Source organism: Cellulomonas sp. P4_B5_2, from assembly GCF_056402235.1.
Genome location: NZ_JBFUHU010000001.1, coordinates 1 through 49802 on the forward strand (window position 1 = coordinate 1; position 49802 = coordinate 49802).

Here is a 49802-nt window from a genome sequence, read left to right on the forward strand (position 1 = left end):
ATGCGCAGTCCCGGTCGGCAGCGGCGAAGTCGCCGTCCCGGCCGGCACACCGGCCGACGTGGCGACCGCCGTGCGGAATGGCCTGGCCTACGTGGGGGTCACCTCCGGCTGGCGCCAGCTGTGCGACCGGCTCGCCTGCCGCGCCTACGGGTACGTCGGGTCCGGGTTCACCTCCGCGAAAGCCCACTGGACCGAGATGCTCGCCAGCGGGCACGCCCACCCCGCCGACGCCTGCCCACCGCTGGGCGCATTCACGTTCTGGAACACCGGGCGACCCTTCGGGCACGCCTCCCTGGTGGTGCAAACCGACCCCGGCTGCGACCCGGCCAAGATCCTGCTCACCGCCAACGAGGTCTTCGACTCCGCCACCGGCAACCACGGCGGCGTCTACCTGATCAGCTTCGCCCGCCTGTCCGCGATGTACCTGCACGGCAACGGCTACCTCGGCTGGTCCAACCCCATCTGCAAAGGCGCCCTGCTCCCCGCCGGAACCACCCACCCCGCACCCGCAGGCCGCTAACGATGATCGGCCGCAACTCACCGTCCAGCGATGAACGCCTCGCCGCACTGCACGACAAGCTCGTGGCCGCCGTGGCCGACCTCGTCCACTCCGACCGCTGGCGGCAGATGCTCATCGCCGCCGCCCGCTTCCCGACCTACTCCCCCTCCAACGTGCTGCTCATCGCCGCGCAACGACCCGACGCGACCCGCGTCGCCGGCATCCGCACCTGGAACAACCTGGGACGACGTGTGATCAAGGGCGAGCACGGCATCGGGATCCTCGCCCCCTGCACCTACCGGTCCGCGACCGCCGACGCCGACGCGCGAACCCGCGAGGGAGAACCGATGGTGGCGCGCTCGGCGGACGCGGAGCCAGTTTCCATGCGTGAACTGCGCGGCTTCCGCGTGGTGCACGTCTTCGACGTCAGCCAGACCGACGGTGCTCCGCTCCCCACCGTCGAACCGCACGTGCTGACAGGAGACGGTCCGGAGCACCTCTGGGCGCACCTCGCGGCTCTGGTCGCCGACGACGGGTTCGCGCTCGAACGCGGCCCGTGCCCACCGGGCGCCAACGGGTACACCGCCTACCGCTCCAACACCGTGCGGATCCGCGACGACGTCGAACCAGCACAATCGACCAAGACACTCGCCCACGAACTCGGGCACATCCGCGCCGACCACGAACACCGCTTCCCCGACTACGCCAGCAACCCGCAGTGCCGCGGACGCGCCGAGGTCGAAGCTGAATCAATCGCCTACCTCGTCGCTGCCACCGCCGGCATGGACACCGCGAACTACTCCCTTCCCTACATCGCCGGCTGGAGCGAGGGACGCCCCGACCTGCTGCGAGACTCCGCCACGCGCGTGTTGATCGCGGCGCGCTCAATCGGGTCTCCCGATGCCCCTGGGAGCAGACCCGAAATGCCCGTTGCTGCTCTCGCAGTAGGCGACTCTCGGGACTTCGCCCCAAGGAGACTCGACGGAGGCGATCACCGGCAGCAGGTAGGACCAGAACCTCAACACCAATTCCGCGACGGTACCCGGCGGGAGCAGCGTTAAGGAGCGGGTGGTTTACTCCGTCGCCACGGCGATTCCGCCGCCGATGCCTTTCGGCGGCCCAGTCAGCAAACCGTTGAACTGTGCCGCACACGAGCACTCGCAGTTCCATGCCGCATGTGGGACGCGGTCCAGCACGCCTCCATGCTCTTCGTCTCCGACGAACCGTGAAGGACTGCCTCAACTGGCTGCTGGAGCTCGGTGGGAAGTCGGTTCAACAGCGCGGGTAGGTCTGCGCGCGCGACCTTGCGGCGCCGCGGCGCCCTGGCGTACGCCGGGTCCGTCCGCTCACCGCAGAGCCGCTTAGAGGTTCGCCCCTAAATGCTTGCCAGCGCTTGCACCGGCAGCGGAACCTTGGAGCGGAGCGTGGAGCGGAGCCGTAGGGGGAAAACGAGTGAGCCGCACGAGCTACCCGCCATCGGGCACGGGACGCATCCTCGCTGCAGCGCTTGGAGCGGCAGTGATTGCAATCACGGTCAAGCGGATCTCGGTATACCGGAAGCGGCCTGAGACTCAACTCTCATCTGGGACGGGGGCCGCCCTTGAGTCCACGAATCCGCCACCGCGATTTTCCGCCGGCCGTTGCTGCTGTCGTCGCGCTTGCGGTTGGTGCGCTCGCCGCACTCGGCATCACCGGTGATGCCCTCCTGCGCTTTACGCGAAGTTATCCGGCCGTAGTTGCTTTCGCGCTCGTGCTCATCCTCGTTGGCGCATATGTCTTCGCCACCGGACGAGCTTCCAGGTCAGCTCGCCAGCGTGCTGCGGGAGCTGGCGTGAAAGAGCCGTCGGACACGGTCCGGACGGGTATCACGTGGGGTTGGGAGGATGTTGTCTGCGGTGCTCTCGTCGCCATATTCGCTCGCGCGATACTGCCGCAGAACATCGCGATGCACAGGGTCAATCGCGGGACGCCAGATGAAGCCGTGATTCGGGTGTTTGACCCGGCGGACCTACTTCCCCTGGCTCTAGGTCTGCTCACATGGCTTATTGCGGTCGCGCTGGGCCGAGCTGTCAGGGCAGGACACATCTCGCTGCCCTCCCGAATCAGCTGGCAGAACGTCGGCCTCTCGCTGGTCTTGCTAGGCCTCGGCGCGATCCTCGTGGTCGCCGGCGATCAGCTGACCCGCCGAGATGTTCCGGCTATCGACGTCAAGGTGGACCAGACTGAACCGTCACCTCCCCCAAACGAAGGTGTTCCGGGGTCCCCGGTCGGTCTTACCCGCCTGGAGGTCACGGTGCGCGGCATAGCGCCGGTTGGTGACCTTCTAGCCGTGCGAATGGTTGGCCTCGACAGCCCCCTCGACCGCTCCAGCCAATGCGGGTCGGACGCTTCCAGAAATTCCGAGATATCTCAGGGCACCGTATTGCTGAACAGCACCCTGGGGGCGGGGAAGGACGGAACGATCACCGGTGCATACGTGGTTCAGGTAAAGACCGGTGCGTATGCTGGAATCTGCGTTGAAGCCCGACTCAATCAATTGTGGGGGCGGCCTGTTGGGACCTACGTTCCGTTACCCATGCTGCTCGGCGCGGCGGACTGATTTTGCGCGGTCGAGGCGCTTCTCACGGCGCTGAACCGGTACCCCAAATACGCGGGTCGCCCTCGCGCCGCGCGAGGTGCGCGACCGCGTGGTGCATGCGGATCGTGGACTGGGACAGCGCCGACTCGCGGGCGCAAACGCTCGACTCGTGTCGTCGCTCGTGAAAGGACAGGTGTTGGTAGACGAATCACTCAACGACGAGCGGTCGAGTCGCACCGTCTAGAGCGAACGGTGCGCGTCCGGCCGACATCCGGTTCGAGCGACCCAGTCAGCGAGTCGTAGGCGGGCGACGGCGAAGCGTTCGTGCCAGTTCAAGGGGGCATCGGGGACCGCGCTCATGGAGAACGCGCCTTGCCACGCAAGTTGTAGAGCGGACAGCTCCTCGATGAGTTCCGGGTGCTGAGTCCAGCACGCAGGCACGACGCGATGGTCAAGCCGGTAGCGCTCGGCGAGCCAGGTCACCCACATGTCGAGGTCCTCGAGCAGCAGTTCTTGCTCGGCTGCGGTGAACGCGGACCAGACGATCGGGGTGGGCGGCCCGATCGGCGCCATGAACGTGCGCTGAGGGAAGAACCCCTGCCGGGCAGTCGGTGCCCTGCGCCTCGTGCGGGTCATCGGATCGCAACTCCTCGGGTCGCGGCGCTCTCAGTAGGGCCGGTCGGTGCCTGGGCCGGTCTGTGCAGCTGCGGCCGTTGTTCGTCCAGGTGCGCGACGGTGGCGGTGATCTCCGCGAGCCACGCTGCACGTGCGCGCGGGTCACGCGGTTCTGGGCCGAGCCGCTCGAGCCAGGCCGGCTGCTCGGCGAGCACGGCGTCGGTCAGCGCGGCCGCTCGTTGGGCGATCAGGTGCTCGATGGTGGTGAGCATTGCGATGCCGTCGTGATCGAGGCCGGCGCTGCTGCTCGATGCGGGGACTTCCTGGGGGGTCTCGGCGTGTGCGCGCAGCCAGCGGCTCGCCTCTCTTGTCAGTGCCTCGACGGAGGCGTCGGCGGTCGTGGCGTCGACCAGTTCGTCGACCATGGCCACGGGATCGGGGGCGAGAGTGGCGACCCGATCGAGCGTCGTGAACAGCGTTCCTGCCTCGGGTGCCGTCCGCAGGGCGCGGATCGTCTCGGCGCGAAGTCCTGCCCGGTCCAGGGCTATGGTCCAGCGGCTGCGGGAGGCTTCGGCGAGCAGGGTGCGGCGGATGGGTTCCAGTCGGTGCATCGAACCGGCGGCGTCCTGCTCGGCGGCGATCTGCGCCGTGGCGGACCGTTCGGCGTTCGGCGTGGTGATAATCGCGGCCAGCACGCCGTGCCCGGCACTGCTGGTGGGGGCGTCGGGCAGGTCGTCGCACTCCGGGTCGACGGCGTCCAGCGCGACGTAGACGTGGTTGGCGTGACGTCCGCGGGTCATCGCGACGTACAGGTTCTCTCGAGCCATGCCGGGGTGGGCCAGCACGTGCGTGTGGTCGACGGTGATGCCCTGCGCGCGGTGGGTGGTGCTGGCGTACCCGAGCTCGACATCCTGCGCGACGTAGTCAGCAGGGAGCAGCACGGATGCCGCCCCCGGGTCCATGGCCGACCGTGTCCGGGCGGCGGTCAGTGATCCGTCGGGGTGGGTGTGCGTGACGGTCCAGAGGTCCCCGTTGCGCACATAAGAGTGGGGGCCGGCGTTTGCGGGGCGAAGGGTGCGCTCGTTGCGTCGGGTGACGATCCGGTCCCCCACACCGATTCGTTCCCCGGATGCCGAGGCCACGCCGTCGCCGGTCACGAGTCCGTCGGCAATGCGGTCGCGGTGGGCTCGGGCGTTCAGCGCGGCGACGGTCCGGGCGTCGGGTGCGATCAGGATCGCGTCGATGCCGTCCTCGACGTCGGTCGCCCACGCCGTGTAGGCGTCCTCGAGCATCGCCTCGGCGGCTCCGGCGTGCACCCGGTCGTGCTCGACGTACTCCTCGACCACCCGGGGATCCCCATCGCGCAGGCCGAGACTGGCCGCGGCTTCCCACGGGTGGCTGAACCGCCACAAGGACGTGAGCCGCGCAGGGCGCGTGCGGTCGGCCAGCAACGCGAACGCCCCACCCGCGTCGACCGCGGACAGTTGTCCGTGGTCCCCGACAAGCAGCACCTTCGCCCCTGCCGTCCCCGCCTGAGTGACGAGGGTGTCCAGGGTGAGCGTCCCCGCGAGGGATGCTTCGTCGACGATCACGAGCTGGCCCGCCCGCAGGGACCATCGGCCGCTCTCGCGGGCCTGCGCGGCCAGCGCCGTCTCGATCGTCCGCAACGCTCGCACGTCCCCGTCACGCGCCGCCCGATCGCGGGCGACGGTCAGCCGGGTGGTGAGGGCGGCGCGCCGGTCGGCGCCCTGGCCGGTGGACTCGAAGGTCCACTTGGCCGTGTTCTCGCACGCGATCCCCAGTGCCCGGGCCAACTCCGCGGCGGCCGACGACGACGGTGCCAGCCCGATGACCGCACCGCGCCCGTAGGAGTGTTCCCATGCCCGACGCACGCCGCGCAGGGTGGTGGTCTTGCCCGAGCCAGCCGGCCCAACGAGCACATCGAGGCGGCGCGCGGAGGTCGCGACCTGCCGCACGACGTCCACCTGGTCCGGCGCGAGCCGTGTGTGGCCGTCTGAGGCGGCCACGACCAGCGCCGCCATCGATGTCGCCGGGCCGTTCTCGGTCGTCGCCGCTGTGAGTAGGCGGGCTTCCGCGTCCAGGACTCGCCGATCGGTGAACCGCTCTTCGTCGGGGCGGTCGAACGCGGAGGTCCCGTCCGGACGCTGATACGCCGGGCGGGACTCGAACAGGGCTGGTGCAGCTGTCGAGACACCGTCGCGCACGGCTGCGCTCGTCACGGAGTCGAGCAGGACGAGTCGATCGGTGACGCTGGCCATCGCGAAGCCGCGAGTCACCCTGGCTGCCTCGGCGAGCACGTTCCACCGCGTCCAGGTCGAGCGGCGCTCCATCACCCCGGCCAGCACCACCTGCGCCACCCGCTCGATGACCTCCGCGGGGATCGCGTCGGCACGCAGTGGGACGCTGTGCTCTCGCCCAAGGACCGCGGCGGTGAGCTGTGCCGGCGTCCGCCCGCTTAATGCCGCCGCGCGAGTGCGCCAGGCAATGAGCAGCTCGCCGAGCGGGCGAACGTGCTTGCTCGGACGCGTGGCGCGGGTGACCTGTTGGCGAAGCCGGGTGATCTCGACCCGGTTCGGCGTGCGACCGTGGGTGGCCGCGAACCGGGCGACCTCGTCGGTCATCACTTCGTCGATGCGGGTGGATCGGGTCGAGAACTCCCCCATCAGCGCATCGGCGACACCGTCGACCTCGAGCCGCGGGCTGCGTCGTGCCCCGCGGTGCCGCCAGCCCCACCGCACCGGCAAACGTCGTGCCAGCTCGTCGGCCATCAGGGCGTCGTAGACCTCGGAGATCGCGACCGTCGCGTGGTGCAGCGCCCGGGAGTCCAGCGACCGCCACGCCCCGTCCAGGCCTTGCACCTTGTTCGCGACCACCAGGTGCGTGTGCAGGTTGGGGTCCCCCGCCCGGGAGTCCCAGTGATCGAACGCGACTGCGATCGCGCCTTGCGTCGGCTCTTGCCGACATCCCGCGTGCCCGGTCCGCGTGTACAGCGCCCGGTCCTCGAGGAACTTGAGCGCCTGACCCACCGCGGCTCGGTGCGCGGCGAGCACCGTCGCCTGCGTGTGGTCGTCGGCGACAGCCCACAGCGTCGAGACCGACTTCGGTGGGGTGAACGTCAGGTCAAAGCCGGCCACAGCCTTCGGTGCACCCCGCGCGAGCTCGACGCGTGTGATCGCATCGATCGCTGACCGCCGCGCCCCGCCATCCATCTCTTCGGGYAGGGCCTTCACCTGGGCCTCGACGCGCTTGGCCACCGGGTCGCCGGTCACGTAGGCACGGCCCAGCGGCACGCCCGTCGCCGGGTCGCACCCCTTTCCGAACAGCCGCGCCATGGGCTGCTCGTCCACCACATCACCGCGCTCGATGCCAACCGCTTCCGCTCCACCGACACCCTGCAGACCCGACCCGAGCCACCGGCCGGGCGGGTTCCCGGACTGGGTGTAGTAGGCCGTCAACGACGTCGCACCGGCACGGTCACAGTCCCCGGAAGCGGTGTGCCGCAACAGGTACTGGTAGCCGGCGCCGGCCGTCAGGCGGTGCAGCGTCATCACCATGACGCTGCACCGATCGGCACTCGAGGTGTGAGTTCCATGCCGTGTAGTGCGCCCGGTCACGCGTAACACGCGAGCCCGAGCTCGTGTGATCGACCTTTGGTGCCAGAGGTGTCATGGCCCATCTCCTTGCTCGCGACCCTCGCCGAGCCCGTCACTGCTTCACCTCGCGTGTTACGCGTCCGTTGGCGCACCTACGTCTGTGATCCGGCGTCATCGACATCCCGTCGATCGATCACACCGGCAGGCACGCGACTGGTAGTCCACCGCCCGGGCACTGATCGCTCGGAGGTTGGTCGGCCGGCACCAAAGTCGAATTCGAGTACGGACGCAGAACGAGGACTTCCTGGAGGAACGATGTCTGTCGGATGGATCGCACCCGCAGGAGCACTGCTCGAGCAGACGCCCGTGACGTGGTCAGGACTCTGGTCACTGCTCTACACGGCCGGCCACTCAACACTTCGGCTCAGCCTCGTTGCGTACTTCGCTGAGGGAGTCGAGCTTGCCTACGTCGCGATGGACCTGCGCGAAGCCCGCGACGAGCTGGAGTGGCTGCACGAAGGCCTCGCCGCCGACGCGCCGGCGATGGATCTCGGCCCCCTCCGGCCGGGCGAGGATCACCAGGCGGCGCGCGACGTCGTTCAGAAGCTCATCGACTGCGCGCTCGACGTCAGCCACCTCCTCGCGGAACAGAGCGTCGACGGCGCTGAGCTCTCATGCCTCACCCGCGTCGAGCACCGTCTGCGAACCGCCCACGCGAAGATCGCCGGCGTCCGGCCGTGACGACGTATGGCGTGCTAATGGAGCAAGCAGCGCGACACATCCACGCCGGCACCTCCCAGACCGCAGCCCACCGATTCAACGACCTCCGAGACGCCCACCTCGCTGTTGCGTCGTTCCACGGTTTGCTGGACGCGATCGAACGGCACGTCTGGCACCTGGTGAACCCCGCGAGAGCGACGACGATCTACGGCACCAGCGCACCGCCGCAGGGCACAGACCCTGTCGAGTACGCCGCTCTGCGTATGGTCATCGCCATCCCAACGCTCGAAGACAGGGATCACCGCCTGCTCCCGATCCCGCAGCCGATCGAGCACCCATGGGCCGAGGCAGCCAGGACGCTCGGCGCGGCGGTTGACCTGCTCACGACGCACACTGACGCGGCCGGGACGTCGCGCTCCCCCGACGGTCCTCTCGTATGGGACTTCGCCGCCCGCCGACGAGCACTCGGCCGCGTCGCGGACTTGACGGGGGCTGTGCTGAGCGGCGCAGACACTCTCGGCTTACGTGTCGGACAGGCCGGAGCCCACTGGTCAAGCGTGCGGCGCTGGATCCCAACCTTCGACGAATCCCGCGCATGGGCAGCCGACGCAGTGCACCAGGCGAAGGATCGGACCGGGGCCGGCCCCCTCGACGAAGTCGGCCTGGCCAACCCGTCCATCCGCACGACCAACGAGCTCCTCGAACTCGCGGATCGAATCGGCAGGCTCCGTCGATCCGCCTGGGGCGCCCTCTCCCATCCGGACTTCTCCGTCGCGACACTGCACGACTTCGCCGGCGTCGGGCTCGCGGTCAACGCCCACTGTGCCGCCTTCCACGGCGTCGATCTGCGAAAGGTAGCCGACAGCCACACGCTCGCTCAGGTGCCGCAGGTCGTCCGCGCTCGAGCATGGCAGCACGTACTCGGCGACCTCCACGATGTCATCTCGCCCGGCCCCGGCGACCCGACAGTTCGCGCCGATGCAATCGCCGTGCGCCATCTCCTCGCTCAGACAGCACCACTGACCGAGGCTTCTGGAGGTCGGGCGGCGAACTACGAACTCGATCGACGCGCTCTGGGTGCAGTAGTCAACGGGGCTGTCGACACGATGGCCCAGATCGCCACCTGGAACTCGATGATCTACAACCGCCTTGCTCGCTCGGGCCACGTCCGTATCCGGGCCGCCAACCTCACCGGCGAACAGATTACCGACTCTCCCGAGCTCGCCGCCGCAAAGCTGCGAGGGACGAGCGTTGCCGTCACACCGGCGCTGCACCAGCGTGCACTTGGCCACTACCGCGATGCCGCGGAACGAATCGGCAATGGATCCGACGATGCCGTTACCGCATCTGCACTAGCTCCCGCGCCCGCGCCCGCGCCCGCGCCCGACACGATCGTGATGAGCCGCGCTCACTATCTATGAGGAGCCAAACGACCTCGAGACTGCGGGCGCAGGGGCAGAAGACCGCGTGTTTGGCGCCGCTGACCTGCGCCTACCCATGTGTGGATAGTCTCGGGGCGCTGGTCGGCGGCCGTCGCGGTTTCTTCAGTGCCCTGCAAACGACGACTCGATGGCCCCAAGTCGGCGCATATGGCGGGTCATGGAGATGCACGTAGCGATCGACCGCGTCGCGCGGTCTCGGAGGGGCGGGTCGGGTGCGGATCACGAGCATCACAGTCGAGAATTACGCGAGGCTCGCGGATCTGAGCATCGAGCTGCGGGGGCACCTGGTCGTCGTAGGGGCAAACGATGTCGGCAAGACATCGCTGCTACGCGCGCTCAACCTCACCCTTGGGCCAACGGCCCAGCTCTATCAGCAACTGGGCGTCGATGACTTACGCGACAAGGACGTGCCCCTCGTGGTGGCGGTCACGTTCGTCGGGTTCGACGACGAACAGCGTGCACTCTTTCATCGCGAGATCGACATCGACCCGACTGACAGCAGCGAAGCACTGGTAGTTCGCCTCGAGGTAGCCGTCGACTATGACGATCCCGAGTCGGTCACGATCGCTCGGTGGTGCCCGGGACGGGGAGAGGTCCGGACCCTCTCACGAGATCAGATCGCGGCGATCGGCTGGCGCTATCTGCCCGCTCTCCGGCAGATGTCCGCAGCGCACTTCGACGGTGCGACCGGGGCTATCCAGACGCTCTTGCGGGCGGTCGAGCCTCAGCTCGGCTCCACTGAGACCGACTTGGCGTCACTCTTGGACTCGTTCAACGCCAAGCTGGACGCCAGCGAACCACTGAAGGACCTACGCAAGGACATGGCTGTCCACCTGTCCAGCTCGATGCCTCGCGGCATCGAGGCCGATGACCTCGCGATCCGCACCGCCGCTGACCCGGGCGCATCAGTCCTGGAGAACGTCTCCATGTTCCTCACGCGTCACGGGGAGTTCGTGCCCATGTCCGAGCAGTCTGACGGACTGCGTCAGTTGATCTCGATGACGCTGTTCGATCTTGCGGAGGGCGCTGCGAACGTGATCGCGATCGACGAGCCGGAGATCCATCTGCACCCGGCGAGTCAGCGCACCGTCGCAGAGCTGCTGACCAAGCAGACCAACCAGAAGATCCTGGTCACGCACTCGCCCTACATCGTGCAGCGCTTCGACCCCAGCCAGGTGGTCGCCGTACGCGCGGATGGAATCTGCCGCCAGATCGACACCACCCGCTTCAGCATCGCCGAGCGCGACCAGGCCCACTGGTGGTCGCCACGGATGCTCGAAGCTCTCACTGCTCGATTCGCCATCCTCGTCGAAGGGGTCGCAGACCGGCTGATCGTGGAGGCAGCCGCCAAGGCGCGGGGTATTCACCTGGACCGGATCGGCGCAGTCGTGTTCGAGCTGGACGGCGCCGAGAACTTCCCGGCCGTCTACAAACTCCTCGGACCCCGGGGTTTCGACGTGGAAGTCATCGGACTGGTTGACGATGCCGAGAAAGGGCCCTGGCTCGGTGCCGTCGGCGGCAAGCCCAGGGATGTCTTCGGTCGTACCGTGTTCATCTCTGCCAGCGACCTCGAAGACGAATACTGCCACGGTCTCGGCCCAATCACGATGGCTGCCCGCCTGGTTGCCGCTGGCGTAGCGCGAGATGACCGCGCGCTGCTCGACTCATGCGCAGCGGCCGACCTCAAGTCGATCGAGCCCGCCGCCCTGGCGAAGTTCTGCCGGAGCAACGGCAGGAAGGTCCCCTCCGCGATCGCCGTCGCCAAGGGAATGACGGCCGACGAGGCGAATCAGATCGCGAGCATCAACGCACTCCTCGACCAGCTGGGGGGGCGTGCGCTGCTGTGACCGCCGATCCCTCGCCGTTCGACGCGGCGACCACCGACAGCGCGCGGAACCTGTTGGTTGTCGMGCCGCCGGGATGCGGGAAGACTGAGCTGCTCGCCTGTCGCGCCGAACTGTTGATCACTTCGCTCCGACCGGGCCAGAAGATCCTTGCGCTGACCTTCTCCAACAAGGCCAAGGCGAATCTCGGCAGCCGCTTGGTCAAAGTCYTCGGCGCCGAGCGCAAGCGCCGATACATCACCGTTCGCAACTTCCACGGCCATGCGGCGGAGATCATTCGGTCTCACGGGCGCACGCTGGCAATCGAGACCGACTTCGACATCCCCACCGAGCAGAGCCTGCCGGCTATCCTGGCCCCGCACTTGGAGCTGCTTGGCGAGGACGCGGCCCGCACGCTCGCGGCGTTGGTCACCGAACAGTTGCGCGACGTGAAGCAGCGCCCGCTCAGCGACGCGGACGTGCTCTACGCCTTGGAGGACGCTGACCCTGTCACCAGGGAGGTCGAACACGGCCGGCAGACCTCTGGTGAGCTCCTCTTCGAGGACCTCTTGCGCCACGCTCAGCGACTCCTGCGCGTCCCCGAGATCGCCCGTCTTTACCGCTCTCACTACGGAGCGGTGCTCGTCGACGAGTTTCAGGACCTCTCGCCGCAGCAACTGGACATCGCGCTTCGCACTTGCGATTCCAGCCGGACGTTCGTTGGAGACCCGCTGCAAGGGATCTACTCGTGGACGGGCGCGCGACCGGTCCAGGTCGAGCTCATCTTGCGTCGCATCAGCGGCCCCCCACGAGGTCTTGGGGTCTCGCATCGATCCTCACCACGGGTGTTGGATGCGCTAGGTGCCGTGTCCGTGCAGCTCGGCGGTCAGCCCCTGAAGTCGTACGAACCCGCGGCATGGTTTGAGGGCGGGATCGCGGCCGCAGAGGCTTTCGCCAGTGGAACTGACGAAGCGCGATTCATCCACGACACGTGCGTCGCCATCCTCGCCAAGCTGCCCGAGGCCACCATCGGCGTGATCTCTCGAAGCGCCTGGCGCCGCAAGCCGATCGATGACTTGTTCTCCACCACCGGAACACCGGTCACTCGTTGGGACGAGCCTGTCGACGACCCACGGGTACTTGACCTGATCGGTGCTGCCGTCTCAGTAATCGGTCCTGGCGCGGATTCGAGAAGGCTTCGCGCCCACCTGCTCGCGACGGTCGATATCACCGAAACCGAGACCATCGCGGACGTCTTGGAGGCCGTAGYTGAACTCGACGAGCTCGCACTGTCTAGAGGCATACGACTCGCAGCAGCATTGGAGCAAGCGCGAGCGATCCATGAGTCGCCGGAAGCAATCGCCCCGGGAGTTCACCTGCTCAACGCGCACAAGGGGAAGGGCCAGCAGTTCGACTGGGTGTTCATCCCCGGATTCGAGGACGGTCATATCCCAAGCTTCTTCGCCAAGGGAGTCGCCCAACGTGACGAAGAGCACCGGGTGCTCCTCGTGATGCTCTCGCGGGCTCGCCATGGAGTGGTGCTCACCATGGCCAAGTCTCTGATCTCGAAGAGGGGGAGGCCTTACCCGACGACGCTCAGCCCATGGGTGAGCGATTTCGATGGCGTGCAGATCGACGGTGCCGCCGAACTTGTCGCGCACATCGAACGCCTGACGCAATCGAAAGTATGACTCGCCGGTGACGAAGGATCCGCCTCTGCGATGCGCCGCCGCCCTCGTAAGCGACGCAGACCTTGCCAGCCAGCCCTATGCTCAAGCTGGCAGAGAGTTTCCTAGTCTCAACAGGATCTCACGGCGTTGCAGATGGTTTGGGGGGAAACTGTGGGACGTATTCCCCTCTGGCTCTCACCGGGCACTCGTCGGGCCTACGACCGGGCGCATAACCCTCCGGCCAGCGCGTCCGATCGTTCCAGCATGCTGTGGACACATCTACGACCCACTCGTTCGGGCCTGCGAACACGATGCCCACGCGTTCATTTCCCGCTCGGCTGAACGCGGCCGAGCTGAAGTCAGCACCGCGCAACTCGGCCTTCTCAAAACGGGCCTCGGCGAACCACGTCTGGTGCAGCGTTGCTTCGCTCAGGTCAGCGCCTTCCAGATTGGCCTCGCTCAGATCCGCGAAACTCAGGTCAGCGTCGCCGAACGTCACCCCGCGGAGGTCTGCACCGCGCAGATGAGTCGCTCTCAGGTCGGCGCCGCTTAGGTCAGCACCTACCAGCTCGAGATCGGTCAAGTCGGCCTCGGCCAGGTACACCCCACCGAAATTGGCGCCGGCGAGATTCTTCGCGTCCGCAAGATGGAGCGCTTCGTCGAGGTCCACTCCGTCGAGCTTCGCTCCCGCGAGGTCCGCGCCCTTCACGTCAGTATCCCAGAGGTCAGTTCGACTCAGATCCGTGTACCGCAGGTCTGCACCGACGAGCGTCGCACCGGAGAAGTCCGCCCCGCTCAGGTCCAACCCGCTCAAGACCGCACCCGTCAGATCCAGCTCCGTGAACTTCAACTGCCGATCCGGACCGCTGCGCATCGCAGCCTCCCGCACCAGTTGCGAGTTCGCGTCGCGTCTCGCTGCCAGTTGCGCATCCGCCTGGGCCTGGAGTTGTTCGTTGCTGATAGCGGTCTCCAGGCTCGCAGTCTGCGTGAAGACGACCGCCGCTATCCCGACTGCCAGAACCACCTCGCCGCCGAAGCGGACCCATTCGCCCACCTGGCGGCGCGGGTCAGGTGTTGGAGCCACCTGCGACACCACCTGGGGCGGCTCCACAACCGGCTCGATGGCCGGCCCCGGTGCCGCGCCATCTTGTGGCTCGACGGGCGGCTTCGCCGCAGGCGGCGAGGACGTCCCAATCTGGCCTCGGGATGACCCACGAGAACTCACCTGCCGCAACCGGCCCCGCGGACGCGACCCACCATGTGGGCTCCTGCGTGGTGGCCGCGGCACGGGCCGAGCGTAGCGCCACACCTCTCCGGATCTGATGGATGCGCCACGGCGGCACGCTGCACTGGACTCCGCGGTCCCTGCGCAACGCTTGGCACCCCTCCCAAGGAACCCCGACGTCACCCACGCCGCCATGCCGCGACGGACCCGGTAGGCACCCTGCCCCAAGCACGACATCACACCGAGGGGACACCTGCCCGCCGCGCACGACTTCGAGCCCGGCGAGTCCACCCACGCCATGTACACCGACCCTCGCCTTTGCGCCCCTAGGCCACTGATTCACTCGCGTGCGGGCTGTGCTGAGCGGCACGTGGCCGTCTCTATGGCGACATGGCCGCAAAACGCATAAAACGCCTCGCGCTGACGACTATCGCATCTTCGCGGATGCTGAGCGCCGCGCCGCGAGCCGGCCATCTGGACCGGGGTGTGGACCGGCGTCGTCGTCGGGCTCCTCGTCGGGTCGCCCTCCCACGATGTAACACTCACCGAGAACGGCCCGGTCGGCCGGTCCGTCTGGGAGGTGCTGGGCGGATCGTCGTTCTTCGCATGGGCAATCGGTGCCGGTGTGGTCTTCGGGGTGGTCGGCTTCTGGGCTTGGAAGCCAGAGTTCGTGCGACGTGCACTCCACGAGAGGCCGGCGAAGCACCGGCCGTCTTCTGGATCGTGATGGGGCTTTCCATGCCCGGTGGCCTCGCTCTGCCGTGGGCGTGGGGCTGGGGCTGGGGCTCGCCGTTTGATGGCGCCGAGTTCTTCCAGTCGGCTGTCGGCCTCGCCGTCCTCCTACCCGTCATCCCCGTTACCTGGTTCGTCGCCTTCTACCTGTACGACGCCGCCAACCACGTCTGGCGCTACCACGACGTCGAGGAACGAAGCAGGCTGGGACTTCTGAAGCCGGGCACGTGCGTCCGCTACGACCCTGCGAACTGGCTGTGACTGTCGGCCATTACCGCACACAAACCATCGCCGACGCCAAGCCAGTCCCGGTCGCGTAGCTCCCCATCAGATTCGAGAGCAGCAACACCCCTCAGCTCGCAAACGAGTCCGACTGCCCACGGATTTCGCAAGCCTTCGCATCAGGGTTCCTGCCAGCCAACGCCGATGGTCCCGACGCGACTTGCAAGTTCATCGCGGTTCGCGTCGGCCGATCTGCCGAGGAAGTCCGAGTCCCGATCGGAAGACAGAGTCCTCGGCGCCATACCAAACGATGCTCGGTAGGAGGGCAGCAGCGGTGAGCCAGGCGCCGGTGCCGACCGCGCGGCTGGGCCCGAGACGGCCTACGTCTTTCGACCTTCCCGAGCTCAGCTCAGCTCAGGCTCCCCCGGGCGTTCTTGTTCCGTGCCTCGGAGCGCCGCTGTCCTCCCCGCTCGCCCGRAGCCACCGCCGGCATGGACTTCTATCGTCGCCTCCGGGCCTCCGGGCCTCCGCCGAGTCTGCCCGGATGACGGCTATTGAGCCGATGCGGTTCGCCGTGGTGACCTCGCAGACCTACGGCGGGGCTGTCGTCACCGTGCCCGGGGCTCTGGTGCCGGCCCGTCCTGCGCGGTGGGTGGGCGGTAGGCCTGCGGCATGAGCGGAGCGGCGGTAGCCGGCGTGGGCTTCGCCTGCGCACGGTCGAACGCCGTCCCGAGTGCCCACCAAGTCGACGCATGCTGGGAGGTGAGCCAGTCCGTCGCGGCCCAGAGCGTCCGAGCGACCTCCTGGCCGGCGACGACCGCGTGGTAGGCGTCGAAGAGACCGCGGTGGTGGCCGACGGGGAGACCCTCGTCCTCGCTCCAGAGGATCGTCGGGCGAATCTTGCCGACCAGGAGCGATCGGAACATCCGATGCCCGTGCGACTTCGTCGTGATCGCGACGAGCGCGTGCGAGGTCTGGTTCCGGACGTACCGAAGGCCCAGGAGCAGAGCCCTCACTCCAGCCGCTTCGCAGGCCCCGACGTACTCCCCGGATCGGGTCGTGCCGCCGAACTGTTCGTCGATCGAGGCGATCCAGAACGCCCCCTCTGTCGCGGCGTGTTCCGGCTCGACGAGTCGGTCCACGCGGTCGATCGCTGCCCGTGCGCCGGCCAGCGCGAAGGCCACGTCGGTGCGAGGGCGGGCGGGAGGCTCCATAGGGCTTGCGTACCAGGGCCCGGCGAGGACGGACGGCGACTCGCCGAGCTCGGCCGGCCACAGATCGGCATGGTAGCCCACTACGTTCGGGCGGTGGACGTGAGCATCGCCGCCGCCGTGATCGCCCTCTTCGACCTCCTCGCCGTGCTATGCCAGATCCTCCGGGTGGAGACCTTTGGTGCCGCCGTGGGGCTGGGTGCTTTTCTTTCTGTCGATGGGGTCATTGACAACGGAATGCGGCTCGCGGTTGCTCAGTTCCATCGCTCGGTGGGTTCAAGGCGTACGAGGTTGAGCTCTGCCCAGAACGGCGGGGTTGTTCTTTAGGTCCCCCTCTGCAGCCGGTGAAGGATTCGAGGTCGGAGCCGCTGACGATCGAGATGACCTGGCCCATCGACGCCAGCCCTAAGTGGTTTTTTGAACGACCTGAGGATCTCGGCGACCCGACGGAGACCCGTGATGATGGCCAGCCGGGTGCAGTTGACCGGCGACCAGGCGTGGGAGGACTGGTGTTGGTCTTGATTGCCGGGCCGTCGCCTTCGAGGTCGGTGGGTTGTCCGAGGCGACACGACGAAGGGCCGCATGCGCCTGCCGGCAGACGCCTGACCTCCTCGTTGCGGGGCGTGCGCCCCTCTACGAGATCGCCCCACCACAGACCCACCCAGAGAGGTTGCGGCCGACACATGTCCACGGGTGCGGCCGGCGAGCGGTCTAGCCGGCCGGCCTAAGCACTGCCAACCTTTCTCGGCGGGCCTGCGGCCCTTGTAGGTGCCTCAGGCGGCAGCCCGGCCGTCCTCAGCGCTTGCGCATCTCCCGGACGAAGATCCAGATCAGCCAAAGTCCTCCGGTGACGATGGTCAGGATGGCGTCGAACAGGAAGCTGCCGAAGCCGTAGCGCTTGGTAGACAAGGTGGAGCCCTTCGTGGCTGGCGGAACGCTGACTCAGTGCTTCTCGGCACTTCCCCTGCCTGGCATAAGCCTCAGCGGCAGGACCGGTCGCTCACCGGCCCGCTTGACCGCCGAGCGCCGTCCCCGTAGATCCGGCCGGCCCAGATCCTGGCCCTCGCCTCTAACCTTTCGTAGCGAGTTCTCCGGCGCTGAAGCCGATTGTCGGCGCCTTCTGACAAGGTCCTCCTCATGGCGACATGGGATATCGAGACCGGCGAGACATTGCTCCGACGCGAACTGCACGACCGGTGGGGCGGCGGACGGTACGGCGGGATGGAGCCATCGGTGAAAGCGCACAGTGTCTTCCTATTCAGCCAACCGCGAGCCGGCGAAGCCTTCGGGTACAAGTACGACGGCTGGCACGCCGACGGCACCTTCCACTACACGGGTGACGGGCAGGTCGGCGATCAAACGGTCCGCTCTGGAGGCAACAAGGCAGTCTTGGACGCGCCGGCGCTCGGCAGGTCGATCAGGTTGTTCAGGAGCGAGGGCACGTCCACGACCTACATCGGCGAGTTCGAGTTGGCCGATCCGCCCTTCTACCGGGCCGATGCTCCTGACCGCGAGGGCGAGATGCGGTCGGTACTGGTTTACCGCCTGCGGCCGCTCGGATCGACTGTCCACGTGGCGGTCGACATCGCGAAGGACGACCTCCCCGTCGCCGAGGAACTGCCGCTAGAGGCGCTCGACGTGGAGCAGTACGCCAAGGAGCGCCCCGACGAGCCTCCCGTCGCCGTACGGCGTGAGGCTCTCCTTGTCCAGCGCTACGCCGCCTGGCTCTCCGCGCGCGGCGAGGAGAGCGTGCGCCACAGGATCCCGATCCCCGGCGGCGGGTACCTCTTTACGGACGTTTTCAACAAGGCGACCTACGAACTGGTCGAGGCGAAGGCCTCATCCGGACGGATCTACATCCGGGCGGGCCTCGGCCAGATCCTGGACTACAGCAGATTCCTCGACCACAAGGCGCGAGCGCTCCTAGYCCCCGTCCGTCCGAGCGACGACCTCATCGAGCTGCTCCAGTTCTACGACGTCTCCGTGATCTGGGAGAACGGTTCCACGTTTGACAGGACCGCGGCTCTGTAGCGGGGGGCGGCCGAGCTCTGCGCCAGACCTGCCGAAATCCGGGCCCGCTACCTCGCCGCTGGAAGTGTGCGAGAAGAGCGGGGCGGGGTGATCTGGCTTCGCTGAGAAGAATCCCGTGGGGTATCTGCGGCGATCGTCCTGGTCGTAGGCATGACGACCGCGTCCTCCGCGGATTGCTGCTGGCTCGGAGGAGGCCGGCTCGCTGGGTGGCTTGCCGGGCGGCGTAGCGCTCGGCGAGCGGGCGTCGGCGCAGGATCTCGGCGACGTCCCGGCGGGCCTCGTCCTCCAGGAGGTGCAGTCGAACGACGATCAATCGAAACAACTGAGAACGAAATCACGTCGAAGTTCATCGTGGAACAACTGGTTTCGGTACACACGAAGGCACCTGTAGCAGCTCGTCTCCGCGCCGCACTCGCACGTACCCACCCGACGGCGCATGGAGTCGACCACGAGAGGTAGGTCAGCCGCGATTCGACGAACTAGTCCGGCGCCCGCCGGTACGGTGTCGAACAGAACGACGGCATTACCTTGCCCCGCCATCACCGAGGCGTCGATGTCGTCGCGTGAGATCTCAAGAGCATCTGCGGCACCTGCCAGCAGCCCATAAGCCACCGATCGCGCCTGCGCCGCGGACTGCAAACGAGGAATCGTCAGCGCGAGAAGGTCAGTTTCGTAGTCATGCGCGAGAGCGAGCGACGTCAGATGCCCCGAGCAGTCTCGCCCGGTCGAGGGCGAGACATGAATGTTCTTCGAACCTCGCTCGGATCTGGCACCAGACATTCCGAATCCGCACCAGTCACAGATGAGGAATCGTGAGCGGTGTGGGCCCTCATTGACCACGCAGAGTCGGCCACGAACCGCAAGCTGCCAGGACACCTGTCCGATACCCGTTCCGACGATTCCCTTGTCAGTCTCTTCACCGAGGTCGAGCACGAACTGGCGGCTATGCCATGCAGACGCCGGCCTGGCCATACCGACCGGCTTCAACGTGCGCGACGCGACGAACCCGAACGAAGGCGTCACGTATTTGCGGCGGCCCTCGCTGCGTTGAGTCCCGCACACGCATGTGGGACCCAACGGTCCGTTGCCGACCTCGAGGTGCTCACAGGCCGGGCAAATTGCGTAGTCCCGCTGCACGAGCTCCCGCTTCGGCACCCGATGAAGTCCCGCTGACTCGATGATCCGCTTGCGGGCGACGATCGCTGCGCCGGGCGCGTACTCATTGATGGCGACGGTAAGGTCCCGTGACAGGTCGAGTTTTGCTGCCTCCGCGTCGACGTCGCGCGGAATTCGCAACTCGACTGTATCAACGGGGAAACCGTACTTGGGGAGAACGTTCCGACGCGCGAAATAAGCGATCAGCTGCTGACCATCGAGCGTGTTGACAACGCGCTGCAACGTCTCCACGAGGCGCCAGCGCTTCTCCTTAACTTGAGCGGCGATCTCCCCGTCGAAGTACTCAAGGTCGGCACGATAGTCGTCACCGCCGATCGCGATCAGGTTCGTCAACTCGTCGACCCAATCACCTCCTTCGATCCCGATTTCATCTTGCACGGTGGCCGGCAGAATGTTCCGCAACGCATCAATGAGCGAGGGTGGCGGCGGCGAAAGGAAGCCCTTCAACATCTCGTCGCCCGTGAGCCCATCATTTGGACCGTAAAAGTCGGCAACGGAGCGAAACTCGCGCCCGGAGGACTCGAAGGCGTGCCGGAAAAAAGCTCCGATCGCTGTTGAGTGCGCGTGACGACGGTCTACGCGCACGTTGTCGTCGACGACGACAGGGGCCCGGACGGTCCCTTGGATCATGGCCTCCGGGCGCTGGAACATCGACTGGTCGTGGCTGCGCATCTGAGCGAAGGTCAAGACGAGGGCTGCGCTCTCTGCGCGTCGGCCTGCTCGTCCAGCGCGCTGCACGTAGTTGGCGGTGCTCGGCGGCACGTTGCGTAGCAGCACCGACTGCAATTCACCAACGTCGACGCCTAGCTCGAAGGTCGTCGAGCACGACAGGACGTTTACCTTTCCCTGCAGGAATTGCTCCTGAAGCTGAGCTGCGTCTTCGGCGCTGAGTTGTGCGGTGTGCTCAGAGGCGCTGAGGGGAATCGGCTCCATGGTCCGGTACAAGCTGCCGTAGTGATCGGTTGCTGACGTCTCGACTGTCGATCGCAGCAACGTTCCTCGGCAGCCATTGGTCGGGCAGACAGATCGCACCGAGCGAGGCGTCGGCCGGCGGCAAACGTCACAGCGCCAGATCGGGTCGCCGACATCGAGCCTTCGCCACCGCAGCGCGGTGGACGCTACGCGGTATACGAGCCCGCGCCGTTTGTCGGTCGTCTCGACGAGCCACCCTGGTCCAGCGGGCGACACGAGCCAGTTCCAGATCTGCACAAGGAAGTCGTGAGCGTCGACGGTGCTTCCCATAGCGGCTAGGACGCGCTGCATGAAGTCAAGCCGGCGGTTGGCCCGACCGCGGATGGTCGGCGCCCACGAGAGCACTGCCTCCTTCGGACTTGACTGGAGCCCGCGCACGTACACCGCGCGGTTGCGTGGCGCCAGGAACTCCGACGTGAGGTCGACGTTCGCTTCGACTGGTTCCACGGCCCCTTGCAGGCGGAGTGTCTGCACGAGCTGGTCGAGGAGGTCCCACGCCTCGGACTCGGAGAGTCCGAGTTTCGTCAGCGGCGGCGGTGGTGCCGCTGAAGGCCGCGCCAATCGAACCGCCGCAAGAGTCGTGCCCTCGATGCTCGTCCGTTCGTCGCCCTCGAGCATCTCCTTCTGCATCCACTCGGCGACTTCCAGCCGCTGCGCGAAGTCAGTCAGCGACTTCTCGTACGCAGAATGGCGCAGGGCCTGCTGCCTCGCGAGCTTCGCCACATCGCTCGTCGCGAGTTCTTGTTGAGCCTCGCTGCGCAGCCCACGAGTAATGAGGGTGCGGGCAAGCAAGGCTCGATAGGACTGCTCCAGGTACGGCGCAGCAAATGCGGCTTGCTGACGCGAGTCCGAGAACATCAGAAGGCGACGGCCGTCCCCTGGCTCTCTGACGGAGTCGTCGGACGGAATGTGGCCGTACAGGGCCGTTGCCAAGACGGCCACCGAGGCGTCCGTCCCACTCGAGAATCTGCGCACCTGGCGAGGGCTTCGCCCTCCGCAGGCCCGGCACCGGTTGAGGTCTCGTCCGCCGTCGATGCGGATGACGTGGCGCAAGTTCACTTGCTCGCAGTTCGCGCATCGTGTTGCCGTAGGGCCGTCAAGAGTCCCGCAGGCTACGCAAAGTGTTGCCTCCATCGGAGGCTCCGACTGCCCTTCCGTTCCTTCATGCGCGTCGTCGTCGTCGTCGCTGCCGACCACACGGTCTCCGACAAGCAACCAGTGCGACGGTCGCTTGATCGACGGCGGCCCGAACCGAGTCCTCTTGCCAACGCGCTCAAGCGACCCATGCAGGTGGAGCTGACCACAACGCTTGCACCCCGCTACCTCGAATGCAGCAGCGGAGCACTCCGGGCACTCGTCGTGCCGCGCTAGCTGGATGTGCGGTCCTGCGGCACTCAGGCACGTAAATGCGCCCTCGATTGCACTCGCGAAGAGGTGGTAGCGCGCCGACAGGACTGCGGATCCGTGGCGCCCGTGGACCCGATGGCCGGCCGCGACAAGCTGGACGATCGAGCCCGCTGCCTGACTCGACGTGAAGTCGGGAAAGACAGCCGCTGCCAGGCCACGTACCGCCTGCGGGCCAGCAGAGAGGCGGGCCTGCAGCAACCGCATCGACACTTCGTCCTCGAGCCAGGGGGTGCCTCTGGCCGCGAGCCATCCGTTCGGGTCCGGTACCCCCGCAAGCTCTGCCAGCTCCTCGGGGCTCAGAGGGCCCCAGGTCTGGCCGGCGGACGACACGGTGTGCCGTGTGGCTCCAACGACATCGCGATGATCGTCACTCTCCGACCACTCGAACGGGACGCCAAAAAGTCCTCTCCCAAATGCAGCGACCCGCGCGAAGTCGTCTCCGACAGTGGCCGACGAAGCGAGGCATTGCACGTCGCGCGTTGCGCCGACCCGTTGGCGGAGGCGCCGAAGAAGCATCGCGATCTCAGCGCCTTTGATGCCGTCATACACGTGCGCCTCATCGACGACGACATACTTCCAATTCCCGCCGTGCTCACCCTCGAACAGCGCGAGGTCACGCGGACGAAGGAGGAGGTACTCGAGCATGGCGTAGTTCGTCAGGAGGATGTGCGGAGGTGTGCGCTGCATCTCCGCACGCGAGATGAGCTCGTTCGGTAGCGGGTCGACACCGTGTTGCCGCCGGAACTGGTCTCGGGCCTTCGCAGGATCTTGAATCGTCTCACCCGTGTAGCGGCCGAATGTGATCTCCGGGCAGTTGGCGAGCAACTCGCGGAGTCGCTTGAGCTGGTCGTTCGCGAGCGCATTCATGGGGTACAGAAGAAGTGCGCGGACACCCRGAGCCAGCGTCCCATTCGCCCTCTCCCGAGCGAGATGATCGAGAATTGGAACGAGGAAGCTCTCGGTCTTGCCTGAGCCGGTGCCTGTCGCCACGATGAGATTCCGGCCGGCGACGGCCTTTCGAATCGCGTGCTCCTGGTGCAGGTAGAGCGGCCGGTCGCCGGGCAGAGCCGCCGAGAACACCGACCGCGTGCCCTCGTGAAGCACGCCCTCGGCGACGAGCGACTCAAGGGATACGCCGCTTCGGAACGCTGGCGTCATCTCCAGGAGTGGGCCCCGCACGATCGCCCCCGATCGGTCGAGTTCCTCGGCAAGTGCCTGGGCGATATCGTCGTCTCGCAACGGCATCAGCGACAGCAGGTAGCGGTGGTAGGTCTGCTCAATCGAGTCGCTCGTCGCGATCGGGTCGAGGTTCGTAGCGGTCACAGCACGGCTCCGATCACTGCTGCGTCGGCGCGAACAAGGTCAACAGCGACAAGACCGGGTGCGTGCCTCGCGAGCTGGGCGTAGAGCGGCCGCCTGTCAGCAGCGACGAGGGAGACGTCGCCGCCGCGTCGCGCAGCGAGGCGCGAGACCAACGCGAGCGCGACAGAGAGCGCGGGCAGCGCGAGTGCACCATCTCCGCTGTCTCGCGCTTTCACCATGTCCCACAGATGCGTAGAGACGGGTTCGATGACTCGTCGCGCCGCCCCGATGGTTGGCGCACATTGCTTGATGACGTCTCGGAGGCGTCCTCGCGCCTGCCAGAGCTCGTAAACACACGCGACGCGAGTGTCGCCGTCGAGCATGAGTCCGGGGACCGGATCCAGGTACTCGTACCAATAGGCAACCTGTTCCGGTCTCTGTTCGAAGGAGGGCTCGAACGAACCAAGTCTCGAGTCGTCACCCTCGCCCCGCCACAACTTCTCCAGATCATCACCGAGTTCGGTGACGAGTAGCGTTCCCGGCGACTCGCCGCGCCCCGATGACGTCGACAAGGCAGAAGCAGACGTCAACAAGGCGAGCAGAGGTGAACGAGCGAGCGCGACTTCGACGTCGACTGCGCCGGCAACGTTCTCGATGGGCGCATCAACGAGTCCCGACTCGACGAGGACGCCCGTGATCTCGGGTGTGGTTGAAGTCGAGCTCACGAATCCGCTAAGTGCTCGCTGAGGGTCTGCAATCAGCAACGCCGAGAGGCGTGCGCGGGTCTCTGGACTGCGGACGACGCCCGGGGCAGCGAGTGTCTCTACTGCTCGCGCGGCACCATGCTCATCAAGCACATCGCTACCTCGGCCCACTCGACCACCGAGGATGAGTGACACCGCACGGGTCTCCGGCGGCTCGAGCCCCAAGTCCCACCCCTGCAGCAGGTCTACGACGTCAGCACCCGCCGGCGGATAGTTCCCGGTCGGCGCAGCGCCGCCCCACTCGTCCTCGACCCGAAACCAGGCTCGGAGCGTCCCGCGCTCGACGAGTTCAGCTGGAAGGTCGGCCAGACCGCCCTCGAGAGCGACAACGGAGCCTGGCTCCCATGGTGCGACGGCACGAAACAAGACCGCCTCGACGGGGGCGGCGACCTCGACTTGCGAACGCAGAATGCCTGCATCGATCGCCGCCGAGCTCACGAGGCGACCCGGCCGCAGTCGTACGACGGGCGCCGCCCCAGACCCCTCGTCAAGGACGAACACAGCGGATCCAAGCCGCTTCGCCAGCTCGTCGAAAGTCGCGAGCGGGAAACTGACTGCACCGCGACGATCGGTGGTCTTCGTGAGCTCTTGATGGCTATCGCGAGTCGAGAGGGCCAAGCGAACGTCGGTTCGAGGTTGCAACCCTCGAGCACTCAGCACGTGCTGGGCGACCTGTGATGTCTCGATCGACTGAGGTTCGGTCGTCCACTCCCCTGGCACGCCGAGGCGCACGAGCGAGAGCATCGGATGCGGAACGTCGACGATGAAGTGCCGTCCGCTCAGCTCGAACGGGGCGCTCGTCTTCCGCTGCCCGAGAGCGGCGTCCACGATGGTTCGACCGCCTTGGCGAACGATCACCCGCGCATCGACAAGGCCACCGGCTGGGGCTAGTCCGCGATAGTCCGGATGTGCGATCGCTACGAGTTCTTCAGCGACGACGACGCGCCGCACGATGCCTCGGCCGAGTGGTCCGCGGACGGTGATCGTGAGGTCACCAACGAAGGGTTGATCACCCAAACCTGGGACAGGCACAGAGTGGCTCGCGCATCGATGGCTAGCCCTCAGAATTCCGTCGGTGTCAGCGACGGTCACTGCCCAGTCGCTCGGCACTGCCCCGGCAGGGAGTTCGACGACCGGCCGCGCGCCGGCGACTTCGTACCCGTCACTCGTGTGAACACCTTCGATGATCGGCCCCGTGACGATCCTGGCGCGGTCAGCGCCCGCGACCCGATGCCACGCACCGTCGCCGAGTCGCACCGACGTGCCGACGTCGAGGTCGGCCTCGAGGAGTGACCAACCCTCCCAGCCGTACGGCACGTCCATGTCACGGCCGGCCACGGTGGTTCCTGACGATGTCCTCGGGCGTCGGTCATCACCCCCTGGCCACATGAGCCGGACCCTGCCAGCCGGTACCGGCCTCGTGGCAGGGACGAGGTCCCCGTCATCGTCGAAGACCAGGAGCGGATCCTCCTTTCGCACGAACGGGAGCACGGTCATCGCTCCGTCGCGCTCAACCACGACGTCCCGAACGGGGGCGCCGATCTGAACGATCTCCGGTCGGGTCTTGGATGCGCGCTCGTCCCACGGGATCTCGCTGTCACGTTCTACGACCAGGTCGCCGAGCTGAACTCGCCAGGTGACTTCGCGTCCCGTCGTCGGCCGAACTGCTGGCAGACGAACGCTGAGACCACCGTCGCGGCTCACCGCGATGACAGGGCGAGCTTCACGTGTCCCACCGCTTCGCCCACGTCCGCTGGCCAGAAGCTCGCGAAGTCGCTCGACTGATCGGCGAGGCAGAACCACATCGTTGCCGTCGATCAGGTCGATCACCCTGCCGACGTAGTCGGGGGCGAAGTCTCCGCCGAATTCGATGAAACGGGTCAGGGCGCGCGGTTGATTCTCGAGCTCGCGGGGAGAGTGTCTGGCCCACTCGACGAAACTCTCTCCGGTGACCGACGGATCTCGCCGGCGCCGGGTCGCGAGGAGGTCCAGCAGCTCGTCAAGGTGGTCGAGCGGTATCGCTCCGTGGAGCAGAACCGGCGTCACCCACCGCATCCCCTTCGCATCATCGAAGAGGGGCAGCCGCATCTTCGACAACGCACGGTGGTAGCCCTTGACGGCGTCCTCGACACCGGCTTTGTGAACGGCGAGAAGTCCGGCCACCTTGTCGTAGAAGGTGCCTTCCTCCCAACCACGCATGCCTGCGTGCGTGAGTGCGACGAGGAGCAGTGCGGGATGGTGCTTCACGAGTCCGTCAAGCTGGTTGAGGCGCAGCTGTGCACCGAGGAGCTTCAGCGCTTTGTCGACGTCGTCGTCGTCAGCGTCGACCTCGGCGACGAGCGACGCCTGCCGGAGCTGCCGAGCCCATTCTTCGTTGCGCCGATCAGCCCATTCCCGCACGTTCATCCGTCGACATCTCCCTCGAGCGAGCTGCTATCTCAATCCATCGGGTGTCGGGCACGGCCGGCGCGTCGATCACCCAGGCTCGTGTAGAGCATGGACGAACTGCTCACGCTCGGGTCAGAACGACAAGCTCGTCGCGCGCCCGGGTGGCCGCGACATACACAAGTGACCGCTGACGCAGGAGCGCGTCTGCGCGTTCGCTCTCGTCCATCTGCGCAAGCCGCGCCTTCTCGGCTGCGGACTCGGCTCCCACTCCCGCGAGCACGACCTTCGAGAACTCCATCCCCTTGGCGCGGTGCATCGTCATGACGAGCGGCCGACCCCCGGGCGGGCGCTCGCTGTCGACCGCCCGAGCTGCCACGCCCCGCTCCCCCATGCTCTTCACGACACGGTCGCGCTGGTACCGGTCTGCCACGAGTACGGCAATCGTCTCGGGCACGGTGTCGTGGGCGAGCCACTCGCTCACGATCGTCGAGACGGCAGCGAGCTCCGCGGACAGGCCGTGGACCTCACGCAACTCTGGCTTCGGGCCCGAACGAGCGGAGCGGTAACCGGTGGCCTCCGGCTCACCCTCGATGTCGACGTAGCCGCCACCCGCGAGGACGCTCATTGCGTATGCAAGGTTCTGGGCGGTGGTGCGGTAGTTGAGCGTGAGGCGTCGCGACCGCCCAACGATCTTGATGCCGTACCGACTGAGCACGAGCTTCGGGCCGTAGATGCGCTGGTGGGAGTCCTCCGCGATGAAGATGTCGTCCGGCCCCGGTGCGACGAGCGCCCGCAGGAGCTGCCAGTGCGACGGGGTCAGATCCTGCCCTTCGTCGACCAGCACGTGGTCGACCCGAGGCCCGTGCTGCGTCAAGTACTCCGCCGCAATGGCGGCGGCCTCCGCGTAGTCGACCTCGCCGTTGATGCGGTTCTGCGACCGGTAGTTCTCGATCACGCTCCACACCGCGGTCCGCTTCGTACGGTCGAGCGCCACGCCTCGCCCGGGGCGGCGCACCTGCAGGTAATCGTCGAGCGTCCGGATCCGGGCGGGCAGGACGACGAGCCCGTACTCGGCCGCAAAGAAGGTGTCGTTCGCGATCTCTGGCGGCAGGCCCGCTCCAGCAGAATCGATCACACTGGTCCACCGCTGGCTTGGGGCGCGCTTGACTACTTCGGATCGGGACTCGCCAAGGACAGCTTCAACCGCTGCGGCGATGCTCGCGCCGGCCGTGCTGACGATGCGCGCGGCGAGCGAGTCCACGCCCGTGACGTGCACACCAGGCAGCCCCGCCGTTCCGGCGAGTGGGACTGCGGGGTCAAGCTGGACGAGGCTCTCGTGGAGCATCTCTGCCAAGTTCTTGGTGAACGTCGTGAGGACGATGCGCGACGAAGGCGACTCCCGTGCGAGGTCGCGGGTTCGGTGCAGCAGGACGACGGTCTTGCCCGTTCCGGCCCCGCCGGAAAGTCGTGCGGACCCTGTCCATCGCTTGTCTACATCGCGGCGCTGCTCCGGGTGGAGGAAGACCCGCCATGCGCCGAAGTCGCCGGCCTCGATGACTCGGCGCAACTCCTCCTGGTCCTCGATGAAAGCGAACTCAGCCTGGGCGCCCTCGTGGCGCATCGCGTTGATCAGGTCGGCGTCGTCGTCACCGATGGTGATGGGCTTGCGCAGGCCGTTTCGCTCGAGCACATCCGCGACGGACTCTCCCGTCGCGAGGTCGACAAGCACGAGCCCGACCCAGCCCTCGTGGGCCTGAGCGATCTCGAGGATGCCGTCAACGTCGACGGCAGCGAGTGCGCGGTCGGCCACGTCGGGCGCGAGGCCCACGTCGTCAACGAGCTCTGCCCGTGTCCGACCGAACGACGCGAGGAGCGGGAGGGCCGACGGCTTCTCCACCGTCGGTGCCGCGACGACGAGCGGCGGCACGTATGCGGGGGGCGCGACGTCCACCTCGTCGAACTGCGGGATCCCGTTGACCGGGTTCATCCGCAGACGCAGCTTCTTTGCCAGCGCTATGGCGTCATCGTGCGGCCAGACGCCGTGGATAACGTAGTGCGGCTCCCCCGCATGGTCGAGGCGGAACATCACGGCACGCCAGTACTGGTCGACGCGCCCGGTGCGCACCCGGGGGTCCACGGAGTGGGTGATCGGCTCGATGTGCAGGCTGGCGTTCGTGTCGTCCTCGCCCAGCTTCTCGAGGAAGGTCATCGCCTTGGCCTTGACCGAGCCGTCGAGCTTGCTCGCCAGCTTGGTCATCACGATCGTCGGCATCAGCCGTCCACCTCCGGGTTGTGGTGCGCGCCGTCCGCTCCGAGCACGGCCGCGACGCTATCGGCGTCCGCCGACAAGAGGGTCCAACCAGCAGCCTCGAGGTCTCTTCGGTCCTCGACAGACTTCGCGACGACCTCGACTGCGACCTTCCTGTCCGGCCATGACAGATCTAGAGGGATTCCATCAGCGGTCTCGAACCCGAGGACCGGAACCGGGAGCCCTCGCGCACCGAGGTCCACGATGATGCGCCGCTCGTCGTCGCCGACCGCGTGCTCGAACACATCGAGCCAGGCTCCTTCGAGACCAATTGCTTCGACATCCACGGCAACGGGTCCGAGAGCGGCGACCCCCTTGTCCTGGTTGAGCCTGCTGACGGTCGTGATCACAGTCGGCCAGTCCCGGAGCGCCAGCGCGTTCGACAACGACAGCCACGCACGCCAGGCATCGGCATGCAGGACGTCTATGGAGCCTTCGCGGTCGTCGAGCACGACAGCGACGGGCACGACATTGCCGGCGACCACCTCGAACGTGACGACGAGCGCGCCGAGCCGCCACACCATGACGTCGCGCGTCGATCCGGGCTCGTCAAACGGCAGACCACGCAAGATCCGGTCGGCGACGCCGTCGAGGGAGAGGTCAGCGGGCACGGTGGCCTTGGTCGACACCGGACCCATCAGGAGCGGGACGCCCCGTGCAACGTGCGACGCAGCGGCGGCGAACGGCTTGTCGGTCCACGCCATGAGCCAGTCGACCGGGCCGCGGCGAAGGCGCTCGTAGTCGGCAGGCGACGCGGTCGTTGCCGGATTCGTCATGACCTTGCCGAGGAACACGTCCGARTACCAGGCCGGGAGATCGCCGGAAGGGCCGAGATCTCGCCCGCTCACGCCCAGCACCACGTGTCCAACGCCGCGCAACACTTCGCGCTTGAACGCGTCGTCGGCCATCCGGTTGTGTCCGACGGTGGCGTGGAACGTGTGGCCGTCGACGAACACGTAGACCGTCGGAACGTTCGGGTCGTTGGACTCGAGTGCGAAGTCGGGCTTCGAGTTCTCGACGCTCGGCTGCGGCCGCAAGAGCCACTGGCGGGGGTTGCCGGGGAAGGTGAACCGGATGGAGTTTCCCCATGGACCGGGAACCTGCTGGATCGCGGCGCTGGCCTTCGTCAGCCGATCGATCATGACCTCACGAAACTTGAGCTCGAGATGGGACTCGAAGGGATCTGCGACCGGTTCGTTCGTCACCACCCAGTCGACACCGTCGGCAGATTCCGCATCCTGCGGAAGGCCGAGCAATGCGCCCAGGTGTCGCTCGGCGGCGGCACGTGAGACGAGCTGAACCGCGGAGGGCGGCGCGAACGGCAGCAGGCACCGGTGGCACGCGAGGCGCTCCTCGCCGCGGCACTCGCACGTGCGCACTCGGTCCCATGCGCGCACCAGCAGGTCGCGGAGACGTTCGGGTTCTGCCAGCTCGGAGATGTATCCGGTGCCGCCGGGGACGATGTCGTGCAGCAGCAGCGCCTCGTGGTTGTCGGAACCGTCCGTGAGCGTCGGGTCGACCACCTGAGCGATCTGCAGGTGATCTGGATGCCCACCGATCTGCTCACGCAGCCCCAGCAGCAAGGCCGCCGAAAGGCTCGGGATCGCGAACATGTCGCCGGTGGTCACCGAGTGCGGCAAGCGCAGCAGCATCCCCTGCGTCCGCAATGTGCGGCTCAGCGCGACGGTGCGCGTGTTCTCCTCAAGCGCGTCGCGGTACTGGCACCAGGGCCGGTGCTCGTGCCTACGGTTGCGCCCGGACTCCGAGTCGAGCTTCCCGCAGCCCGCGCATACCCGGAACAACGCGGCCTGCTTGGTCACCCCGCCGATCGTCCGGTCCACACCGTGCCCGGGAAGCCCGGTGTTCAGCCAGCGCACGTCGAGCTGTCGCACGTAGGTGCAGCCCAGCCCGATCTTCTCGACGAACCACCGGCGAGTGATCTGGGCAGGGTCGACGTCCGCGGTGGCGAAGAGCTGGAACTGCGCCCTGTCCCGCTCGTCGCTGCGGTCGGTGATCATCGCTTCGTCGCGGATCACCTCCGCGCTCACGTGCCGCAGCTCGACCACCTCGAACAGCTGCCCGACGTCCGCGATGTCGCTCGACCCACACCGTGGGCATGACGACACCGACTTCGCGGCTCCCCCGGCTTCGACGTCAACGCCGTACCCACACGCCGGGCAGAACACCCACGGCCGTATCGACTCTCCGTCCATGCCGAGGTCGAGCGCGTCGATGGCGATCTCGGAGCCACGGGCGTAGAACTTGGCGCCCGGTGCGAACTCGCGGATCGCCTGCGCCGCCCCTCGCCTGAGCTGGACATGTTCTGACTCGAAGGTGTTGGTGTCCGGATCGATCCAGCTGAGCCCGACGTCGAGCGTCACGGAGTCGTCCAGCAGCGTGTAGTTGGGCAGAAGCCCGTATTGCTCCATGACGCCAATCCAGTACTCGCCGCGCAGGCCCGAGAGCTGCCCCAGCGTGAGCTTGCGGGCCGTGCGTGCAGACCGGAACGCACGGACGTCGTCATCGGTCTTCGCGGCGGACTCCGCCTTCGCCTCGAGCTCGGGCAGAACGGTCTCGATCGCGTCGAGCCGGTGCTTCAACGTCTGGACGGTCTGCTGCCAGCGTCCGCTGGCGCTGTGCACGCGCGCCGCCAGGTCGGACGTCCCGGGACCGGCTTGCGGCGTCGCCCACGACCGCAGTCCGACCTCGGCATCCTTGCCGAGACCGTCAAACGCCCCGAGGAACGCGTCGAGGTGCGTCTGTGCATCGCGTTCGGCGAGCTCGATGAGCCCACCGAGGAGTGACCCAGGTTCTGACGAGCCCATGACCTCGGTCGCCTTCTTGGGAGCGGTCTGCCCGAGATCTCGCGCCATGACATCCATCAGGTGCGCGGTGTACTGGCGCTGCAGGATCTCGTCTGCCTCCAGGTAGGTCGCCGGCGGCCGCACCTCGCCGTTGATCACCGAAAGGGGGTCACCCAGCTTCGGCAGGTGCTCCCCGCGCCCGGTGACGTAGGCCAGATCGAGCGCATTGCCTGTGAGTCGGCCCGCACGGCCGACCCGCTGGACATAGGACGCGACGGTGCGTGGCAACGAGGACAGGAACACGGTGGACAGGTCGCCGATGTCGATGCCCATCTCGAGCGTCGGCGTCGCGACCAGGACGTTCGGCGCCTGCGGGTCGACCTGCGAGGACTTGAACCCGTTCTCGTACAGCAGCCGTGTCTCGTCGTCGAGAAGGCTCGTGTGCTCGCGCGCGACGACGCGACGCATGTCCGCCGACGAGTACAGCGACCGGTAGAAGTTGTCGCCGTGACCCTGCCGGCGCAGCCGCCCGTCGCAGCGAGCGACGAGGCACGGGGCGCCGTCGAGCTGGTCGATGACCTCCGCCGTGCCTGGTGTGGGCACCTGGCACGTGTCGCAGACAAGCTGATGGCGACCGGACTCGAGGTCAGCTAGCTCGATCGGCCCGACGACGACACGCTCCGGCGGGATGGAGAAGACGGCCGCGTTCGACTGGCTGGACAGCACGGACAGCACACCGTCCTTGGCCAGCCGCTCCAACAGCAGCTTGACCAGGATGCCGCCCTGCGTCGGGCTGACCGGCAGCACCCGCGAGGTCCACCGGGCGTACCACGAGCGCGCCGAGGTCACCGGGTCGAGACCCTGGTCCTTCTGGTCCAGCTTGCTGCCCACGCGCGGGTAAGCCGGCGCCGGCAGGCCCGGACCGAACCCCGGCATGCCCTCGTGTCGGGGCCGACCTCCCCAGATCGACCAGCGCTTGCCGTCCTCCTTGCGATACCGCTCGAACCAGTCATGGTCGATCGCGCCCTGCGTCCGCATGCGCTCGAGCACCCCACGCACCCACTGGATCAGCTGAGCGTCAGACGGCTCACCACCGTCGCCGTCGAGCGTCTCCTCAAGCGCGAAACCCTGGAGCACCATGCGCGCCGCTTGGGCCATCGCCGACGGGGCGTTCGCGTCCACGGCCGCCGCAACCGTGCCCGTGAGCTCGAGCGTGCGGCCGGTCCGGGAGTTGAGGCCGAACTCCCGCATGGCATCGAACGCCAACCGACGCTGCACGCGGCGCCGGGCAGCGACGGGCACAGCCCCTTGGCGCGCAGCCTTCCAGAACGGAGTGAACGACGGCCGGTCGGYGCAGTCGGGCGCGATGATCCTGTACCGCGCGACGGGGTCGTCGCCCGCGCTCCGCATCACGCGGGAGACCAGCTCGTCGAGCCCGAGAGCCCCGTCGGCGACGGCCTCGCGCAACAGCGCACGCAGAGTGAGGGTGTGTGACCGGGCCTGCACGAAGCCCGCCCGGTGGGCAGCATCCTGGACCGAATCGGTGAAGACGAGAGCCTTCTTCTCGGTCGAGTCGATGACCCCGGACCCAAAGAGTGTGGACAGCGACACCGACAACAGCGTCGCGATGGCGCTGCCCAGGAACCGGATCCCGTCCTCCTGCCCACAGGCCGGGCACTCGTCCTCACGCGCCCGCTTGTCGTCGTCCTTGCCGATGACTGTCAGTACGGGCAGGACCCACCCGTCGCGGAACTCCACGTCCTCGTCGTCAGGAGCCTTGTCCAGCAGAGCAAGGTCCCGGACTGAGAACCACCGCAGACCCTCGACCTCCCCCTTCTGGAAGAAGACGCGGTCGGCCTCGCCCGGCGCGTACACGAGCGCCCGGAACCGGCCGTCCTTCATCGCGTGCCGACGACGGATGGTGCCGGGGTCGTCGGATGCGATGTCGTTGCCCTGCGGGGTGAGGTTGACACCCCAGCCCGACCGCCCGCAGTGCCGGCAGTAAACCGCCGGATACGACGGCCGGACGTCCTCGACACCCTCGCCAGCGACCGGTGGACCGTCGTCGCTCCAGCGGAAGTGGGTGACGGAGTCCGCAGCACGGTCGATCCGGGTGAGCTCACGCACCCACAGATGGGTCTCGACGGAAACCGCACCAAGCCCAGCGCGGGCGCGCACGTGCCCGAGCAGCGCTACGACGGAGGCGACGAACGCCTGCGCGGCGACCTGTTCCGTCGGCGAAGTAGTCGCACGGCCCAGGACTCGCGCTGCGACCGCATCAAGACCGGCGGCGTCAGATCCATCGGCGACGAGCGCCTGGACGAGCGGGTGCGCGCGCGCCGCGAGCAGCAGCGACGGACCGTCGTCACGCTCCGCGAGGCCGGTGAACGCCGCCTCATTGCCGGAATACAGATGGCGTAGCACCATGTGGGCCAGTGCAGCGGGGTCAGGGTCACCCCCCAGTACCCGCAGCGCGGCGTTCGCCGCGGCGATCTCCGTTGAGCCGATCTCGACAGGCGCGAGATCGAGGGTGCTGACCGACGCAAGGGCGTCCCCAACCCATTCGTCCAGCCGCAGCCGGGACTCGGTGACAACTGAGTCGGGACCGAATTCCTCCCCGAACACCGTCCTCGCGAATCCGAGCATGACGTCCGGGTCGCCCTTGTCTCCGAGAGTCGCCGAAGTCGCTACAGGTGTGATCCGGCCGAGCGGGCGAGCACGGTCCTCGTCGGTGATGGTCGGGTCTGGGTCCGACCAGTGGCTCTTCAGGGCCAGGCCGAGGCGACGCAGCAGCATCGCGACATCCGTGCCCTGTGCGCCGTCGTAGGTGTGGAATTCGTCAAGCACCAAGTACTGCAGGCTCGTCGCCGAGATGCGCCAGATTTGCTGGTCCGCTCGCCGCAGAAGTAGCTGGTCGAGCATTTTGTAGTTGGTGAGCAGGATGTCCGGCGGGTCGTCCCGAATCACCGCACGGTCGGTGATCAGTCCGTCGACCGTCACGGACGTGCGCGACGGCCCGCTCTCCCCGATGTAGAGCGCGGCCGTCACACCACCGAGCTCGGGGTTGTCCGTCAGGATCTTGGTGAGCCGCAGCGCCTGGTCGTTGGCCAGCGCGTTCATCGGGTACAGGATCAGCGCCTTCATGCCGCGCACCCCGTCGCGCCGAGCACGCAATACGTGATCGAGGATCGGGTAGAGGAACGCCTCCGTCTTGCCCGAGCCCGTGCCCGTGGTCACCAGCGTTGGCTCCGGCCGGCGGCGACGACCGCCCACGGCCGATGACAGCCGCGCGAATGCCGCCGCCTGGTGCCCGAATGGCGCGAACCCCTCGTACCACTCCAGCGAGTCGCGCCAACCCTCGTCGGCCGGCCGGAACGGCAGCCGCAACCGTACGTACGGGCCCTTGAACATGCCCGACGACTGGTCGGACAGGAACGTGTCCAGCGCGTCAGCAGCGTCGGAGTCCGCCAGCGCGAACGTCGTGACCAGATACGCCAGCAAGCCGTCGCGGATCCGCTGCGCCTGCGCAGTGGGAAGCAGTTCGCTCACGAGCGCTCCGCCAGTCGACGCTCGAACTCCGCGTACGCCTGGCGCATGTCGCCCTCTCTGTCAAGCGTCACGAACGGAAGCTCGTAGGTGTAGGTGTTGCCGGCCTGGTTGGTGGCCGTGCGATTCTCGTGCGTGATCCGATCGCCCTGCTTGCGCCAAACGGTGAGCACCGAGTTGGGGACCAGGCGGCCGTTGGCGTCGTAGAAGTAGACATTGCGGTCGTAGCCGTAGAGGACCGCGAACTGGGTCCGGTAGATCGTGCACAGCTCCTCGGCCGACAACCCCAGCATCAGAGCCACGAGTGCGTCTATTTCCGACTGCGCACGACGTCGCTCGGCGGCGACGCGGAGCGGGGAATCAATCGTCCAAGCAATCCCCCGCTCGCTGAGCGGACGCGACGAAGTCGGAAGAACCCATGAGTCACTTGCCATCTCGGAAGACCAAACATCTCCCCATAGTTTCGCATAGGAGCGAGTCAATGCGTTCAGACACAACGACCGCAACGTCAATTCCGTCACGAGTGGGTGCTCGAGCAGTATCGGCAGACGCAGGAACGACGACAGGTAGATATCCCCCTTTGGGACCGTGCGCACAGCAAAGTCCAATACAAGTGACGAGGAAAAGCCTGCCAACGCAACGAGAGTCGCCGGGGCAATGCCGCCGACGCTAAATACCGCATTTACATGAGCGGCGCCAGGCGGAATAATCGCGGGAATCAGCGTTCGCTCTCCCGTATTTGCTGCCATCCGACGCCAGGCCACCCGGAAGTGGTCGCGGGCCGGCTTGGGATCGTCGTCGGTTCCCCAGTCCGTGTACGCGCAGTCGTAGCCGTAGGAGTCACCCGCCGGCTTGTACGCGGTAACCGGAATTGCGTCGGCGGCCAGCGCCTCGAAGTCGGTGGCCGACCAGTCTAGGTTATGGAGCATGGTCTCGTTAGGCGACTTGTACATTGGCGTCGCGACGAACAGGTGCGGCCCTTGCAGGATCACGTCGTCCCACGACTCCGGCGCACCCCACGCCGACTCGAAGTAGCCCTTCGTCCGATCGTTCTTCTCGTGCCAGCCGGACGAGAACTGCAGCCCGATCTCAGCGATGCGGCGGCTGCGCGACAGTTTGTCGAGGACGGCGGCCGTCGAGCGATTGACGGCGTAGACCATCCGCGTGCGCCGGACAGGGACGTCAGGGGTCTCGAGCACCGCGTGCCATGTTGCGAGCGTTTCGTCGGTCACGGTGATGATGCGGCTCTTGTGCGGCCGCAGATCCCAATTCCCCTCAGGATCCTTGAGCCCCGGTTCTTGTCCCGACCCGTCGTGCACGAGCGACAGCTGCACCGTGTCGGGGTGGTAGAGGGACGTGGCCATGAGAAAGGTCGGTCCCCGCTCAGAGCCATAGACGTGGACGCCGTAGTTGACGAGATGGTGCACTTCGAACAGCGAGAGCTCGTTGACGAACTGCCAGTGCCGGCGTAGCCGCGCATACGTGGCCTGCCGGAGCAGCCCAGCCTTCTCGTCCGTGAAATGCGACTCCGGATGGATCAACGCCACCACACCCCGGCGCGAACTATGCCGCCAGGTCTGCTCCATGAAGCAGCGGTACAGGTCAGGCTGTAATCCAGCCAAGTGCGGATACTGCTGCACAGAACCCACGAACGACGCGGTACACGCCACGTCGGCCGTGCCGTCGACAACCAGTTCGGTCACACCAGGGAGCGCCAGCGTCCCGGCCCGCTTGGCATCGCGCTGCGCTTCGGATGGCTTTAGTGCGAGCTGCCACCACGGATCTCCTTCTGCGAGCAGCGCGTCGACGTCAGAACGGGGCCGGACCCACGGTGGGTTTCCCGCTTGCAGATCAACCCCCCCGCGAGCGAACAGCGTCGCGAAGTCGAGATCCCAATGGAAGAAGCCCTGCTGCTCGGACACACTTTCGCAGACGTCCAGCCATGCGTGCTTGCTCTTCGTCGCCTCGATCGTCGACGTGCTTGCGAACAGCTGGTCGAACTCCTCATAGTCACCCAGCTCGCCCCAGCTCGTCCCGGCGCCGAGAGTCTGGTTACCGCCAGATGCCGTCCGCGCCTTGCCGGCGTGCCGGCCGAGGAGCATCTGGAGAGCGTCGATCCACTGGTCGAGGCTCGGCGGCAGAACTCGCTCGGTCCCTCCGTCGATCGTTCGAGTCGTCACCGTGTCGGTAAGCGGCCAGAACCAGAGTGCGCACCACGCGTCCATCACTCTGCGGAGTCGACGGTACGCGCCCCTGGCGTCGGCGAGCGCTGCTTCGACCTGCTCGCGCGGCAACGAGCCGTCGCTCGTTTCGTCGTCGGCGCCCCACACGGGGATAGACCTCCGGACGCCGGACTCGGCGATCTGCAAGCGCTTCAGCGAGATCTGCCACAGCGCCTCGACGCGGTAGCCCAGGTCCACGAGCGCGTCGGTCTGGTGCTTGGTCGGCTTGACCGTGAACGACTTGCGCCACGCCTTGAGCCGAGCCATCGCCGCGGTTGCGAGGTTCGCCGCCTCCTTCGCATCGACGGCGGAGCCCCACCCGGTCGACGGCACGAGGAAGTGGTGGACCGAACCGCCGACATCGGTCGCGAATGTGCCGCGCTCGACGTCGTCGGCGAGCGTGGTCAGCGGGACGTCGCGCGGGACGTCCGTCAGGTAGCTCTTGTTCATCACCTGGTCGCGCCGGAAGATCGCGCGCCGCGCGCCGACGAGTGAGTTGCCGCGGCGGAGGTGCAGTCCAAACCACGGGGCGTCCAGGCCCTCGACCATGGTGTCGAGCCAGAGCGAGATCTCGGCGAGCTCGACGGCAGTCGCGTTGAGGTCCACACCGTAGACGTTGTGCAGGGCGATCGATGCCTTCACCTGTTGCAGAATCTTCGGGTACTCATCAGGGTCGATCCGAGTGTCGAGCTCCTTCTGGCGTCGCTGCAGGTACTGCTCGGCGAGCTGGCGCACGGCCTCGATTGCGAAGGCGCCGGAGCCTAGGGCGGGCTCGCACACCGTCATCGTGAGGATGTCAGCTGCGGGCGTCGTCGTGCCGTCCGGGTCGAGCAGCTCCTCGAGCGCCTGGCCTACGGTGAAACGCGTAAGCACCTCGGGCGTGTAGTACGACGCGGACTGCTGGCGCTCCCGCCCGGCCAACCGGAATACGAAGGAGCCCCGCTCGTGCAGGACCGGTTTCTTCTCACCGGTGTGCTCATCCGTCGCCAGGACGAAGTCCGCGGATTCGATGCCGTCGATCCGGTCGCGCGGCACCACCCACGAGCCCTTGCTCGAGTCGCCGCCCTTGGCCACCTCGTACAGGTCTGTCCCGGCAAAGAACCCGGTGTAGGACATGAGGCCCTCGTACACGGCACCGAGCTGGTTGATACCGAGCTCGGCGTAGGAGATGAAACCGCGGTCTGCGCCGCGCTTCTCCTTGCTGAGCAGCAGGTGACGGAGTACTTCCTGGACGGCGACATTGCCGAGGCCGACGTCATCGATGTGTTGCGTTGCAGCGGGCTTGAACAGATCGGCCCGCAGTGAGTTGAACGTCAAACCGTCGGTGAACGCCGAGGCGCCGTCCTCGTCGGTGATCGCGGCCGGCCGGGGACGGTGTCCACGGTCGACGAGCCGGAACAGCACGCCGAGAGACTCGTAGAGGTGGGTGCCTGAGCGCCCCTTCGGGGCGGCGAGCTCCACCTGGACCAGCTCGCGCAGCCGGTCGAGGCTGTACCCCTGGGCGTACTCGGGCTCGGTGGTCGGAAGCACACCGAGCTCCGGGGACGCCTCGGCGTAGAGCAGGAACAGGATCCGATAGAGGAACCGCAGCGACTGCTCGGCGAGGACCTGGGCCTGGCCTCCGGGGAGCGGGGCGAGGCCCAAGGCAGCCCGGCGCTGCACGACCTCGTTGGCGATGATCTCGATGGACAACCGAACGCCGTCGCGGAGGTCCTGCGAGACACCGACTGTGTGCTTCACCGACTCCTCGAGCACCCCGTCCCACCACAGGCCACCGTCCGCGTCGGGCGCAACTGACGCGGACTCCAAGCACGTCAGTGCGCGGTCGACCTCACCGCCACGCGTGACCTGGTTGCGTTCAACAACCGACTGAACGTCAACCGCGAGGTAGCGGCCCAGCGCCCACCGGTCACGCTCGGCGAGCAGCACCCAGCGGCCCGCGAGGACCAGAACGTAATGGGGTGCGTCGTCTTCGACGAAGAGAGCCGACACCAGCCGTGCGGCTGAAGTCAGCTCGGTGCCGTCACCGAGCACCGCGGGTGCCGGCAGTGTCGCACCTTCCTTGGCGAGGATCTCGTCGATCGTTGCGACTGGAACGGCGTGGACCACCACGAGGGGTGGGTGGCCCCCGAGGCCGACCGCTGCGACTCGGGCGAGACTTCCGTCGCGCTCGACCACGAGGCCGTACCCGCCCACCAGTCCCAGAACACTCATGTACCGCTCGTGCACCTCGGCGACGAGCTCGCTGGCGGTGGCGCGGTCGCCGTCTGTGTCCTTCTCCAGATGCGCACCGATCTCACCCAGCTGGACCTCGAGCCAGGCGCGCTCCTGCGAGAATCGCGMACGTGCCGTCGATCGCTGCTCGGCCGCCTCTGCGTCCCACGCCTTGCGCCGCTCGACCACCCGCGCCTGAAATGACTGACCCTTGCCATCCGTCGTGAAGTAGTGCTCAGAGATCCATGCCTCGCCGACAATGATCGCGTCGCTGACGCTCACGCCTCCGCCCTCCCGGTGCTGCTCGGCACAACGACGAGCAGCGGGCGGACCAGCTGCCGATCTGGCTTCATCGCCTCGACGAGCTCTCGCTCCTGGGCGACGCTCACCCGCCGCTGCTTTAGCCCGACGAGTTGAGGCAGCGCTCCTGCCTCTTCGTCCCACTCCTGGAGGCGCACGGACCACTCGTCGACTCGGCGTTCGACGTCGTCTGCGGCGACCGAGAGCAGCGCATCCATCTGTGCATCCGCCTTGCGTACAGCGGGTGCGACCAAGCGCTGGAACTGGTCAACGCCCGCCACTCCTCCCGGGTTGGCACTCCCTGCAGCCCACCCCAGCGACGCGAGCGCCTCTCGAGCAGTCTCGTGCGGGACGACCGGTGCAAATCCGTCGGGCCCGGCCGGGAACGCGACCGTGAGCCACGATGCGGCCACGACCTGCCCGCGCCGGTTGGTCAACGTCCCGAGCAACAAGACCGTGGGCTCGTCGACCTCGCCCCGGACGGCGAACACCTCGTTTCGGCCCAGTGATGCCAGCGCGCGGTCCGCCGCCCACTCGAGCACGGGGTGCAGCGGGCTGAGGTAATGCGCATCGGGCCAGGTGGAGTCGCTGTCGTCTGCGAGCGCTGCCGCCAGACGCAGCTTGCCGCGCTCCGGGGTCGTTGCGAGGACGAGGCGCTCCGTGACGCGCCGGTCGGCCAGGTAGCTCTGCGGCAGCACGTCGAGACGCTGGACCAGGTCCTTCGTCGGCACCAGCTCCGCCGAGCCGAACGTCGCCTCGCGCTTCCACTCGACGCCGTTGTTGCTCACCTTCGAGGACGGGTCCACGAACGCGGCTCGCAGCGCCTCTTCGAGGTAGGTGATGTCGTCGTCGTACAGGCCCGGGCCCCGGTACGCCGGGGCCAGTACGGCCGTCGGTGCGTCGTCGCCCCCGTCAAATCCCTGAGCGAACCATGCGGCGAGGTCGTCTCCGGCAGCGACGTCCTGCGGCGTGCGAACCACGGCATCGAATTCCATGGTACCGGCGAGCACGTCGCGGATCTCGTCTTCCTCACTCTTCACGTCGCCCTTGCCCATGAGAGAGATGACGTCACCCAAAGCCTTGTGTGCCTCGTGCTCGCGCTCGACGAGCCGTGCCAGCACACGGATGTCGCCTCCGAACCGCTCCGAGTCCGGGTCCAGCAGCAGCGTGCTGACACGCGGCGGGTGCTTCTGCCCGTACCGGTCGATGCGGCCATTGCGCTGCTCGATTCTGATGAGGCTCCACGGGATGTCGAAATGGATGAGCTCGTGGCACTGTGCGTGCAGGTTGACACCCTCGGAGGCGACGTCGCCGGTGAGCAGGACCCGCACCGGTGCGTGCTCCTGCTTGAAGTCCTCGACGATCCGCTGCTGCTCGTCGTCGGGCAGACCTCCGTGCATCACCGCGAAGGCATCCACGGGGATCCCGAGATCCTTGGGAAGCCGATGCCGCAACCAACCGAGGGTCGCGATGCGCTCGGCGAACACGACCGCCCTCGCGGGCGAGCCCTTGCCGACGCCGATCTCCTTGAGCAGCTTCACGAGTGCGTCGTACTTGGCGGAGACCCCGCGAGCCGCATCGTTGAGCTCGTCGAGCCGCTCCAGCGCGGCATCCTCGCGGGCGACCGCCCGGGTCTGGTTCTTCGCTATGCGCTTGCGTCGCTCCTCGATCGAGCGGTGCAAAGCCTCAGGGGATGAGAGAAACGCCTTGGCGAGAGTCCAGGGAAAGAGCTGCGCGTTCTGACCGGAGTAGGGCGATGCCCCGGCCGCTGGCCACAGCCAGACGTCCTCGAGCTCGCGGGCGACCGCGTTTTCCCCCGGCGACGCCGGGACAAGGATGTTGTTCGGCGCCTGGCGCTCTGCCCAGTCCGTGCCGACGGCCTGCGCCACTTCCGGGCTGTGCCGGTGCCGGCGGATGACGAGCCGCTCGACCTCCTTTTGCACCAGCTCCCCGTCCGGCCGCACCGCTGACGGGTCGAGCAGATGCACCAGCCCGGCGAACGACTCCTTGCGGCCGTTGTGCGGGGTGGCCGAGGCAAGGATCAGCGCGTCACAGTTGCGCGCCAGCAGCCGCGCGAGCTTGTTGTTCTGTGTCGCCGTGTTCGAGAGGTTGTGCGCTTCGTCGATGACAACGGCATCCCACCGCTGCTTGGACAGGTGCGCCACGTACCGGTCCGACTTCAGGGTGTCGATCGAGATGATGACCCGGCGGTAGTACGTGAAGGGATTACGGGTCGCGGGCAGCTTCTGCCGGATCCGCTGGATGCCCGCACTGTCGAGTCGCACGAACGGCAGCGCGAACCTGGTCCACATCTCGTGCTGCATCTGCTCGAGGACGTGGCGCGGCGTCACGACAAGGATCCGCTCCCCCCGTCCGCGCCTGACCAGTTCGGACAGGATCATGCCGATCTCGAGCGTCTTCCCGAGCCCGACCGCGTCAGCAAGCAGGATGCGCGGGCGCAGGTTCGCCGGGTCGAGCGCCTTCCGCACAGCCGACTGCTGGTAGACGAGCGGGTCGGCCAGGGCACGGGTGGCGACAGTCAGCGCCTCGTCCCCGATGGGGACGGACGTCTTGCGGAGCGTCGACTCGAGCCACAACCGCGCGTCGCGGTACTTCGGGCTCCCGTCCGCGACAACCCGCGCCTGGGCGGGGTCCAACGCCTCGATGGAGTCGAGCGAGTCGAAGAACGTGGCGCTCGTGTCCCGGACCAGCTCGCTGAGCCCTTGGACGTGGATCAGGAGGCCGTCGCTGGTCTCCTCCGTCGAGCGAACCAGCCACTCTTCGTCGCGGACCACGACCACCGAGCCCGGGGCAAGATTTGGCCTGGTGTCCGTCGTCGTCGCCGTCACCGTGGAACTCCCCCATTGGTCGATTGCCTGCCGCATCGATCGTATGGGGCTCTGACGTGCCTAGACAGCAGTGCGCGGCTCTCGCGGGCAATTCATCCACACATGACGGGAAAGTCTCGTCCCGAGTGCGAAGTCACGGCGGGCGTTGCCGTTCGCAGGACCGGTGGCGGCTCGACGAGGCCGTCGTGCCGATGCGGCCCGACCTCGTCTGGTACGGGCCAGGGTCGGTCGCGACGACGGCCGTCGTGGATGAAATACAAGGCCGAGAAGCCGAGCGGGTACCCAACCCCGACCTGTACCAGATGCTCGTCTACTGCACGGTCGGCGGACTTGCGCTGGGGCATCTCATCTAAGCGAAGGGCAACGAGCCGCAAGCCGATCACCGCGTAGTTGGAGCCGGGTGGACATCTATCAGCACGCGCTCGACCTCGACGTCGACCCCGGTACCCTGCTCAGCCAGGTGCGGTCCCTGCCGGATCAGATCGCGCGGACCTCAACGAGCCCAGCAGGCGGGGTTAAATCGCCGCCGCGAGTGTCGAACCATCTAGCGTAGGCGGCGATGTCAGCCGTACGCGGAGGGCGATGTGCCGCCCCTTCAAGGTGAGAGGCGAGCACGACCGCGTCGCGGTCCGAAAGCTGAAGGAGCGGCCGCCGCAGGCGCATCGCCCAGCCCCGCCCCGAGTCTAGAAAGGCATCAAGCTCATCGATCAGCGGGGCGAGCTCAACGCCAGATCCGAACGGCGCGAGACTCTCGTGCGCGATCGCGCAACCGCGGGCGAACTCTCTTCCGGCGAAGTGAACTGGATTTGAAAGCGGGGTCACCCGACTGGCGACGGTCGCCAAGCCGATAACTCGCCCGCGATCTCGCCCGGGATTGCGGAAGCAGCCCCTGGTCGTGTAGCTGAACAGGTGGTCGCCTGGGGATAGAGCATCGATCTCTGATCGGCGCATATTGGGAAACGCCATCGCGCTAGTGCGCAAGACCCAGCCCAGCGCCTCGCGGTCGCCGAGGATCAGCAGGTATGCGGCCATGCCATCGACTGTAGCGATCGACCCGCGCGGCCCCGGCTGGTGTGCCTGCGCGCCTGCCGCTCAGTCCTCTGGTCGGCCCACAACTCGTCGACTCGCTGACCGCGCTCGGGCCGGTGAGCTGGGCAAAGCTCGCCGACGTCATTGCCGACATCGTCGTCGCCGACCCTGCTCGACTGGCCGCCCGCGAGAACCACCAACTACGTGAGCACGAGAGCGGCCGTCGTCCCGCCGCGACTAGAGCCGACGGAGCCATGTGCTACAGCGTGGCACGCAACGCAACACACCCTCCGCTCGCCGCCTGCACTACTGGCGAAAGGGCGACCACCTGGAGATCTCACGTGTCGTGCTCCACGACGACATGGCACCGAAGACGCGGCGATGTCAGTAGCCGTCTCTAGCCTTCGAACACCAGTGGCGCGAGACGGCGGAGAGCGGATGACCAAGCGTGCTCGAGGTCGAGTAGTCGCTGACCAGCAGGACCTCTTCGCATCGGCGCCAGAGCCGCACCTCCATCTTCGTCTGGCGCAGATGGACTGGCCGCCCCGCGAGAGCCTCCCGGTCAACCATGGCGCCGCTCATGTACGTGATCTGGTGTGGGACGACCTCGTGTCCTCACGCGCGCCGCTGGTGTTGGCGGGCTTCGCGTCGATCGCCAAGATCGTCGAGCTCGTCGCGGCCGCCGCGCACAAGCCCGACCCCGGGCTGGTGCGGGTTCTGCTCGGCACCGAGCCGTTCGCGACGGACAGGGTCAGCTTTGGTTCGGCGTCGGCGACCTTCACCGAAGACGTCCGCGAGTACTGGATCGAGCAGCACGGTGTCTCCCTGCTGCTGTCGGCGAAGATCGTCCAGACGATCGCGGCGCTGGATTCCGGCTGGTYCGAGGTGCGATTCGTGCCTGGACACACGCGACTGCACGCGAAGATCTACGTCGGCGATCGGGCAGCGACGATCGGGTCGAGCAACTTCACGGAGGCCGGTCTGGTCAGCCAGTTCGAGGCCAACGCTCGCGCCGAGCGCATCGGGGACCCGGACCGGTACGCGCAAGCGAAGCGGGCCGCGGAGAACTACTGGTCGATCGGCGAGCCGTGGAACGAGGAGCTGCGCGCCCTGCTGCACGAGATGCTGCAGTTCGTCTCGTGGCAGGAGGCCCTCGCCCGGGCGTGTGCCGATCTGCTCGAGGGGCAGTGGGCGGCGGGGTACCTCGGCTCGACGGCGGGAATCAGCCGGTTGTGGCCGTCGCAGGTCGCAGGGATCGCCGAGGCGCTCTGGGTGGTGGAGAACGTCGGCAGTGTCCTGGTCGCCGACGCAACGGGGTCGGGCAAGACTCGGATGGGCGCGCACCTGACCCGGGCCGTTCGTGACCGGCTCTGGAGCACGGGACGTGTCCGCAGCGACCTGACCGTTCTCGTTTGCCCGCCGTCGGTCCAGGAGCAGTGGAGTCGCGAGGCCATCTCGTGCGGACTGACGTTGAACACGATCTCGCAGGGACTGCTCAGCCGGGCGTCGAAGGCCGGGCCACGCGTCGAGGAGGAGGCGGTGGCGGCCGCCCAGATCCTCGCGATCGACGAAGCCCACAACTTCCTAGCCCGGAACTCGAACCGCAGCGGACACATCCGCGCCACTGCAGCCGACCACGTGTTGATGTTCACTGCGACACCGATCAACCGCGGCGCCGAGGACCTCCTCGCCCTCGTCGACCAGCTCGGCGCCGACAACTTCGACGACGAAACGCTCGCGATGCTCGACCGCCTGCATCGCCGCCACGTCGACTGGCGCCTGACCGACGACGAGAAAGTGCAGCTCCGCAGCGCGATCCAACGCTTCACGGTGCGGCGGACCAAGTCGATGTTGAACGAGCTCGTCGCCGGCGACCCGGACAGCTACCGGCATCCGGAGACCGGGCGCATTTGCCGGTACCCAGAGCACCTCACGAACACGTACGACACCGGCGAGCAGGAGCACGAGCGCGCCGTTGCCGACGACATCCGCGACGTCTCGGCCCAGCTCGTCGGGATCTCTGGCCTGGGACGACAGATTGGCTTGCCGGCCTGGCTGCGGCGCGAGTACACCGACGAGCGGTGGCTTGAGGGTCGGCTGAGCGCCGCCAAGGGCCTCGTCGGGTACCAGGTGCGCGCGAGCATGCGCTCGTCGCAGGCGGCATTGCTTGAGCACGTTGTCGGTACGGAAGAGGCTCTACGGCTGCTCGGGATCACCGGCCTGGTCAAGCCACAGGCCTCGGGTGACATGCTCGGCAGACTCCGCGACCTGCGCGCTGGCGGCCCGCCGCGGGTAGACCTCGCGTGCGAAGTTCCCGAGTGGCTCCTCGACGAGGACGCCTGGCGGGACGCATGCGACTCAGAGATCGGACGCTACGAACTGCTCGGATCACTCGCACGTCAGCTCGGCGACCGCCGCGAGCGGACCAAGGCGGAGTTCGTCGCCGGCCTCGCCGACCGCCACGAACGCGTGCTCGCGTTCGACCATCACCCGATCACGCTGGCGGTCTTGAAATCGCTCATGCCCCGAACCGACGTGCCCGTCGTCGTCGCCTCTGGCGCCGCCACGAGCGAGCGACGCACCGTGCGACTGGCGTTCGCGCCCGACGCCATCGGCCGGTGCATCGCCCTGTGCTCCGATGCGATGAACGAGGGCATCAACCTTCAAGGCGCGTCGGCCGTCGTGCAATTCGACATGCCGACAACACTGCGTGTGGCTGAACAACGAGTCGGTCGAGTCGACCGAATGGACAGCCCCCACGACCGGATCGAGGTCTGGTGGCCCGCAGACTCACCGTCGTTCGCGACGCGAGCGGACGACCTACTCGCGGCCCGCAACGAGGAGAGCGCCGCGCTCCTCGGGTCCAACCTGCCGATCCCGGCGAGGCCGGACGCTGTCGTGACAGCGAAGGAGTTCGCCGACCTGAGCGAGCAGACACGTAACCAGTGGGACGGGCTCCAGGACGCTCTCGAGCCAGTGCGCGCACTCGTCACCGGACCGACCTCGCTCATCCCCGCCAATGTGTACGCCGCGCATCGTGGAACTCGTCAGAGGGTGCTCGCCCGGATCAGCCCCGTGCGCACGAGCACGCCGTGGGCGTTCTTCGCCGTGCGAGGTTCGGCGACAGGCGCGCCCAGGTGGTTGCTCCTGGAGGACGAGCGGTCCGAGCCGATCGTGGGCCTCAACGACGTGACAACGCGGCTCCGGGCGCAGCTCGCCGGCGACCCACCGGGTGCGCCATTCGACGACCGATGCGAACGGTGGCTGGAGACGTTCCTGCGCCGGGCGCAAGCGGCCGAGGTAGCGATGCTGCCGCGCCGCCACCAGAGGGCCCTCGCCCAGATGCGGAGAGCTGGTCGCGCGTGGGCGCAGCGCGCCCGAGGCGAGGCACGATTCGACGATGCCGACCGGTGGGAAGCTCTGGCCGCCCTCGCTAAGGGGGAGTTCGACGGAGGTGACGTAGACCTGCACCAGCTCGCCGAGATCTGGTTGGAGTTGATGCACCCCTACGTGCTGGAGGCCCGCGCGCTGCGCCACCGCCACCCGTACAGTCGGCTCGCCGACATTGACCCGCTGCTCCTCGAACGCCCGGTCGATCTCGGTACTGTCGAGCGCGCCCTTGGCCGCCTGCGCGTCGTCGAGCCCCTCGCCCAGCGCGTGGCATCCTGCATCCTCGGCGTCCCCGAGTAGTCGCAGCACCGATCGATGCGCCTCGCCACCCGCGGAATCGATTGCGCGCGTTCGTCTCTCAGGTCGACGACCAAGGTCGTTCATCGCTTCGTCCGACACGACGTGTTCCGTCCGCGGCGGCTACTAAGTCCGGGCGAGTCTGAGCCCGCCGAGCGCGCGTCCCGCCGCTGCCGCGGCCGCGGCCTGCTGGTCCGGCAATAGGTGGGCGTAGGTCTCCGTCGTGGTCGTGATGGACTCATGACCCAGTCGGCGCTGGAGGACGAACAAGTCCGTACCGGCCGCGATCATCCAGGATGCGTGCGTGTGACGCAGGTCGTGTACTCGTGGACGTCTCGAAAGGCGTGGGGCGTCGAGGTCCGGCGTGCCATCGGCGCGCAGGGGGTGGGTCGCAGCATCCAGAGCGGGCGTCCACGTCGTGGTCCAGAATCGCGACGAGGAAATCTGCTGGCCCACGGTGTTGGTGAACAACAGCGCGTCCGCCGGCCTCCCAGCGGCCAGCGGCATGAGTACGTCGACCAACTCGTCGGGGAGTGAAACTGTCCGGCGCGCTCTCTTGGTCTTTGGCGGACCCACGTACCAGTGACGATCGCCATCACGTTTCCACGCCTTCGTGACGCGCAGCGTCGGCGGGCTGGCGAAGAGATCGAGGTCGCCGGGGGTCAGCGCCGTTGCTTCGCCCCACCGCAGGCCGGTCGCGACGAGCAGCAGGACCAATGACTGGTAGTGAGGCTGGACGTGCGAGAGCAGGAGTGTGAACTCGCCGCGCGTCAGCACGGTCATCTCGTCCTGCGTCAGCTGCGACTTGGGGAGCTGCACGCCGACGCAAGGATTGTCCGTGCGGTACCCGAGCCGGACCGCCGTCGACATCGACGCAGAGAGCAGTCCGTGGATGTTCGCGATCGTCTTGGGCGACAGACCGCTGTCGCTCATCGAGCGAATCCACCCAGCCACGTGCCGGTAGGAGATCACCGCAACCGGATACGACCCGAGGGTCGGCGCGATGTGGCGGCGAAGTTGCGTGCGGTAGCTCGCCCGGGTATCCGGACCCACCGCGGTCAGCAGGTCAATGTGCTCCGAGACGGCCTCGACAACGGACGGCCCGTGGAGCCGCACGGCGTCTGCAACCCGCGCGGCCTCGTCAGTGTGCCCACCGGTCACCTCGAGGAGATGCTTCGCCACCCGCGCGTCGTTCTCGTCGTCGTATGTCAGCGAGCTCTGCCGCTTCGTCTCAGGGTCCCGCCACAGCACCGCGAACGACCGCGTGCCGTCGGCCCGAACCCGCTCCCTGATGGAGGCCATAGACACGAAAATAGCCCCCCGTGTCAACGAGAGGCTACTTCCTGTCAACATGACCATGCGTTTTCGCAGGTCAGGCAGGTGGAGGTGGCGGGAATCGAACCCGCGTCCGGTGACGCAGTACCAGGGATTCTCCGGGTGCAGCCTGCTGTGATTTTCTCGGCCCCCACGGTCACACAGGCAAGCCGTGGACGGGCTCAGTCAGCTAAAAGTCCCGGCAATCGCACTGACGACGATTACCAGCAGTGGCTCTCTAGATGACGCTGGTTACTGAGTCGAGAGCGTACTCAGGCCAACGGACTTCGGGACTCGCTCAGGCGGCGAGGGCGAAGTCGGTGCGGTTTGTATTGGCACCTATTGGTTTGCACGGAGCGTTGACGAGATAACCGTGCGTCCTCGACCCGCTTCTCCTGGTTCGACGATCACCGTCGAAACCGATCACCCCCATGTTCAGTTATCAAGCACCGGCCGGAGCCAGTCCGACCAGCCTACCTCTCAACGGCAGGCTGGTCGTCCTCATTCCGGTCAGTCGGCCGGTCCGGCGATCAGGGTGACCGGCGCGGACGCCGAGGCACCAGAGGACGCAACCGTCCAGGTCAGGGTCACGGTGTCGCCAGGCGAGTAGGTGGCGAGCAGGTCGGAGAGGGATGACGCCGAGGAAACCGCGACACCGTCCACCGCGGTGATCACGTCGCCGGCCGCGAGACCAGAGGATGCGGCCGGCGTGCCCTCCAGCACTCCAGCGACCGAACCATCCGGGGCCACCGAGATCCCCAGGAACGCCGGGTACCCGATCGTCACGGTGTCGGAGGCGACCCCGGACTGGATCTGGTTCGCGATCACCAGCGCGTCCTCGATGTCGATCGCGAACGCCACCGTGTCCACGGTGCTGCTGGAGGCGGCGGTCGTCATGCCGATGACCTCGCCCTCGTCGTCGAACACCGGGCCGCCCGAGTCGCCGGGCACGACAGCCGCGGAGAACTCGATCAACCCGGAGAGGGTCTCGGCCGACGAGCCGTCCGTCGACGCCGTCATCGTCTGGTCCAGCGCGGTCACGCTGCCGACCGCCGCAAGCAGGTCTCCCCCGCCCTCCGCGTTGCCGACCGCCGTCACCGCGTCGCCGACCGTCGCGCCGCTGTCGTCGTCCAGGGCG

25 protein-coding genes and 1 other RNA gene are annotated in these 49802 nt (G+C 67.3%); 12 read left to right on the top strand and 14 right to left on the bottom strand.

Annotated elements, in window-relative coordinates; translation table 11 throughout:
• The 3 genes from AC1DUQ_RS00005 to AC1DUQ_RS00015 form a co-directional block, all read left to right on the top strand.
• The coding region (locus AC1DUQ_RS00005; RefSeq protein ID WP_477073202.1) for a hypothetical protein at positions 1-520 on the top strand (520 nt) is incomplete at its 5' end.
• 2 nt (positions 521-522) lie between these two features.
• Positions 523-1560: an ArdC-like ssDNA-binding domain-containing protein gene (locus tag AC1DUQ_RS00010; RefSeq protein WP_477073203.1), complete on the top strand. Its 1038-nt coding sequence runs from the start codon at positions 523-525 to the stop codon at positions 1558-1560.
• Positions 1561-2330: 770 nt separating this feature from the next.
• Positions 2331-3098: a hypothetical protein gene (locus AC1DUQ_RS00015; protein WP_477073204.1), complete on the top strand. Its 768-nt coding sequence runs from the start codon at positions 2331-2333 to the stop codon at positions 3096-3098.
• Positions 3099-3317: 219 nt separating this feature from the next.
• Here AC1DUQ_RS00015 and AC1DUQ_RS00020 read toward each other — a convergent pair whose 3' ends face one another.
• Together AC1DUQ_RS00020 and mobF are read right to left on the bottom strand one after the other, a co-directional pair.
• The gene (locus AC1DUQ_RS00020) at positions 3318-3650 is read right to left on the bottom strand and encodes a hypothetical protein (protein WP_477073205.1); all 333 of its coding nucleotides are present in this window, start codon (positions 3648-3650) and stop codon (positions 3318-3320) included.
• A gap of 59 nt (positions 3651-3709) precedes the next feature.
• A complete protein-coding gene (mobF, locus tag AC1DUQ_RS00025; protein ID WP_477073206.1) occupies positions 3710-7261 on the bottom strand; it encodes a MobF family relaxase in 3552 nt (1183 codons plus the stop codon).
• 411 nt (positions 7262-7672) lie between these two features.
• Here mobF and AC1DUQ_RS00030 point away from each other — a divergent pair, with 411 nt between their 5' ends.
• From AC1DUQ_RS00030 to AC1DUQ_RS00045, 4 genes are all read left to right on the top strand, one after another.
• Positions 7673-8047, top strand: coding sequence for a hypothetical protein (locus AC1DUQ_RS00030; protein WP_477073207.1), 375 nt, complete (start codon positions 7673-7675; stop codon positions 8045-8047).
• A complete protein-coding gene (locus AC1DUQ_RS00035) occupies positions 8044-9447 on the top strand; it encodes a hypothetical protein (RefSeq protein WP_477073208.1) in 1404 nt (467 codons plus the stop codon). The genes AC1DUQ_RS00030 and AC1DUQ_RS00035 overlap by 4 nt, the downstream gene beginning before the upstream one ends.
• 233 nt (positions 9448-9680) lie before the next feature.
• Positions 9681-11315, top strand: coding sequence for an ATP-dependent nuclease (locus AC1DUQ_RS00040; protein ID WP_477073209.1), 1635 nt, complete (start codon positions 9681-9683; stop codon positions 11313-11315).
• Positions 11312-12982: a UvrD-helicase domain-containing protein gene (locus AC1DUQ_RS00045; RefSeq protein WP_477073210.1), complete on the top strand. Its 1671-nt coding sequence runs from the start codon at positions 11312-11314 to the stop codon at positions 12980-12982. Before AC1DUQ_RS00040 ends, AC1DUQ_RS00045 begins: the two co-directional genes overlap by 4 nt.
• A gap of 118 nt (positions 12983-13100) precedes the next feature.
• Here the strand turns inward: AC1DUQ_RS00045 and AC1DUQ_RS00050 are convergent, their stop codons facing one another.
• A complete protein-coding gene (locus AC1DUQ_RS00050; protein ID WP_477073211.1) occupies positions 13101-14072 on the bottom strand; it encodes a pentapeptide repeat-containing protein in 972 nt (323 codons plus the stop codon).
• 852 nt (positions 14073-14924) lie between these two features.
• On the opposite strand from AC1DUQ_RS00050, the gene AC1DUQ_RS00055 reads away from it, so the two are divergent.
• Positions 14925-15179, top strand: a complete 255-nt coding sequence (locus AC1DUQ_RS00055; RefSeq protein ID WP_477073212.1) for a hypothetical protein — start codon at positions 14925-14927, stop codon at positions 15177-15179.
• Positions 15180-15748: 569 nt separating this feature from the next.
• Here the strand turns inward: AC1DUQ_RS00055 and AC1DUQ_RS00060 are convergent.
• Positions 15749-16354: a hypothetical protein gene (locus tag AC1DUQ_RS00060; protein WP_477073213.1), complete on the bottom strand. Its 606-nt coding sequence runs from the start codon at positions 16352-16354 to the stop codon at positions 15749-15751.
• A 93-nt stretch (positions 16355-16447) separates the two neighbouring features.
• Here AC1DUQ_RS00060 and AC1DUQ_RS00065 point away from each other — a divergent pair, with 93 nt between their 5' ends.
• Together AC1DUQ_RS00065 and AC1DUQ_RS00070 are read left to right on the top strand one after the other, a co-directional pair.
• Positions 16448-16678 (top strand): hypothetical protein, encoded by a 231-nt coding sequence (locus AC1DUQ_RS00065; RefSeq protein WP_477073214.1) that lies wholly within the window; start codon positions 16448-16450, stop codon positions 16676-16678.
• A gap of 810 nt (positions 16679-17488) precedes the next feature.
• Positions 17489-18382 carry an SRA domain-containing endonuclease gene (locus tag AC1DUQ_RS00070; protein ID WP_477073215.1) on the top strand — a complete coding sequence of 298 codons (894 nt, stop codon included), beginning with the start codon at positions 17489-17491 and terminating at the stop codon, positions 18380-18382.
• A 309-nt stretch (positions 18383-18691) separates the two neighbouring features.
• On the opposite strand, the gene AC1DUQ_RS00075 is transcribed toward AC1DUQ_RS00070, so the two are convergent.
• The 6 genes from AC1DUQ_RS00075 to AC1DUQ_RS00100 all read right to left on the bottom strand — a co-directional run bounded on the left by AC1DUQ_RS00075 (position 18692) and on the right by AC1DUQ_RS00100 (position 42634).
• Positions 18692-23260, bottom strand: coding sequence for a DEAD/DEAH box helicase (locus AC1DUQ_RS00075; protein ID WP_477073216.1), 4569 nt, complete (start codon positions 23258-23260; stop codon positions 18692-18694).
• On the bottom strand, positions 23257-26409 hold the full coding sequence (locus AC1DUQ_RS00080) for a hypothetical protein (protein WP_477073217.1): 3153 nt from the start codon (positions 26407-26409) through the stop codon (positions 23257-23259). Before AC1DUQ_RS00080 ends, AC1DUQ_RS00075 begins: the two co-directional genes overlap by 4 nt.
• Before the next feature lie 103 nt (positions 26410-26512).
• Positions 26513-28663, bottom strand: a complete 2151-nt coding sequence (locus AC1DUQ_RS00085; protein ID WP_477073218.1) for a UvrD-helicase domain-containing protein — start codon at positions 28661-28663, stop codon at positions 26513-26515.
• A complete protein-coding gene (locus tag AC1DUQ_RS00090; protein WP_477073219.1) occupies positions 28663-35052 on the bottom strand; it encodes a DEAD/DEAH box helicase in 6390 nt (2129 codons plus the stop codon). The genes AC1DUQ_RS00085 and AC1DUQ_RS00090 overlap by 1 nt, the downstream gene beginning before the upstream one ends.
• Positions 35049-39767, bottom strand: coding sequence for an Eco57I restriction-modification methylase domain-containing protein (locus AC1DUQ_RS00095; RefSeq protein ID WP_477073220.1), 4719 nt, complete (start codon positions 39765-39767; stop codon positions 35049-35051). Before AC1DUQ_RS00095 ends, AC1DUQ_RS00090 begins: the two co-directional genes overlap by 4 nt.
• Positions 39764-42634, bottom strand: a complete 2871-nt coding sequence (locus AC1DUQ_RS00100) for an SNF2-related protein (protein ID WP_477073221.1) — start codon at positions 42632-42634, stop codon at positions 39764-39766. The genes AC1DUQ_RS00095 and AC1DUQ_RS00100 overlap by 4 nt, the downstream gene beginning before the upstream one ends.
• Before the next feature lie 185 nt (positions 42635-42819).
• Between AC1DUQ_RS00100 and AC1DUQ_RS00105 the strand changes: the two genes are divergently transcribed.
• On the top strand, positions 42820-42987 hold the full coding sequence (locus AC1DUQ_RS00105; protein ID WP_477073222.1) for a hypothetical protein: 168 nt from the start codon (positions 42820-42822) through the stop codon (positions 42985-42987).
• A gap of 124 nt (positions 42988-43111) precedes the next feature.
• Here the strand turns inward: AC1DUQ_RS00105 and AC1DUQ_RS00110 are convergent, their stop codons facing one another.
• Positions 43112-43666 carry a hypothetical protein gene (locus AC1DUQ_RS00110; RefSeq protein ID WP_477073223.1) on the bottom strand — a complete coding sequence of 185 codons (555 nt, stop codon included), beginning with the start codon at positions 43664-43666 and terminating at the stop codon, positions 43112-43114.
• Between the two features lie 435 nt (positions 43667-44101).
• Here AC1DUQ_RS00110 and AC1DUQ_RS00115 point away from each other — a divergent pair, with 435 nt between their 5' ends.
• Entirely contained in the window at positions 44102-47353 is a 3252-nt protein-coding gene (locus AC1DUQ_RS00115; RefSeq protein WP_477073224.1) for an SNF2-related protein, read from the top strand.
• Positions 47354-47476: 123 nt separating this feature from the next.
• Here AC1DUQ_RS00115 and AC1DUQ_RS00120 read toward each other — a convergent pair whose 3' ends face one another.
• The 3 genes from AC1DUQ_RS00120 to AC1DUQ_RS00130 form a co-directional block, all read right to left on the bottom strand.
• Positions 47477-48652: a tyrosine-type recombinase/integrase gene (locus tag AC1DUQ_RS00120; protein ID WP_477073225.1), complete on the bottom strand. Its 1176-nt coding sequence runs from the start codon at positions 48650-48652 to the stop codon at positions 47477-47479.
• 76 nt (positions 48653-48728) lie between these two features.
• Positions 48729-49095, bottom strand: a transfer-messenger RNA (tmRNA) gene (gene ssrA / locus AC1DUQ_RS00125).
• A 79-nt stretch (positions 49096-49174) separates the two neighbouring features.
• Positions 49175-49802: S1C family serine protease (locus tag AC1DUQ_RS00130; protein WP_477073226.1), on the bottom strand; the 628-nt coding region annotated here is incomplete at its 5' end.

Excerpts from the sequence above, each read along its gene's own strand:
- AC1DUQ_RS00010 (WP_477073203.1), top strand. The coding sequence starts at position 523 with ATGATCGGCCGCAACTCACCGTCCAGCGATGAACGCCTCGCCGCACTG.
- AC1DUQ_RS00020 (WP_477073205.1), bottom strand. The coding sequence starts at position 3,650 with ATGGCGCCGATCGGGCCGCCCACCCCGATCGTCTGGTCCGCGTTCACC.
- AC1DUQ_RS00055 (WP_477073212.1), top strand. The coding sequence starts at position 14,925 with ATGCCCGGTGGCCTCGCTCTGCCGTGGGCGTGGGGCTGGGGCTGGGGC.
- AC1DUQ_RS00060 (WP_477073213.1), bottom strand. The coding sequence starts at position 16,354 with ATGGAGCCTCCCGCCCGCCCTCGCACCGACGTGGCCTTCGCGCTGGCC.
- AC1DUQ_RS00080 (WP_477073217.1), bottom strand. The coding sequence starts at position 26,409 with ATGAACGTGCGGGAATGGGCTGATCGGCGCAACGAAGAATGGGCTCGG.
- AC1DUQ_RS00085 (WP_477073218.1), bottom strand. The coding sequence starts at position 28,663 with ATGCCGACGATCGTGATGACCAAGCTGGCGAGCAAGCTCGACGGCTCG.
- AC1DUQ_RS00110 (WP_477073223.1), bottom strand. The coding sequence starts at position 43,666 with ATGGCCGCATACCTGCTGATCCTCGGCGACCGCGAGGCGCTGGGCTGG.
- AC1DUQ_RS00120 (WP_477073225.1), bottom strand. The coding sequence starts at position 48,652 with ATGGCCTCCATCAGGGAGCGGGTTCGGGCCGACGGCACGCGGTCGTTC.